Raw genomic sequence first — 53,945 nt, forward strand, 5'->3', positions numbered from 1 at the left:
GTTGTTTCCGGTGGCCGTGGCGTCGGTTCCGAAGAAGACTTCAAACTGATCGAAGGTCTGGCAGACAAGCTGGGCGCGGCTGTTGGCGCATCGCGTGCCGCCGTGGACTCCGGCTATGCCCCGAACGACTGGCAGGTTGGCCAGACCGGTAAGGTTGTCGCTCCTGAGCTCTATGTTGCGATCGGCATCTCCGGTGCGATCCAGCACCTCGCGGGTATGAAAGACTCCAAGATCATCGTCGCGATCAACAAAGACGAAGAAGCACCGATCTTCCAGGTTGCTGACTACGGTCTGGTTGCCGATCTGTTCGACGCCGTTCCCGAGCTGATGGAAAAGCTGTAAGCACAGCTTTCTTTCAAACACGAAAGCCCGCAACATCCGTTGCGGGCTTTTTTCGTTTCAGGCTGGTCTTCTCAACTGTTCTGGAAATAGCGCACCAGCTCTGCGGCGATGCGCTGATGTTCCTTCGGGCCAATCATGCGCTGCGCCGACGCCAGATCCATCTGGCCGTAGAACATTCCCTCGATATCAGCGGCCTCTCGTGCGGTGTGCACGGGGATTTCGATCACCCCGTCCACCTGTGCCCGCAGGGAATCGACCATCGGGCGATCCACCAGCGCGGGTTCATGACCAAAGAGCGACTGCTGATCGAGATCGTATTGTACCCACAACAGGGCCACATTGCCCTCTATCTCTGCAATCAGCTCTCCCATGCGATCGATCCAGGTGCTTTGCAGATGATCCCGCACGGTTTCGTAACGGGTTTTGCAGCAGGATCTCAGGGCCCCAAGGAGGTGTTTGTTGAAATGGTATTCCGTGAAGTCGATCTCAGGATAGAGCTCTCGCAAGGGGGCGTGCGCGCACAGGAACCTGTCGTTGCGGCGCGGGTGAACCTTGTAATAGCCGTTGGAGATATTCTGAGCCCCAAGCACCTGCAAAACAGTCGTTTCAGCCCCATGCGCGATCCCAAGCAGGGCATCGTCGCTCAGAAAGCTGTCAACGCCTGCATTGACGCTGCCAAGATTGACACAGGTCTGCCCCAACTGCGCCTCGGCCTCGGCCACAAATGGCACCTCGACAAAGCGGCCAAAGACCTCTGTCCCGCCGATAAATGCCAGATATGGTTCAGTCAGATCCCGCGCTGGTCCCCTGACCAGCAGTTTCGAGCCCGCATAGCTGCACGGCTCGCCCGCAAGCGCGGTTGCGCTCTTGAGTTCGTAGCTCATGGTACCCACCAATTTTCACCCGAGTCTCAGTTAGCCCGCGACCTGTTGACGAATTGCTAATGCTCAACTTTGAGTAAAAACTCCCCCAATCGGCCTTGTGCCGTCTATCGGCGGGCCAGTATGATCCGCCGGAAACTCCAAGAGGCATGAGCGATGGACATCCAGAAAATCGGCGTTATCGGTGCGGGCCAGATGGGCAACGGCATCGCACATGTCATGGCCTTGGCAGGCTATGACGTTGTTTTGAATGATATTAGTCAGCAGGCTCTGGACGCGGCGCTAAGCGCGATCCAAAAGAACCTGACCCGCCAGGCCAGCAAGGGCAAGATCGATCAGGCCGAGGTCGACGCAGCACTCGCGCGCATTTCGACCACGCTGACGCTGGCGGATGTCGGCAAGACAGACCTGGTGATCGAAGCGGCAACAGAGCGGGAAACCGTGAAGCAGGCGATCTTTGAAGATCTTCAGCCACATCTTCTCCCGCATACGATTCTGACGTCGAACACCTCGTCGATCTCGATCACCCGGCTGGCCAGCCGCACGGACCGTCCCGAACGGTTCATGGGCTTTCACTTCATGAACCCTGTGCCTGTCATGCAGCTGGTCGAACTGATCCGCGGCATTGCCACGGACGAGGCCACATTTTCTGCATGTCATGCCGTGGTCGAGAAACTGGGCAAGACCGCTGCCAGCGCCGAAGATTTCCCTGCCTTTATTGTGAACCGGATTCTGATGCCGATGATCAATGAGGCGGTTTATACCCTTTATGAAGGGGTCGGCAGCGTTAAGTCGATTGATGAGTCGATGAAGCTGGGCGCCAATCACCCTATGGGCCCTCTGGAGCTCGCAGATTTCATCGGGCTGGACACATGTCTTGCGATTATGAACGTGCTGCATGACGGGTTGGCGGATACCAAGTATCGCCCATGCCCACTGCTGACGAAATACGTCGAAGCAGGCTGGCTGGGCCGGAAAACACAGCGCGGTTTCTACGACTACCGTGGGGAAGTTCCCGTCCCGACCCGCTGAATGGTCCAAACGAAAAACGGCGCCCAGGGGGCGCCGTTTCTATTCCGGGGTTTGACCAATCAGGCCGATTTACCGAGGTTCAGCGTATGTTCGCGAAGCCAGGCCATGAAACCACGTGGGTCACTGTGCAGCTGCTCCATCTGCTCATCTGTCAGCGGTTCACCAACCACAGGTGCCTGCGGTTTGTTGCACGAACGGACAATCTCATGCAGGAGAAGCCCCTGTCGCAAAATGGGCGAGATCCGGTTGGCGATCTGATACCAGCGAGAGTTGCTGCCTGGGAAATAGATCGGCACCACACGCGCACCGGAGCGACGGATCAGCTGAGCGGTGAAGACATTCCATTCACGTTCCACCGCCGGACCAAACCAGCTGTCGGATGACATCACAACACCCGAGGGGAACAATGCGACAACGCCGCCCTCTTTGAGGTAGGCCATCGCTTTGCCGCGCATCTCGACCATTTTGCGCTGTGCGTCAGGATCATGAGGAAAGGGCACCGGAATCATGAAAGAGGTCGCTGCCTCGTCCAGACCGGTCAGAACGGAACGTGTCAGGATCCGGTAATCCTGCCGCACTCTGCCGATCAGATCCGCAAAGATCATGCCATCAACCATGCCGTGCGGATGGTTTGCCACAACGACAACCGGCCCCTCGGTCGGGATGCGAGCGATCTGCTCTTGCGGCGTGACGAGATCGATACCCATCACGTTCAACGCGCCGCGCCAGAATTTCTGGCCACGATACTCTGCATTGTTGCGCTCGAACTTACGCACCATCCGCAGGATCTTCAGCTTGCCGGTGCACCATTCAATCGCCCGGATGGCCAGCGAGGTCCAGCGATCATCAAAGGAGTTGGCATAGGTCAGCGTGCGGCGATCATAAATCTCGCCGGTCTCTGCAGCCTCTGGCTTGCCACCAGTATCCTGTTCATGCGCCGTTTCCACCAAGGGCTCAGTCCTGTGTCGTCTCGTTCCTGCCGGTTCAGTATCCTTCACCGAACTTGTCGGCGACCAATGCGTCAAGAGCTGAAGCCAGCGCCTCTGCATCCGGTCCCGAAGTCGTGACGTCAATAGTCGTTCCCTTGGAGGCTGCCAACATCAAAAGCCCCATGATGCTGTCGCCCGATGCCGACAATCCATCGCGCGAGACCTCTGCCGTGGCATCAAAGCCTTCGACCACTTCGACCAATTTCGCCGATGCCCGCGCGTGCAGGCCTTTTTCGTTGATGATTTTCAGAGTTTTCTGAACCATTTAATGCGCTTGCTCCCCTTCGGGGTTGATATTTTGGGCGTTGATGTACTTGCGTCCTGCTTCCATCGCGTGACGCACCGCCTCTGCCACAGGCAGATGGCGGGATTTCGCCAGCTTGATCAGCATGGGCAGGTTCGCCCCGTACAGGATACGCCGGTTTGCAGGGGTGCAGGCCATAAGGCTGAGATTGGACGGAGATCCGCCAAACAGATCAGTCACCACAACGACGCCATCGCCGCTGTCGACGGTGTCTGCGGCACGGCAGATTTCACGCTGTTTTGCGTCCCGGTCGTCTTCGGGCCCGATGGCGATCGCCTCAAGACAGACCTGAGGGCCAACCACGTGCTCTACAGCGGCCAGGTATTCCTTGGCCAAACCACCATGTGCAACGATAACGATTCCGATCAAGCCGGTCCCTCACTTCTGCCGCTGGCCATGCAGCTCGCGGTGTCTAATTGACACCTGCTGCCCGTCTTCTGCAAGATCACTGGCAAGTCTTTCTGCCAATGTGACCGACCTGTGCTGTCCTCCGGTGCACCCAAATGCAATGGAGAGATGCGATTTACCCTCTTCGCGATAGGCAGGCAACAGCAACCGGACCAAATCCAGCACGCGGTCATAAAATGGCTGAAACCGGGCATCCTGTCCGACATAGTCCTGCACCGCCCGGTCACGTCCATTAAGACTGCGTAGGTCTGCGTCCCAGTAGGGATTGGCCAGGAACCGGCAATCAAACACCATGTCGATGCTGCGCGGCACCCCGCGCTTGTAGGAAAAACTCTGGACCGACACGGCCAGGGCCCGCCCGCCAGGGGCGAATTGCCGTTCGATTTCTGCCTTCAGCTGATGAACATTCATCTCGGAAGTATCCAGCAGGAAATCCGCCCGGTCACGGATCGGGGCCATCAGATCCAGCTCCCGCGTCACCCCAATTTCCGGGTCTTCCGCAGGGGACATCGGGTGGCGCCGCCGGGTCTCTGAATAGCGCCGCAACAAAACATCCGGGTCTGCATCCAGATACAACACATTGAGCGCGAGGTTCTTCTGCCCCGAAAGCCGGTCGATGACATCCAGAAGTGCCGCGGGAGAAAAATCTCTGTTGCGGCTATCAAGGCCAAGCGCCATTGGGCGGCTCAGGCTGTTTGCCTCAACAAGATCAGGCAACAACCGAAGCGGCAGATTATCAATCGCTTCGAACCCGAGATCCTCCAGCACGTTGATCGCTGTTGTCCTGCCCGCACCCGATGGGCCCGTCACCAGAACAACCGGAATTTCGCTATCAGATCCGGGCATCTGCATCATGTGCTCCGTTCTTCAAGGCCAGCAGCAGCGCCGGGGCAAACTGTGGGCCATCCACCCGTCGAAACCGTCGTATTTCACACCCTAGAAACATAGTGCTCAGGTGGTGGGGCAAACGATCTGTTTCAAGCGCGTCCATATCCACCACAGCCGCAACGCGGCTATGCGCCACGGTATCGGCCTGCAACAACCCTATGCCGCGCGCCTCGATCAATGGCGGCAGCGTCGCGGGCCGTCGCGCCACCAGCGAGCCACTCTCGACGTTGAGGCAGACCTGGTCGTCCGCAATCAAACGCGCACCAAGCGCGATGAGTGAAAGCGCAAGCGTCGATTTTCCGCTGCCGGACGCCCCGGTAATCAAGAGACCGCGCCCTGCCACATCCACACAGCTGGCATGAATCTGGCAGGTCGTTTCATCTGTCATGGATCAGATCGGCAGGCCGACCACGAAACGGGCGCCCAGAGGTTCAGAGGTGATATCTGCCTCAGTCGGGCGAATGTTCTCAGCCCAGATGACACCGCCATGGGCCTCAACGATCTGCTTGGAGATCGCCAGACCAAGGCCGGAGTTATTGCCAAAATGCTCTACCGGGCGCTGGGAATAAAACCGCTTGAAAACCTTGCTCAGGGCCTGTTCGGGGATGCCGGGGCCAGTGTCTTCCACCACGACGAGCACCCGATTATCACGTCGACGTGCCCAGACCCGAATTGCATCGCCTTCTTCGCAGAAGGAAATTGCGTTGGTGATGAGGTTCACAAAGACCTGAGCAAGCCGGGCCTCAAGGCCCTGGATATCGATCGGCGTCTTGGGCAGGTCAGTGATATAGTCGATGCCTTTGCCGCGCGCATCCTCGCCCAGAAACTGATTGAGGTTGCCGAGCATGTTCAGCAGGTCAAAGGTTTCTTCTTCTTCCTTGACCAGCTCTGCATCCAGGCGCGAGGCATTGGAGATGTCACTGACCAAACGGTCCAGTCGGCGAACGTCATGCTCGATCACGTCGAGCAGCTTGTCACGCTGATCCTCTCGCTTGACCATGCGCAACGTACCCACCGCCGATTGCAGGCTAGCCAGCGGGTTCTTGATTTCATGTGCCACATCCGCAGCGAATTGCTCGTTGCTATCGATCCGGTTGTAAAGCGCCTTTACCATGCCACGCAGCGCGCGGCTCAGGCGACCGATCTCATCCGGTCGCGCGGTCAGGTCAGGAATACGAATGCGGCCCGGCTTGGATTTGCGGGCATCGCCGTCACGTCCCAATTCGGCTGCCGCGGCGAGATCGGCCAATGGATTTGCGATGGTAGAGGCCAAAACCAGGCTAAGACCGATGGACACCAGCAGGGCCACGACGAACATCTGCAGAACCTGTTCCTGTTCACTACGAACAAGCGCATCGATTTCGCCGGTCGGCGATGCAAGGGTGACAACGCCAATTGCCTCTCCCTGAAACAGGATCGGTGTTGCCGCCGAAAAAACGGTCCCGCCTGAGGTATCCACAACAGCCTGCACTTCGGTGCCGCCGGATAATGCCCGCTGCACCATATTGCGCAGCTGGTCCTCAAGAGAGGTGCTGACACCGCCCTGATCAGGTTTGACAAAACCACCAACAGCCGACCAGACCGCGGACAGGGCATCACTGATAATCGTAGGCGCCTGCCCCTTTTCGCCCAAAAGATCCAGCGCACCACCGGTTTCGACGCCCTTGGTCTGTGCGATCAACGTTCCGGCCGTGTCGAACACGAACACCTCGACACCCGAGCGCAGGCTGATGTTCTGCAGGGTTGTTACCGGATCAATCCCGTCCCCAACCGCGAGGCTAACGGTGCCAATTTCAGGCAACTGAGCCTCAAAGACATCGGAAATCAGCATCGCCTCGGCGGCAAGTGCCCCGGCGCGTTGCAAGACGAGGCTTTGCCGGGAAGAGTTCAGATAGAGGATGCCTGAGACCAGAATGATGAGGGCAATCAGGTTCAGGGTGATGATCTTGCGGGTCAGGGGCGAGCCTCGCAGAGAGAAAACCCCGCGGCGCGCGCGCTTGTTCTGCAACTCGGGCGTGACGGCTTGATCCGGCGCGACCCAATCTTCGCCCAGAACCACATCATTGTCCCGCTGAGAGCGGCCTATACCCGCATCGCGCATCGGCGTTATTCCCTGCCCATCCGGGCTGTCGGCTTACTCTTCATTGTAACGGTATCCGATACCATAAAGCGTCTCAATCGCGGCGAACTCAGGATCGGCGCTGCGCATTTTCTTGCGCAGGCGCTTGATGTGGCTGTCGATGGTGCGGTCATCCACATAGACCTGATCGTCATAGGCCACATCCATCAGCTGATCGCGGCTTTTGACGAAACCGGGGCGTTGCGCCAGTGCCTGCAGCAGCAGGAATTCGGTTACGGTCAGGGACACATCCTGCCCCTTCCAGCTGACCGAATGGCGCAAGGGATCCATCCGCAGATTGCCCCGCTCCATGACCTTGCTTTCCGTGGTCGTTGCGACCGCATCCCCGCTGATCGCTTCCTGGCGCCGCAGGAGCGCGCGAATACGCTCAACCAGCAGGCGCTGAGAGAATGGTTTCTTGACGTAATCATCCGCGCCCATGCGCAGGCCAAGAACCTCGTCGATTTCATCATCCTTGGAGGTCAGGAAGATCACCGGCATCTGTGTTTTCTGGCGCAGACGTTGCAGCAGATCCATGCCATCCATGCGCGGCATCTTGATGTCGAGAACGGCCATATCGGGCAGCTTTTTGTTGAAAGCGTCCAGCGCGGCCTGTCCGTCGTTGTAGGTTTCCACCTCGAACCCTTCAGCCTCAAGCGTCATGGAGACCGAGGTCAGGATATTCCGATCATCATCAACTAATGCAATCTTTGACATCTGATTGGTCCCTTAACTGCTCATTTTTTGCGTCTTTTAGACGTTCATCGCCCGTCTGCAGCGGCGAATCAATGCCAATCAAAGATTCCCGACACAGTTTCGCCTCAATTGAGACAAAAATACCTTAGCAGGCGCTGAACGATCCGACATCTTGCCCGACAAATTGTCGTCAAAAAGAATGGTTGCGCTAAACATCGACGTGATGGCGCTAACTGCGGCAAAGGCTCCTGTTCAGCCAGCAAAACGTCATGTTAAGACCACCCTCATCGGCTGGTTGAGCCGACGAATGCCCCAGGGCGCGGCTTTATTGTTTGCGGCCTTCAATGGTCGACACGGGAGAAGAAACAAATGGCATCTGGACGGGTAAACCCGAATTTCCGCCTCGAAGATCAAGGTATCGAAGGTCTGGGTAACGTCTATTATAACCTCATGGAGCCCGCCCTGATTGAGGCGGCCCTGAAGCGCGACGAGGGCACCCTTGGAAATGGCGGCGCATTCCTGGTGACAACCGGGAAATTCACCGGCCGGTCCCCCAAGGACAAACATGTCGTGAAAACCGCCAGTGTTGCTGACACCATCTGGTGGGAAAACAACGCCGAGATGAGCCCCGAGGGCTTTGACGCACTTTATGACGACATGCTGGCCCATATGCAGGGCAAAGAGTATTTCGTTCAGGATCTCGTCGGTGGCGCGGATCCCGCACATGCAATCAACGTACGGATGGTGACCGAACTGGCCTGGCACGGTCTGTTCATTCGCACCATGCTGCGTCGTCCGGACCGCGAGGATCTGAACGACTTCATTGCAGATTTCACCGTTATCAACTGCCCCAGCTTCCAGGCCAACCCCGAGCGCCACAACTGCCGCAGCGAAACCGTGATCGCGATGAACTTCGATCGCAAGATGATCCTGATCGGCGGCACGGAATATGCTGGTGAGAACAAGAAATCCGTCTTCTCGCTGTTGAACTACCTGCTGCCGGAAAAAGGCATCATGCCGATGCACTGCTCCGCCAACCATGCCAAGGGCAACCCGGTCGACACCGCCGTGTTCTTTGGCCTGTCCGGCACCGGCAAGACCACCCTGTCCGCAGATCCGGATCGCGTGCTGATTGGTGATGATGAACACGGCTGGGCCGACAACGGCACCTTCAACTTTGAAGGCGGCTGCTACGCCAAGACCATCAACCTGAATGCCGAGGCAGAGCCGGAAATCTACGCCACCACCTCCAAGTTCGGCACCGTGATTGAAAACATGGTGTTCGATCCAGAGACCAAAGAGCTGGATTTCAACGACGACAGCCTGACCGCAAACATGCGCTGCGCCTACCCGCTGCATTATATCTCCAATGCTTCGGAAAGCGCGCGCGGCGGCCATCCCAAGAACATCATCATGCTGACATGTGATGCCTTTGGCGTGCTGCCTCCGATCGCACGGCTGACCCCGGCGCAGGCGATGTATCACTTCCTGTCCGGCTTCACCTCCAAGGTGGCAGGCACCGAGCGTGGCGTGACCGAGCCTGAGCCCACCTTCTCCACCTGCTTTGGTGCGCCCTTCATGCCGCGCCGCCCGGAAGTGTACGGCAACCTGCTGCGCGAAAAAATCGCGGAACATGGCGCAACCTGCTGGCTGGTCAACACCGGCTGGACCGGTGGTGCATATGGCATCGGCTCGCGTATGCCGATCCGCGCGACCCGCGCGCTGCTGACTGCGGCACTGGATGGTTCGCTTGCAGAGGCCGAATTCCGCAAGGATGGCAACTTTGGCTTTGATGTTCCCGTGACAGTACCGGGCGTTGCCGAGGTCCTGCTGGATCCGCGCCGCACCTGGGACGATCAGGCGGCCTATGACACGCAGGCTGCAAAGCTGGTACAGATGTTCTCGGACAACTTTGAACAGTACCTGCCGTACATCGATGATGACGTGAAGGCTGCTGCAATCAGCTAAGCCTTGCACACTGCGAAACAAAAAGCCCCGGTCAACACCGGGGCTTTTTTGCTGTCAGGGGTTTGCGTTACTGCCCGGGTCGGATGCCGCTGTCTTCCAGTTTGTGTTCTGGTTCCACGTGGATCGTGACCTCGGCCGTTGGCAGCGCGGCGCGAATGGCTTCTTCTATTCGGTCACAGATCGCATGCGATGCCCGCACTGTCATGTCGCCTGCCACAACCATGTGGAATTCCACAAACACGGCCTGCCCTGCCCGCCTGGTCTTCAACCCGTGCACCTGCAATGCGCCCTGCGCGGTCTTGTGGATGATTTCGGCAATTTCTGCACGTTCATGGGGCGGTGCGGCCTGATCCATCAACCCGCCGACCGAACTGGCCACCACACGGTAGCCCTCGCGCAGAATATTGACCGCGACAAGCAACGCCAGCAGCGGATCGAGCCAAGGCCAGCCAGTCGCCAGCGCAAGGCCGAGCCCGCACAAAACCCCGGCAGAGGTCCAGACATCGCTCATCAGGTGGCGGCCTCCGGCAGACAATGCAGGCGACGCCAACGCCCCGCCCCGCGCGATCAGAACCTGCGCCCACAGCAGGTTGACCACCATCGCACCCGCATTGACCAGCAATCCAACCGGACTCCAGACCAGCGGTGCAGGGGCGCGCAGCGCCTCAATCGCCTCATGCAGGATAAGCAGGGCAGCAACGATGATCATGATCCCCTCAAGAACCGCCGAAAAATATTCGGCCTTGTGGTGCCCAAAGGGGTGTCCGGCATCAGCGGGACGGTTGGCATACCGCACTGCAAACCAGGCCATGATCGCGCCACCGATATTGACCAGTGACTCCATCGCGTCGGAAAACAGCGCAATCGATCCGGTCATCCACCAGGCCAGCGCCTTTAGTGCCAGCACCAGCAGCGCAATGGCGATCGACGCGCTGGCAATGGTTTCGGCTGTCAGCCTCTGCAGCATGGCAGTCTCCGGTTGCTTTCAGGGCTCGTGGCACCCGACGGCAGGCGCTGGGGGCAGATGTCTCACATCATCAGGCCGCGTCGCAACAGGTTAGCGCCAGCAAGCAGCAAGACAACCAGTGTGGCCCGTCGGAACGTCGCCTGGTTGATGCGGTCCTGCAGTTTTCCACCAAACCACATGCCAAGGATCGCCGGGGGGATCAGGGCAAATGAAAACGGAGCCGTTTCCGCCCGCATCACGCCAGAGCCCAAATGTGCGACCATTAGCGCCACAGCCCCCAAGCCATAGATGACCCCTTGGACCCGCATCTGTTCACGCTTTTCCGTTCCGAGAGCCGTGAGATAGGCCACGGTCGGCGGCCCCCAGATACCAGAAAACCCACCAATGAACCCGGCCACAGCGGCCACTGTGGCCTCTACCCTTGGCGTCGCACGGGAAATGGGGATCGCAATGCCAAACAGCTGCAGCACAGCAAAGAGCGTTACAGGTGCGCCAATCAGGATCAGCATGACATCTGCGGGCAAAATCCGCACCAATTGCGCGCTGACAAGAAGGAACGCGAGGCCAACCAGCAAGAAGATCCGGAAGCGGTAAATCGACTGCCAGGCCGCTTGCGCCCCCTGCCGGAGCGCCTGCATCCCATTGGTCACAAGCGTCGGCAGGATCAGCCCAGCCAGCGCGATATCCGGGGGCAAAAACAGACTGAGCCCCGACACCAGGATCATTGGCATCGCAAAGCCCACCATCCCCTTCACCGTGCCGGCCAGCGCCGCAATCGCAAAGGCGACAAGCAGGTTAAGCACGGTCAGGTCCGCCGGCAGGAAAAGCGCAACAAGTGAATTATCAGACATGATCAGAGCCTTAGCACAAATGAACCCTGCTGCGCGCGCAAAATCACCACGTAACTTTTGATCCAAATATATCATCGCAGGGTATTTTTGTTGCGCTGCAACTGCAAAATGATTTACCACTGACCCAGCTGAAAAGGATGTGATTCATGCCCCACGACGGACAGGACCCGCAAATGCAACAGACGCTGATACCTGATGTGCTGTCGCTGACAGCTGCCGCATTGGAGCCGGTGGACCAATTGCTCGATGCCGCCCGAACCGAGGTGCGCGCGCAAGTGAGCGAAGACGGACGCGTTTCCGGGAAACTGGTCGAGGCACACCAGACAGCGGCCCACGGGCTCGCTTGGCTGGCAACCTATGCCTATAGCCTGCGGCAGATGCACCGTTGGGCCAGCGACCTCCAGGCAAACGGCAAGTTTGGCGAAATGGAACAGCTGCTGCTGCAGATCGGCTTTGGTGAATACCTCTGGCAGATCTACGGAGGCATTCAGATGAACCAGGGCGAGATCCTGCGTCTGCAGGATCTGGGGTTGTCGCAGGACAGCCAGCGCGTCCTGATGGTGCCTGCGGTGATGACACTCTGCGACAACGGCAATACACAGGCCGCACGTCTGCGGCTGGTGGAACTGATGCAGGAGCAGGCCGGATCGGTGATGTTTGGCGCATCAGGGCTGGACGAAGAGCTGGAAATGATCCGCGACCAGTTCCGCCGCTATGCCGTCGAAAAGGTCGAGCCGAACGCCCATGACTGGCATCTGAAAGACGAGCTCATTCCGATGGAAATCATCGAAGAGCTGGCCGAAATGGGTGTCTTTGGCCTGACCATCCCCGAAGAATACGGCGGTTTTGGTCTCTCCAAGGCCTCGATGTGCGTCGTCTCAGAAGAACTGTCGCGGGGCTATATCGGTGTGGGCAGTCTCGGCACCCGGTCCGAAATTGCAGCCGAGCTGATCATCGCAGGCGGCACAGAAGAGCAAAAAGCCAATTGGCTGCCCAAGATTGCCAGCGCCGAGATCCTGCCGACGGCAGTCTTCACCGAGCCGAACACGGGTTCTGACCTCGGCTCTTTGCGCACCCGCGCGGTCAAGGACGAAAACGGAGACTACAAAATCACCGGTAACAAGACCTGGATCACCCATGCGGCCCGCACCCACGTGATGACCCTTTTGGCGCGCACCGATCCTGAAACCACCGATCACCGCGGCTTGTCCATGTTTCTGGCGGAAAAGACACCGGGCACCGACGAGAACCCGTTCCCGACCGAGGGTATGACCGGTGGCGAGATCGAGGTGTTGGGCTACCGCGGCATGAAGGAATATGAGCTGGGCTTTGACGGGTTTCACGTGAAGCGTGAAAACCTGCTTGGTGGTGAAGAGGGCAAGGGCTTCAAACAGCTGATGGAGACCTTTGAGTCCGCACGCATTCAAACCGCTGCGCGCGCCATCGGTGTGGCGCAATCCGCGCTTGATATTGCGATGCAGTATGCGCAGGACCGCAAACAGTTTGGCAAGCCGCTGATCGCCTTTCCACGCGTGGCCTCCAAATTGGCGATGATGGCAGTCGAAATCATGATCGCGCGCCAGCTGACCTATTTCTCGGCCTGGGAAAAGGACAATGGCCACCGCTGCGATCTTGAGGCTGGCATGGCCAAGCTGCTGGGCGCGCGCGTGGCTTGGGCGGCGGCGGACAACGGTCTGCAGATCCACGGCGGCAACGGATTTGCACTGGAATACAAGATCAGCCGCGTGCTCTGTGATGCGCGGATCCTCAACATTTTCGAGGGCGCTGCAGAAATCCAGGCGCAAGTGATCGCAAGACGGCTTCTTGCCTGACCATTTCGGCCTTTCTTCCCTTGGGCCCTCCTCTGGCCTGGCACATAGTGTGCCGGGCCTTTTTCATGCAGGCTTTGGTTGACCTTTGCCCCCCGGTGCGAGAGCGTGCCGCCATGAAAACCAAGACCTTTTCCATCTTTTCCATCACCGCCTTTCTTGGGTTGAGCGGATGTTTCGGCGACGAAACCCTGCGCGCCTATGGCGGCCTTGGCAGCCAGTGGCACCTGCAGGAACTGGACGGCGCAGCCGTATCAGACGCGACCACGATCACCTTCGGACGTGGCAATGATGTGTCCGGAGCCCTGCCCTGCAATCGCTTCACTGCACGGCTCAGCTCGCCTTATCCCTGGTTCGAACTGGAACAGCTCGCCACAACGCGTCGGGTTTGTCCTGCCTTGGCAGAAGAAATCACGATCCTCGACGCGCTACAGGCCATGCAGATTGTCGAAATCAAGGGCCGCATCATGATCCTGTCAAACGAAGACGGCCGTGAAATGCTGTTCACTTCTGCCGAGTAAGCACATCCAGAAAGCGGCCCCGCGCGTCAGGCAGGGGGGTATTCCCAAGAGATGGCGCCAGACGGTGTTCGAGAAAGAAACCGGTGGTCGACAGGCCCTGCAGAATTTCGGCTGTGCCAGCCTCGCCCTCTCCTCGCATGACGGCGGGCAGGGGCAGCAGGCGGTCCGCCCATTCCCCGGCACTGGCGCGCGACACAGCACGCCCGCTCTTTGGCGAGATGTAGATCAGCTCATCAAGAGCGCCACTTACCGCGCAGCAAAACAGGTCCAACCCAAAACCCAGCTCTTCCAGCAAGGCCATTTCCCATTGCAGATACGCGAGCGGCCAGATGTCATCCTGCCCCAGCAAGTCGAGCAATCGTTCGCTGCGCAGGTATAGATCAGGGTGCGGTTCACGGTCCGGCAGGCAAAAAGCCAACAAACCGGTGACCGCGTTGAGCCCTGCAAGCGCGAGACGCCCTGACAAGGCCGCCCCCGCCCGGCTGCGCATCAATTCCGCCTGATAGCTCCCGAGGTGATCCTCAAGCCGGGCACGCCACAGCAGATCCAACTGCGCGCCCGGTTGCAGGATGGGTGCCATCTTGCGGCTGGCCCCACCGCGAATGACACCGGCGTGGCGACCATGTTCTGCCGTGAACATGTCGACGATGGCCGAGCCCTCTCCGTGGCGGCGCATTCTGAGCAGAATTCCCTGATCGCGCCATTCCATGACTATTCCAGTCCCGGCTCATCAAGCAGGTGGCGTCCCTGTCGGTCTTCGACCTCGACCACCCATAGATCAGGATCAAAGCTGCGCTGTTTGCCGATCGCGGCATCGACAGTCTGTTCGTCGCCATCGGCCAATGTGACCCAGCTGCGCGCACCGGTCATCAGGTCATAGGACCGATGCAACGCTTTGGCCTGGCCATCCAGCGTGTTCAACTTCACCAGAACGGCACCGGCTGTGTCATCGCCATGGGCCGTCACAAATGCAGGTATATCCGACAGGCGCAGCCGCGTCAGATAGGCCTGCACCCAAAAGCTGGCCGTCAGCCGCGCCATCGCCGGTCAGTTCCCGTCCTTGAAATCAAGGCCCATCTCAGAATAGCGCTCCGCCTCTTCCAGCCAGTTCGGGCGAACCTTGACCTGCAGGAACAAGTGCACCTTGCGATCAAGGAACTCTTCCAGTTCGGCACGGGCGGCCTGGCTGACGGCCTTGATGGTTTCGCCGCGTTTGCCCAGCACAATACCCTTGTGACCATCGCGCATCACATAGATCACCTGGTCAATCTTGGCAGACCCATCCTTGCGCTCTTCCCAGTGCTCTGTCTCAACAGTCAGCTGATAGGGCAGCTCTTGATGGAGCCGCAGCGTGAGCTTTTCTCTCGTCATTTCCGCAGCGATCATGCGCATTGGCAGATCCGCGATCTGGTCTTCAGGATAAAGCCACGGGCCTTCGGGCAACTCCTGAGCGAGCCACTGGCGCAACGCTTCGACACCGTGACCGCGTTCAGCCGAAATCATGAAGGTCTCGGAGAAGTCGTAGCGTTCGTTGAGATCCTTGGTCAGCCCCAACAGAACCTCAGACTGCACGCGGTCAATCTTGTTGATGGCCAGCGCGATGCGGCGGCCTTCGCCGATGTCCTGCAGCCCCTCAAGGATACGCTCTACCCCTTCGGTGATCCCACGATGGGCTTCGACCATGAGAACCACGACATCTGCATCAGCCGCGCCCCCCCAGGCGGCCGCGACCATCGCGCGGTCCAGTCGGCGGCGCGGGCGGAAAAGACCAGGCGTGTCGACAAACACGATCTGGCTGTCGCCTTCCATTGCCACGCCGCGAATACGGGCACGGGTTGTCTGCACCTTGTGTGTCACGATGGACACCTTGGCTCCGACCATACGATTGAGAAGGGTGGATTTGCCCGCGTTGGGCTCTCCGATCAGGGCAACAAAGCCTGCGCGTGTCGTCATTTGTCCTGCTCCAGTCGAGCCAAGAGAGATTTTGCTGCGGCCTGTTCGGCCTGCCGCTTGGATCCGGCAGTTGCGCGGCCCTCGGTGCCGTCCTGCAACTGTACGGAGATGGTGAATTCGGGCTGGTGATCCGGCCCCTTGCGTTCGACAAGAACATAGGTCGGAGGCTGTTCGCCCCGCGCCTGGGCAAATTCCTGCAACGTGGTTTTCGCATCGCGTGCATCTGCTTCGACACGACCAATGCGATCCCCCCAAAGCCGCAGGATCAATTCCTGTGCGGCGTCAAAACCGCCGTCTTTATAGACTGCGGCGATCACCGCTTCCATTGCGTCACCCAACAGCGCCATTTTGCGGCGCCCCCCCGAGAGGGTTTCCGAGCGGCCGAGTTTGAGCACGCTGCCCACATCGATCTGACGCGCCACATCCGCACAGGTTTCCTTGCGCACTAGCGCGTTGAAACGCGGTGCGAGCTGGCCTTCGCTGGCATCCTTGTCGGTTTCCAAGAGCGCTGTCGCCATCACAAGGCCAAGCACCCGGTCACCCAAAAATTCCAGACGCTGGTTGTCCTTTCGGTTCGGAGACGACACCGATGCATGCGTCAAAGCCCGCACAAGAAGTGCGGGCTCCGTGAACTGGTAGCCAATCCGCGCCTCGAAGGCGTGCATATCCCTAGAGAGTTTCACTCGATCCCCTTGAAGAAACGATCCCCACGCCATGTCCAGAAGAACAGCATGGAGCGGCCCGCAGAGGAGAACATGATCCGATCTGCGCGACCAATGAGGTTTTCAAACGGGACAAAGCCAACCCCACCCGCCGATTGCGGCAAACGGCTGTCAGAGGAGTTGTCGCGGTTGTCCCCCATAAAGAAGTAGTGCCCATCCGGCACCTGATAGACGCCAGTGTGATCCATCCCCTGGTTGCCGATGTTCAGCACAACATGCTGGCTGCCGCCGGGCAGGGTTTCGATCTGACGGGATTTCTTACATACGGCACCTTCACCCACAGGAGCGTTTTCACACAGCGGGTATGACCCGGCCGGACCTTGCGGTGCCATGATCTCTTCGAAATCGCCAGCGTCCTGCAGCGCAACGGCGGCGCCGTTGATGTGCAGAACACCATTCTTGACCTGGATCTTGTCGCCCGGCATGCCCACCAGACGCTTGATAAAGTCGTTCTGGTTCACCGGATGCCGGAAGACCACCACATCACCGCGCTCAGGTTCGCTTGCCAGAATGCGGCTGTTGTCGCCATCCAGGAAACCGCAGATATCACTGCTGTCGATATCAACACCCAGACCTGGAAACTTCAGGCTGGGGCAGGACGCCGAGGAATAGCCGTAGGCCATCTTGTTCACGAAAAGGAAATCACCAATCAGCAGCGTTTCCTTCATAGAGCCAGAGGGAATCCAGAAGGGCTGAAAAAACAGCGTGCGGAAGATGCCCGCAATCAGCAGCGCATAGACAATCGTCTTTACGGTCTCAAGGATCGAACTTCCGACTGTAGCTTTGGCCGTCATCAGGCTCTCCGGTCTAACTGTGAACAAGGGTCCGGGGCTTCATGCGGGGCGGACCGGGGTAAGTCAAGCATCGCCCAGCGTCGCGAACGCCTGAATGGCAATGGGCCGCGCTTCTATCACCACAAAGGCCTGCGCCCAAGGGTGATCGTCCGTTAGCGTGACGTGAATGATGGCTTCGTGCCCTTCCGGGGTCATCTGTCGCAAGCGATCAGCCGCCCATCCGGTGACCTGCATCACGGGCTGTCCGCTGCGCAGGTTCGACACTGCCATGTCCTTCCAGGCGATTCCCATGCGCAGCCCCGTCCCCAACGCCTTGGAACAGGCCTCCTTGGCGGCCCAGCGTTTGGCATATGTCCCCGCCACATCCATGCGCCTTTCGGCCTTTGCCTGCTCTACATCGGTGAACACCCGGTTGCGAAACCGATCACCGAAACGATCCAGTGTGCGTTGGATCCGGTCGATATTTGCAAGGTCAGTACCAATGCCAAGGATCATGCGTCGCCTCTGAGTTCACGGCCTGCTCATGGATCAACCAGCCGGGCCTCGATCGTGCCCTGCCCCTGATTGATCAACACCATCAAAAACGCCAGTCCGGCGCCGTCACCCTGCCAGACATTGACAGCTGCACCGACAAGAAGCCCGTGCGCCGGATCGTATGTAGCCTCGGCCCCCTGCAGATCGATCCCGCGAAACCCCTCACCGCCCGGCATGGAGAATACTGTGCAGATCTGTCCCGGCATGTCCGGGTCCGGCATCGCTACCATCAGATGAGAGGAACAGCAGGCAGGCTCTTCCGTATCCAGCCAGATGAACCGCACATTCCCATTGGCGTAGAGACGGATGCCGTCTTCAACGGGAAACCAGATGTTTTGCGCCCCAGAGACCGCGCTCTGATGGCAGGGCACCGATGCAGGCTGAACCGACTGCGCAAGAACCGCGCCCGGCCAGAGCAATGCCGCCAGAACAGGTCTGCACCAGCGGGTAAAGCGGCTCGGACGAAATGGCATGATCACGTTTCCTTTGTGGTGCAATCGCCCGGCTCATGCTCTTGGCAGATCTGTGTTGTTTCTTCGTTTCGCAGAGGCACATCCATCAGCGCACAATGGGCGCCCGCCTCCGAGTTGCGGTGGAACCGACAACTGCGGCACAAACCAAAACTGCGCCCACCACGCGCCGCGATCATTCCCATGACCAGTTGACGCAGCGTGTTGCGAACGTCTTCGAGCAGGTGATCCGGCAGATCCACCCCTCCTCCTGCGTCAAGGGTTCGGGCGAGCGCCTCACCTTCAGCGGTCAGATCATAGCGCCGCGACCGACGGTCGGTGCCGGCTGGCCCTTCTTCAGCAAGCCCCTTGGCCGCCAGCGACTTTAGCGTCTGCGAAACCGTTCCACGCGTTGCGGACAGATACTCAGCCACGGCAGAGGGCGTGCGGGAAAACCGATTGGCCCGCGCCAGATAGTCCAAGGCAGAGGCCTGGGCCGGGTTCAGGCCAACAGAACGGCGACCCGTGCCATGCAGGCGCGAGAGCCGATCAAGAAGGCTGGCGATGTCATGGGCAGCGGTCATGCAAGCTTGATAGCGAGTCAAAATCATCATTGCAATAATTTCGACTCGATACTACCGATATGGTATCGAGTCGAAATTAAGGAGATCGAGATGAGACCCTCAATCATTGCAGCCATCCTTGCAGCCGCAGCTGTCGGCACAATCGCGCAGGCTGATGGCAACCACGGCGAAGCGCACGCCGTTCTACCCTCTGACGCAATGGACGGCATTCCAGCCGACACCGACATCCGCATGGTGCATGTTCACCGGCGCGGTGCGCAGGTTACGTTTTCAATGGAAACCGGTGCTACAGCCGGGACCACGATCCCCGCTGAAACCGGGGCGTTGGCGGGGGCTGGCGTACAGGCCTATGTCTGGCCGCTCTCGCTCGATCCCTCGGCAGTGGGATTTGAAACCGGTAGCGGCACACTGGCACTTGTGGCCACGGCGCACCCCGACTTTGACGACACGCCCCTATTTGACGAAAACGGTGACGGTGATCTGGGCAATGATGGGGCGGGCTGGCACAGCCATTGGGTGGTCCTGTCGCCAAACGATGGCTGCGGAGAAGGGATGCTGTCGGTAAAAGACATTCCCGAAGGCGCAACGCCTGAGCTGCCTGCCACCTGGCCGGGGCTTCCGCTCTATATCGACAGCCCCGGCTTTTCGCCGGTCCTGAATGGTAAGGAGGTCAGCCTGACTGTGCCGCTTCGGCCTGAGCCTCTGGCCTTTGACGGGGTGACAGCTGGACTGAAGGTCAATGCCAACATCCACGCGCCATTGCTGTGCGTAACGGATGTCTTTGACATTGCATCGGGCGACCTAAGCCTTCCCGGCAAACTGGACTGACACGACACGGGCGTTCATGAGATCCAAGTCCGGGGCCTGCCCACGTGGCGGCCCCGGATCAGTTTTGACTGCGGTTGATCAACCGCGGGCGTCGTCCATCAGGCGGCGCATCTCGGCAATTGCCGGGGTCAGCCCCCTGAAAATGGCCTCGCCAATCAGGAAATGACCGATGTTCAGCTCGCGCACCTCGGGGAAGGCAGCAATCGGCTGGACCGTTTCATAGGTCAGACCGTGACCTGCATGCACCTCCAACCCCAGGGAATGGGCAAAGCTGGACATCTCACGAAGGGCCGCCAGTTCTGCGTCGCGCTTGGCGAAGTCACCTTCGGCATGGGCATCGCAATAGGCCCCGGTGTGCAGTTCGATCACCTCCGCCCCAATCCGATGAGCCGCCTCGATCTGGCGCTGATCGGCTGCGATGAAAATCGACACCCGGCACCCCGCATCACGCAGGGGCGCAATGAAATGAGCCAGCTTGTTTTCGTCCCGCGCCACTTCCAGCCCGCCTTCGGTGGTACGCTCTTCGCGTTTTTCGGGCACGATACAAACCGCGTGCGGCTTGTGGCGCAGGGCGATTTTCTGCATTTCCTCGGTTGCCGCCATCTCAAAATTGAGCGGGACATTCAACGCCTCCATCAGGGCGTCGATATCGGTGTCGGTGATGTGGCGGCGGTCTTCTCGCAAATGGGCAGTGATGCCATCAGCTCCGGCCTCTTCCGCCAGTTTTGCAGCCCTCACCGGATCGGGCGTCTGGCCACCGCGTGCATTGCGCACGGTAGCTACGTGATCGATGTTCACACCCAGCCGCAGCGTGGTGTCCTGCAGGGAAGTCTGTGCCATTGGATTGCAAGCCCTCAATCAGAATTAGATGCTGAGACACTAGGCGCCCCGGTGGCAAGAGCAACCCCGGATCACCGAATAATCGGCCAATCAGGCAGAGCCTGCCCCGTCAGTGTCGTTTGCCGCATCCAGCGCGGCGCGTTTCTTGATGATCTCGAATTTGGCTTTGATCTTGGCGCGGCGCCGCTGTTGATAGGCGCGGATCAGAGGCACCGACAGAACGTAGCAAACTGTGGCGCAGATGATGCCGGGAATCACACCCCCTACGAGATAGGGATAGAAAACCTCGTGGTAGAATAGGGTCAGCCCCTGCCAATCCGCCGGGCGATCAAAAACCAGCGCAACCAGATTGTCGAACAGATCCTCACCGGCGGCAAGAAACTTGCCCACTAGGGATTTATCGACATCGGAATCAAATTCCGTTCCCAGGATCCAGTGACCGGTCTGCAAAGAGGCCACACCAATAGGCACATAGGTCAGCGGGTTGCCAAAGAATGTTCCACTGAGCGCTGCGAGGATGTTGCCGTTCATCAACCGGGCGATGATCGCGGCCACGACAAAGTGCATCCCATAGAACGGGGTAAAGGTCGTAAACACGCCAGCCCAGACCCCACGCGCAATACGTTCTGGCGAATCCGGCAGGCGACGCACACGATGTTTGACGTAATGAAACGCCCGCCCCCAGCCACCACGCGGCCAGAGGAAATCCGCAACCGCACGCAGCGGCGGACGTCTATCACGGCGCCTGAATACCAAAGGTTCGCGTCCTTCCAATCGCTCTGAACGGCTACCCTAGTTTGGGGCGGCTTTCGGGCACGTCACGGAAACGCGCCACGGCAGCTACATCGCTCTCGGCTTCCAACATCAACATCAGCGAATGCAGCTGTTCCACATCCCGCAACTCGACATTGATCATGAGCCGGTAAAAGTCTGGTTTCCGATCCACAAATTCAAGGTCCGAGATATTGGCCTTTTTCTCGCCGATCAATGTGCAAATGCGTCCCAGCACACCTGCGTCATTGCCGATGGTCAGTTCAAGCGTCACCCCATAAACGGCTGGGTGTGTCCCACTGTGCCAGTGCAGATCGACCCAGCGTTCGGGCTGATCTTCGACTTCGCTCAATGCGTTACAGTCCGCTGTATGAACGACCACACCGCGGCCCCGATAGGTGATGCCGATGATCCGCTCTCCCGGCAGCGGCTGACAGCACTGGGCACGTTCAAAGCTCTGTCCTGGCTCCAGACCAATCACAGCGCGACGCGGAGAGACCTCTTCGCTGTCATCAGCAGTCAGTTCTGGATATACGGCCTGCACGACGTCATGGGCGGTCAGAACCGCGGCCCCAAGCCGCGCCAACAGCTCATCAACCGAACTCACACGCAACGCACGCGCCGCTGTCTCCAGCGCCTTATCAGTGGCCTTGCGGCCGACATGCTCGAACGCGGAGCGCGCCAACTCGTGGCCCAGCTTGACGAACCGCGCCCGGTCCGCCTCACGCAGGGCACGGCGGATGGCCGTCCGCGCCTTACCGGTGGTTGCGATATCCAGCCAGCTCACCTGCGGGGTTTGCCCTTCTGCGATGATGATATCGACAGACTGACCATTGCGCAGCCGCGTCCATAGCGGCACGCGAATCCCGTCAACCTTGGCCCCGACACAGGCGTGGCCAATGCGGGTATGGATGGCATAGGCGTAGTCGATCGGGGTCGCGCCTTTGGGCAGCTTGATAACGTCCCCCTTGGGGGTGAAGCAGAAAACCTGGTCCGAATACATCTCCAGCTTGACCGCTTCGAGGAACTCGTCGTGATCCTCCTCTGCGTCAAACTGTTCGGACAGCGAGGCAATCCACTTGGCCGGATCAACCGCAAACGGGTTTTCAGAACGGATCCCGTCGCGATAGGACCAATGGGCTGCCACACCGGTTTCCGCAACATCATGCATCTGGCGGGTTCTGATCTGCACCTCAACCCGTTTGCCGTCGCGGCCGGAAACGGTTGTGTGGATGGACCGATAACCGTTGGATTTCGGCTGGCTGATGTAGTCTTTGAACCGCCCCGGCACCGCCCGCCAACGTTGGTGGATCGCACCTAGCGCACGGTAGCAATCTTCTTCGCTGGCCGTGATGATCCGGAAGCCATAGATGTCGGACAGCCGCGAGAAGCCCTGATCCTTTTCCTGCATCTTGCGCCAGATGGAATAAGGTTTCTTGGCTCTGCCAAACACCTCGGCCTCGATGCCGGCCTTCTCCAACTCGGTCCGCATGTCCCCGGTGATGCGATGGATGACATCTCCAGTCTCACGTTGCAGGGTCACAAACCGGCGGATAATTGATTGGCGGCCTTCCGGGTTCAGGACGCGGAACGCCAGATCTTCCAGCTCTTCGCGCATCCACTGCATGCCCATGCGACCGGCGAGCGGCGCGTATATGTCCATCGTCTCACGGGCCTTTTGGGCCTGTTTGTCAGGACGCATCGCCTTGATCGTGCGCATATTGTGGAGACGGTCAGCGAGCTTGACCAAAATAACCCGCAGGTCTTTGGACATGGCCATGAACAACTTGCGAAAGTTCTCGGCCTGCTTGGTTTCGCGACTGCTTAGCTGGAGGTTGGTCAGCTTGGTGACACCATCAACCAACATCGCCACCTCGCCGCCAAAGCGGGACGCGATTTCGTCATAGGACGCTTTTGTGTCTTCGATGGTGTCGTGAAGAAGAGCGGTGATGATGGTTGCATCATCCAAGCGCTGTTCTGTCAGGATGGCGGCCACAGCGACGGGATGGGTGAAGTAAGGTTCGCCAGAATGGCGAAACTGGCCTTCATGCATCTGTTCACCGAAGTCATAGGCATCGGCGATCCTGTCCGCATTGGTCTTTGGATTGTAGTTGCGGACCAGAGCAATCAGGTCTTCTGGTGATATCATTTCCGGTCCGCAGCCTTCATTCAGTTATGTCGAGCGTTATCTCAGCCCTGGCCCTGGGCCTCCATGAGCGCGCGCAGCAGTTTCTCTTCCGACATATCGTCTGCTGCCGGCTTGTCGTTGTCAGCACCCATCAGGAGAGCCATGGAATCTTCTTCCGGCTCGTCAACTTCGATCTGGGACTGGTTGCTCTCGATCAGGCGCTCGCGCAGGGAGTCGGCGCTCTGAGTTTCTTCGGCGATTTCGCGCAGGGACACGACAGGGTTCTTGTCGTTGTCACGATCAACGGTCAGCGCAGCGCCAGCCGAGATCTCGCGTGCACGGTGCGCGGCGAGCATTACCAGCTCAAACCGGTTGGGAACCTTGTCTACGCAGTCTTCAACCGTCACACGGGCCATGGGCGACTCTCCAAATCAAAATGGGTCCAGAAGGGAGACTTCTAAAACCAAAGCTTTCTCTTGACAAGCGCCGAATAGGACGCATTGCCGGTTCAAATCGGAGAAATCTCGGACAAATCCGTTTTTGGCAGCGCATCGCGCATCTGACGAACGGTCCGGTCAAGAATCGGATGGCGCCAATCGGGGGCGATATCCGCAAGTGGAACCAGCACAAAGCCACGGTCCTGCATCCTTGGATGTGGCAGGAGCATCTGCCCCGGTGCATCCCGCATCTGCTGCTCCAGCGGCAGATCCTTCCACCGCTCAAAGGTCGCTTGATCCGGGTGGATCAGGTTCCCATAAGCCAGCAGATCGAGATCAAGGGTGCGCATCCCCCAACGCTGGGTCCGGCGACGGGCATAATCCGCCTCGATCTCGTGCAGGCGTTCCAACAGGGTCCGCGGGTCCAGATCCGTCTCCACCGCGATGGCGGCATTTACATAGTCAGGACCGGCCCCCGCGGGGAAGCAAGGCGTCTGATAAAACCGCGACACGGCCAAAAGCCGCGTGCGTGATTCGCACAACTGCGCAATCGCACCTATAAGAGAGTGCACCACCGACTGTTCGCCAATAGGCAGGTTCCCCCCCAAGGCAACCAGTGCTTTTGACCGAATTTCGGTCATTTTTCACCCCGTTTCTTAATCCCGGTCCACTTGCGGCAAATGTCAAATAACCTACATTAAGTCCACCCGTTTCGACACATTTCAGCATTCACTCACGGACTTCACTGTTGAAGCGGATATGCCAGAAGGACACTGTTGATGTTTTACAAGGACGAACGGCTCGCGCTGTTCATCGATGGATCAAACCTATATGCCGCCGCAAAGGCGCTTGGCTTTGACATCGATTACAAATTGCTCCGGCAGGAATTCATGCGCCGGGGGAAATTGCTGCGGGCGTTTTATTATACTGCTCTGCTGGAAAACGATGAGTACTCCCCAATCCGCCCCCTGGTGGATTGGCTGCACTACAATGGCTTTACCATGGTCACCAAACCGGCCAAGGAATACACCGACAGCATGGGCCGTCGCAAAGTGAAGGGCAACATGGACATCGAACTGACAGTCGATGCCATGGAACTTGCACCGCGTGTCGACCACATCGTGCTGTTCTCCGGTGATGGTGATTTCCGCCCACTGGTCGAAAGCCTGCAGCGTCAGGGCGTGCGCGTTTCTGTTGTATCGACCATCCGCAGCCAGCCACCCATGATTTCGGATGAGCTGCGCCGCCAGGCCGACAACTTCATCGAACTGGAAGAGCTGAAGGACGTGATTGGCCGTCCTCCGCGCGAACAGGGTGAACCGCGCCCCGTGTCTGCTGCCAACGGCTGACACAAGGCAGGCGCGCCATTATGCGCGATCTGACTTCGGACCAAGACCCGTAGCACGATGGGATATCGCGCTGCGGGTCTTTGTTGTTCCGATCCCCGCGCCACCAGGCCAACGCCCGCCATGAACCAACCGCCTGTGACGGCTTTGTCTGAAACCTACGTACAACCCTGTCACGGGTCTGGACCTTGACCACAGAAAGCCCTAGCTCTGAGCGGCAAGGAGACCGTGATGACCAAGCCAGCCCTCACCCTTTATCTCGCCGCCCCACGCGGCTTTTGCGCCGGTGTCGACCGCGCCATCAAGATCGTTGAAATGGCGATCGAAAAATGGGGCGCACCTGTCTTTGTCCGCCACGAGATCGTCCACAACAAATATGTGGTCGATGGCCTGCGGGCCAAAGGCGCCGTCTTTGTGGAAGAACTGGATGAATGCCCCGATGACCGGCCGGTGATCTTTTCCGCGCACGGCGTCCCGAAATCCGTCCCGGCAGAGGCAGATCGCCGTCAGATGGTTTATGTCGATGCCACCTGCCCGCTGGTTTCAAAAGTACACATCGAGGCGCAGCGCCACGCAGAAAACGGTCTGCAGATGATCATGATCGGCCACAAGGGCCACCCGGAAACCATCGGCACAATGGGGCAACTGCCGGATGGCGAGGTGCTTTTGGTCGAGACGCCGGATGATGTCGCGACCGTAGACGTCCGCGATCCCGACAACCTTGCCTATGTCACCCAGACAACGCTGTCCGTTGATGACACCAAGGACATCGTCGCAGCCTTGCAGACCCGCTTTCCCAATATTGTCGGCCCTCACAAGGAAGACATCTGCTATGCCACGACGAACCGTCAGGAAGCCGTGAAGGAAGTGGCCCCCAAGGCGGATGCCCTGCTCGTGGTGGGCGCCCCCAATTCGTCGAACTCCAAGCGTCTTGTCGAGGTCGGCGCAAAAGCGGGATGCCAGTATGCACAGTTGGTGCAACGGGCGGAGAATATCGACTGGCGCGCATTGGAAGGGATCTCTTCGGTCGCCATCACCGCCGGGGCATCCGCGCCGGAATTGCTCGTGAACGAGGTCATCGACGCGTTCCGCGAACGCTATGATGTTACCGTAGAACTTGTTGAGACCGCGATTGAGCGTGTGGAGTTCAAAGTCCCCCGCGTTCTACGCACGCCTGCCTGAAGCGCCCAACCATCAAGACCCGCAGCCACATTCCCCGTCTGCGGGTTTTGTTTATCTTGCAACTGACCGACAGCCCACTACCCTTGCCCTCGTTAGGCAGGGCAAAAAGGATTTGGTCATTTGATTTCAGTGCAGTTTCTCCTGACGGCATTTGTCGTTGTTCTCGCGCCCGGCACCGGGGTTTTGTACACGATTGCGCTTGGCCTTGGTCAGGGACGGCGCGCCGCTATATGGGCGGCCTTGGGTTGTACAGCCGGGATCGTCCCGCATTTGGCTGCAGCCACCTTGGGATTGGCCGCAGTTCTGCATACGTCCGCTGTTCTGTTTCAGGCGGTCAAAATCGCAGGTGTCCTGTATCTGTTGTACCTTGCTTGGCAGATGCTGAGATCTGATGGGGCGCTCTCCCTCTCTGCTGAGAGGCGCGCCCAGGACGAAGGCATCAAAATCGCCAAACGCGGGGCGCTTATCAACATCTTGAACCCCAAACTCTCCCTGTTCTTCCTGGCGTTGCTGCCGCCCTTTCTGTCAGGTGCGCCGGATGCGGCAACGCAAGAAATGGTCCTGCTTGGGGGTATATTCATGGCCATGACGTTTGCTGTTTTTGTCCTCTACGGGTTGTTTGCGGCCCAGGCGCGTCGCATGATTTTGGGGTCGGACACAGTGATAAAATGGCTCAACCGGAGCTTTGCTGCGCTCTTTGGCGCGCTTGCTGCCCGCCTTGCAATGGAGCGCGCATGACCAAGATCCCCCCTGCCCCGCTTGTCTTGGGTCTGGCCGGCCTCATCCCCTTTGTCTGGGGCGCATTGACCACCCATATGCCAAACCTTCAGGCCTGGGGCGCCACGCACCTGGGCCCCCGCTTTGTTGGCCCTTATATCCAGCTGTTTTATGGCTCTGTGATCCTCAGTTTCATGTCCGGAGTTCTGTGGGGGTTCGCCACCAAAACCTCCGGCCTGCGCGCCACGATGGGCTATGCGCTTTCGGTGATCCCTGCCTTGTGGGCCTTTTTCATGACGGGCGGCGGGCCGACAAGCGCAGGGATCAACCTGATCTATGGGTTCGCCGGCCTTCTGCTGCTGGACTATGCCTTTCACATGTGGGGCCTGACCCCCGGCTGGTGGATGCGTCTGCGCCTGCTGCTGACGGCGATTGTGATTTCCTGCCTCGCGATCGGCGTCTACCTATGAGGGGCCCAGATCCAGAAACGCTCCAGATCTACAACACCCGCGCGGCCGACTACGCCGCGCAGAATACCGATCACTTGCAAAAAGATCCCAGGTTGGCGGCGTTCATCTCTGCATGTCGCGAAAACGGCCATGTCCTGGACTTGGGCTGTGGTCCTGGCACATCAAGCGCTGTCATGGCCTCGGCCGGGTTGCGGCCGCTTGCAATGGACCCCTCAGAAAAAATGCTCGCCCTCGCCAAGGACCACGCAGGCGTCGAAACGCGGCAAGGCAGCTTTGACGACATATCGGGCACAGATCTGTTCGATGGTGTTTGGGCCAATTTCAGCCTGCTGCATGCCCCCCGGCTGGATTTCCCGCGCCACTTGCGCGCCATTCGGCAGGCGTTGCGATCAGGTGGGCCCTTTTACATTGCGCTGAAGCTCGGTAAGGGCGAAGCCCGAGACGCCATCGGGCGGCTTTATACCTATTACGAGGAAGATGAATTGACGGATCTGCTGCGCGCTGCGGGCTTTGCCCCGACCAACAGCACCACAGGCGAAAGCACCGGGCTGGACGGCTCTGTCGCCCGCTGGATTTCGGTGGCCTGCCATGGCTGAGCTGTTTGCCTACACGGACGGTGCCTGTTCCGGCAACCCCGGCCCCGGCGGCTGGGGCGCCCTGCTGCGCGCGATGGATGGCGACACCGTGATCAAAGAAAAAGAGCTGAAGGGCGGCGAAGCAGAGACGACCAACAACCGCATGGAATTGCTGGCAGCCATCCATGCGCTGGAAAGCCTCGCCCGTCCCTCGACCATCACGGTTGTCACCGATTCCGCGTATGTGAAGAACGGCGTGACCGGTTGGATCCACGGCTGGAAGCGCAACGGATGGAAAACAGCCTCCAAGAAACCCGTCAAGAATGTCGAGCTGTGGCAGCGTCTGGATGAGGCGCAGCGACGCCACACCGTGACATGGGAGTGGGTGAAGGGTCACGCGGGTCACCCCGAAAACGAACGCGCGGATGAACTGGCTCGTGCTGGCATGGCTCCGTTCAAGCAGGGCAAAGCAAAAGCATGACGATCCTCACCCTTTTGGATTACGCATCCGTTCTGGTCTTTGCCGCCTCCGGGGCGCTGGTCGCGAGCCGGGCGCAGCTGGATATTGTCGGCTTTGCCTTTGTGGCCTGCCTCACGGCGGTAGGCGGCGGCACGGTGCGCGATCTGCTGCTGGATCGTCACCCAGTGTTCTGGATTGGGGATTCCAACAACATCCTGCTGGCCGCCGGTGCGGCTGTGGTGGTGTTCTTTACCGCACACCTGGTCGAGAGCCGCTTGCGTTGGGTTGTCTGGCTGGACAGTTTTGCGCTCGCGGTCGCGGTTTCAGCCGGGACAGGTGCCGCCATCCTGACCGGACAGACGCCGGTGATCGTGGTTCTGATGGGGATGGCCACAGGCACCCTCGGCGGGCTGATGCGGGATGTGGTCTGCAACGAGGTTCCGCTCGTGCTCAAGCAAGGTGAGCTGTACATCACCTGCGCCATGGTCGGCGCGATCACGGCGGTTGTTGCGGTTTCCCTCGGGATGCCGACACGCTGGGCGCTGTTCGCCTGCGCTGTAGTGTGCTGGGTGCTGCGCGCAGGCTCTATTGCCTTTGGCTGGCACCTGCCGGTCTATCGCGCCCGGCCGCCCCGCTGCTGAGCAACCACAACACTACCTGCGCCAGTGAAACGGCACGATAATCAGCGCCCCGATGGAAGCCGCGATGGCATTCCATCCGGGCGCACGAAACCCGACGCCAAACATGATCGCCACAAAGTGGAACAGAAACGCGCCACCGACACAGATGATGATGGATGACAGGTAACCATTGCGGGTGAAGCCGGATTTTTCGGCCAGGTAGCCAACGATGCCTGCGATCACGACGCTGCCAAACAAGGCCAAGAACATACTCGCTCCTTTCAGAGTTGGGTCCCCGCGCCAACAGGAAAGCCGTTGAGGAAGATTTCCCTGTCCTGTGCGCCCTTACCCGCCCGTTGAAGGCGCAGCAGCTCCACTGCTCCGTCACCACAGGCCACCCGCAGACTGTCGTCCAGAACAACCCCGGCAGGGCCTGTGCCCTCTGTCAAACGAGAGGCCAGCAGCTTGACCCGCTGGCCATCGATTTCACACCAAGCCCCCGGAAACGGCGACAAGCCACGGATCTGGCGGTCTACTTCGGCTGCAGGACGGGCCCAATCGACACGGGCTTCGGCCTTGTCGATCTTATGGGCATAGGTCACGCCTTCCTCTGGTTGCACATCGGCGGTCAGTTCCGGCAAGCGCCGCAGAGCCTGCACAACCAACGCCGCCCCCATGTCGGACAGACGGTCATGCAGCTGGGCGGTTGTTTCTTCTGATCCAATCGCGGTGGCCTCTCGCATCAGGACAGGACCGGTATCCAGCCCCGCTTCCATCTGCATGATGCAAACGCCGGTTTCCGCATCGCCCGCCATGATGGCCCTGTGGATGGGCGCCGCACCGCGCCAACGCGGCAACAGGCTTGCATGGATGTTCAGACAGCCGTGATGTGGTGCATCCAACACCGCCTGCGGCAGGATCAACCCATAGGCAACCACCACCGCGACATCCGCCGCCAAGGCCGCGAACTCCGCCTGCTGGTCTGCGCCTTTCAGGCTGACCGGGTGGCGCACCTCAAGGCCCAGTTCCGTCGCGCGGGCATGCACAGGAGTTGGCCTGTCCTTTTTGCCGCGACCAGCCGGACGGGGGGGCTGGCAGTAAACAGCCGCGATTTCGTGGCCGTCCGCCACCAATGCGTCGAGAACCGGAACCGAGAAATCGGGCGTCCCCATAAATACAATGCGCATGTCCTGCCCTTTCCCTTCTGGCTGACCCGCTTGGACCCTAGGGTGTTCCCCCGAAGCCAACCATCAACCGGTCAGTTTTTTCGCCTTGCGGAGCAACATGTCCCGCTTCACCTTTGACAGGTTGTCAAAGTACATCTTGCCGTTCAGGTGGTCGATCTGGTGCTGAACACTGGTCGCCTCGATCCCGACGAAATCCCGCTCAACCGTCTCTCCGTTTTCATCCATATAGCGTACTGTGACGGCGCGGGGACGTTTGATTTTTGCCGACACGCCGGGGAGGTTGGGGCTCGCTTCGTCATGTTCCCGCAGCGCAACCGATGCATGAAGAATTTCAGGGTTTGCCATACGCACCGCGCGACCGCGCTCGGTAGAGCCGTCCACAACAGCCAGCCGCTGAAGAACGCCGATTTGATTGGCGGCCAGACCCACCCCCGGCATGGCCTCCATCGTATCGATCATATCCTGCCAGAGAGCACGGACATCGTCGGTGATTTCACTTACCTCTACAGCGCGGCTGCGCAGATGTTTGTCGGGCCACGGCAGGCAGGTGCGCACGGTCATCGGGATGTCTCCACGTAGGAATTATATGTTTTCTCTGCCTCTGCCCGTGCCACTGCTGACACCCGGTCAAAGGTCACGATACCATCAAGGTGATCGTATTCATGCTGAATGCAAATTGCGTCAAACCCGTCGAAACGGCGGCAATGGCGCACGCCCTGCAGGTCGCTCCATTCCAGATCGACCCACTCCGATCGCTCGACCGTCAGGCTGACACCCGGGATCGACAAGCAACCTTCGGGCCCGGAAACATGCTGATCGGAACGATCCTTGATCTCGGGGTTGATACAGATCAGCGGTGCGCGTGTGCCATCCTTCCAGGTCGTGTCCATCACAAACACGCGCTGCAGGACACCAACCTGCGGGCCTGCAAGCCCACGGCCTGGCGCCCCATACATGGTGTCCAGCATATCCTGGGCCAGATCGGCGACGTCAGGGACGGCGATCACCGGGCTGGCAGGCGTCGACAAGACAGGGTCGGGCCAGGCAACAATGGGGCGAACTGCCATCGGTCTTGGTCCTTCCCTTGTGGTTTTCAGCAGGCTGTCCGAACGGAACGCACAGGGGCAAACCCGGCCCCACGCATCAACCGCGCGCGCGCTCCCGCTTCAGCTTTTGCATCTTGCGGGTAATCATCTGGCGCTTCAGCGGCTTCAGGTAATCGATGAACAACTTGCCATCGAGATGGTCGATTTCATGCTGAACACAGGTCGCCCACAGCCCGTCAAAGGTTTCACGCTCGGCATTTCCATCGCGGTTCATCCACTCGACCTCAACGACCTTCGGGCGGGTGACTTCTGCGTATTGATCCGGAATGGACAGGCAACCTTCCTCGTAGACGTTGGTCTCATCAGAGGCCGAAACGATCTTTGGGTTGAACATGACCAGCGGGCGCGGACTCTCTTCGTCTTCTTTGGCGCAATCGAGAACGATCAGCCGGTCCAGCACACCGATCTGCGGCGCAGCCAGGCCAACACCGGGGGCCGCGTACATGGTTTCCAGCATATCATCCGCCAGAGTGCGCATCGCATCAGTCAGATCTGGCACCTCTGCGCAGACCTTTTTCAGGCGGGGATCGGGATGGATCAGAATTGGACGTTTCATGCCGTTGATGTAGGCCATTGCCGCCCGCCCTGCAACGCCCCCCTTGCGCACAGCGCTGATGGCGTTAGCTTCGGCCCTGACAAACGGAGTTTTGAGCATGGATTTTGACAAGATCATCGACCGCCGCGGCACCCATTGCGCCAAATGGGACATGATGAGCGACCTCTACAATGTGCCGGGCGACGACGGTCTGGCCATGTGGGTCGCTGATATGGATTTCGCGGTTCCAGACGTTGTCACCAACAAGATGCGGGAGATGGCAGATCATGGTGTCTACGGCTACGTCAACTGCGACGGCCCCTATAAAGACGCCATTCGCTGGTGGATGAAAAACCGCCATGGCTGGGATGTCGAGGCAGATGCCATCTTTACGACGACCGGGCTCGTCAACGGCGTGGGCATGTGTCTGGATACCTTCACCCAACCCGGTGACGGCATCGTTTTGTTCACCCCTGTCTACCACGCCTTTGCCAAAGTCATCCGCAATGCGGGCCGCGAAGTGGTGGAATGCCAGCTGGTCCAGAATGACGGCCGCTATGAAATGGACTTCGAAGCATATGACGCGCAGATGACCGGATCCGAAAAGATGGTCATCCTCTGTTCACCGCACAATCCGGGTGGCCGTGTCTGGACCCAGGAAGAGCTGCGCGCCGTTGCGGATTTTGCCAAACGGCACGATCTGATGTTGCTGTCGGACGAGATCCATCACGATCTGGTCTATGGGGATGCCAAGCATATTCCGATGCAGAATGCTGCCCCTGACATCACCGACCGTCTGCTGATGCTGACGGCGCCATCCAAGACATTCAATTTTGCAGGGATGCACACCGGTCAGGTCATCATCCCGGATCCGGACCTCCGAGCACAGTTTTCACGTCGGATGATGGCGCTGGCGCTGTCCCCCAACTCGCCCGGCCAATGGGCAACGGCCTGCGCCTATTCTCCCGAAGGCGCCGCATGGGTCGACGAGCTGGTGGCATATCTCGACGGCAACCGGCAGATGTTTGATGCAGCGGTCAATTCCATTCCTGGCCTGCGGTCGACCGAGCTGCAGGCGACATATCTGGCATGGGTCGATTTCTCCGGCACCGGCATGAGCCGGGAAGAGTTTACCGCGCGGGTTGAACAGGGGGCAAAGATCGCCGCCAACCACGGGAGCACCTTTGGAACCGGCGGAGAAAACTTCTTGCGCTTCAACCTGGGCACCCAGCGCTCGCGCATCGAAGAAGCCTGCAATCGCCTGCGCGAAGCGTTTTCGGACCTGCAGTGATCCGACCATCAGGACACTGAACACACATGAAAACGGGGGCGCCAGAGATGGCTGCCCCCGTTTCTAATCTCGTAGATCCGGCGTGGTACGGATCACTGGCATTGCCGCATCACAGGCGGCTGTCATCCTGCGCAAGAAGCGCAACCGGCGCATCAGGTGCACGGTAGAAATCAAGCGGTGCGCTCTCCGCAGCCGGGGTTGCCCGTTTGAATTCATAGCACATCTCATCGCCTTCCAGATCAGAGGCCACGATCAGGCACTGCGACAGGTGGCGTGCGCCATCGTACAGATCAACCAGCCCCCGCAGTTGCGGTGCTGTTTCTGCCTCAACAGAGAAGCCATCCTTCCACATGCGCAAAACCGGAAAGATCTGATCCTCGACAGAGACCCGTAGACGGCTTTTGCTCTTCAGGCCCTGCATCCGGGCGGCATCAAGGGCGTCCTGTACAGCTTTTGGCACATATGTCGTCATCTGAATGACCCTTCTCTGTGATCCCACACGCTACGAACTGGTCACACTCTTGTGACCGTCCCAGCGGGCGGGTGGGCGTTTTGCCCGGCTGATTAAAGGATGACTCGCAAATGACTAAAATCAAGTGAAGTTTTTGAGTCATTTCCGTGAGTTGCCATCGCATCCCCCCGAGATGTCGTCTGGCGCACACTCTTTCCTCCCCTTGTGCATGGATGCAGAGAAACTGCGCGCTGACGGCAGTGGGCGCCCGTCGTTTGCGGGCCTAAGTTGTGGCCAGATGAAAAGGAGAACAGCATGGGCCTTCTGATTGACGGCATCTGGCACGACCAGTGGTATGACACCAAATCAACCGGTGGCGCATTCAAACGCTCGGCTGCGCAATTTCGCAACTGGATCACCGTTGACGGGCGGGCTGGCCCAACAGGGCGCGCTGGTTTTGCTGCCGAGAGTGGACGCTATCACCTCTATGTATCTCTCGCCTGCCCGTGGGCGCACCGCACCTTGATCTTTCGCCAGCTGAAAGACCTGTCCGACCATATCAGCATCTCGGTCGTGCACCCCGACATGCTCGACAAAGGGTGGACCTTTGCCAAGGACGAGCATGGCGCCACCGGTGACACCCTGTTTGGCAGTGGTTTTGCCCATGAAATCTATACCCGGGCCGACCCAAAGTATTCGGGGCGCGTGACTGTTCCAATTCTTTGGGACAAAAAGGAAAACACCATCGTCTCTAACGAAAGCGCCGACATCATCCGGATGTTCAACAGTGCATTTGATGACATCACTGGCAACACCGACGATTACTGGCCGGAAGAGCTGCGGGAGCCGATCGAAGCGGTGAACAGCCGTATCTATTCGACACTAAACAATGGCGTCTACAAATGCGGTTTTGCCACATCGCAAGAAGCCTATGACGCCGCGATTGATCCGCTTTTTGAGACACTGGACTGGCTCGAAGATATCCTGTCGGAACATCGCTTCCTGCTGGGAGAGCAGCTGACAGAGGCCGACTGGCGCCTGTTCACGACCCTGCTTCGGTTTGATCCGGTGTATCACCTGCATTTCAAATGTAACCGGAAACGGATCATCGACTATCCGAACCTCTGGGCCTACACGCGGGCGCTGTTTCAACACCCTGGCGTTGCAAAGACAGTCGGGATGGATCACATCGTGCGCCACTACCACTACAGCCACGACACCATCAATCCGCACCGGATTATTCCGACCAACCCACAGATTGACTGGTTGGCCCCACACGGCCGTGACTGACAGCAAGTGGTTCATGGATTTCTGAGGGGACGCTCAGGTGGCCCCCTCAGGGATTAAATCAGCGCAAATCTAGTGGATTGTTGCGAGGAGTTTTCTGCAAAGCCCGCCCGCGATTCGCGGCACCAGCGCACGAAAAGTCGCCATTGGCGGCTTCTGCGGCAATTTGCGACAAACACCGACCGTCAATCTGCCGCAAGTCTGTTGCAGACCGTTGTTCGATCACCGTTTTTGGGGAATTGCGGTGCACAATCACCTATGTTTGCATCCCAAACACAGCTACTCCATACGGTGATCGCGGCGGGCTTCGGCACGACCGCTGATCTTGTTTTCTCATGCAAGGCTCATGATGACTGGCATCCTGGACAATTCGGCCCCTCAAAAACGCGACCACGGCGGCAATCTGAGCGCCGCCATGACGGAATTCGGGGGCAGACCGGAAGACTGGATTGACCTCTCAACCGGCATCAACCCCGATCCCTACCCTGTCGCGGGCCTCACCGCCTCTGACTGGACCGCTCTGCCAGACGAGCAAGCACGGCTCGATCTCATACAGGCGGCGCGGGCATTTTGGGATGTCCCGGCAGGTGCTGATATTGTTCCTGCTCCCGGAGCCTCTGCGCTGATTGCGGCGATCCCCGCCCTGGCAGAGGCACGCTGGGTCGAAATCACCACGCCAACATACAACGAACACGCAGCAGCCTTTGTGAACCACGGCTGGACAACCGTCGCCCATGGTCCGGCAGAGGCCCGCGTCATCGTGCACCCCAACAACCCCGATGGTCGTCTATGGTCTGCCGAAGACGTTCAGGCCCCACTTGTCGTCATTGACGAGAGTTTCTGCGACGTCTGTCCCCAAAACAGTCTGATTCATCTGGCTGAGCGGCCGGGCACCCTTGTCCTCAAGAGCTTTGGCAAGTTCTGGGGGCTCGCCGGGATGCGGCTGGGTTTTGCAATCGGTGATCCCGAGCTGATCCAGCAATTGGGCAACCTGCAAGGGCCTTGGGCTGTGTCCGGACCTGCGCTGCGGGTTGGCACACGTGCGCTGCGCGACGTGGATTGGGCAATCACCACCCGCGCGCAACTGGCAAAAGGGGCCGAGCGGCTGGATGCCTTGATGCATGCCAAGGACGCCACGCTGGTCGGGGGCACGGATCTGTTCCGTCTTTACGAAGTGGATGACGCTGCTGCCTGGCAGCAGCGGCTCGCAAAGGCCCATATCTGGAGCCGGATTTTCCCATATTCCTCGACCTATCTTCGTCTTGGCCTGCCCCCTGCCGACGGATGGGAGCGCCTGGAGGCTGCGCTATGACCACCGCTGCCCTTCTTGTTCCTGCGCTGGCGTTGGATGCGCTGTTTGGTGAACCAAAGTGGCTATGGTCGCGCCTGCCGCATCCGGCGGTGCTGATGGGGCGCGTCATCAAACAGCTGGACAATCAGCTGAACCATGGCCACCACCGAAAGGCAAAAGGCATCGCAGCCATGGTCGGGCTTGTTCTTTTTGCCGGCTGGTTGGGGTGGGTTTTGTCCCTTGCGGGTCCGATTGTCGAAGTTCTGGTCGCGGCCATCCTGCTGGCGCAGCGCTCGCTGTGCGAACATGTGGAGGCTGTGGCAGACGGGCTGCGCCGCGATCTCGCGGAAGGACGGACTGCGGTTTCGATGATTGTCAGTCGCGACACCGGCAAGATGACTGGCCCGCAGGTTTCTCGCTCTGCCATCGAGAGTGCCGCCGAAAATTTCTCTGACGGGATCATCGCTCCGGCTTTCTGGTTCCTGATCGGCGGCCTGCCTGGCCTGCTGATCTACAAATTCACCAATACCGCGGACAGCATGATCGGCTACAAGACACCGCGTCACCGCCATTTCGGTTGGGCGGCTGCGCGATTTGACGATCTTCTCAATCTGATTCCGGCGCGTCTGTCAGCTGTGTTGATCGCAATCGTCGGTGGACAGCTGCGCAACTGGGGCGACATTGCCGCAGATGCCCGTCAACACCGCTCACCCAATGCCGGCTGGCCAGAGGCCGCGATGGCACGCGCCATCCACGTCGCGCTCGCCGGGCCCCGGTCTTATGACGGGCGGATGCAGTCCTTTCCATGGGTCAATCCGGATGGAGCCAAGAGCAGTGACGCCCATAGCATCAAGCGGGCCGTGCGCACGCTTTGGCTTGCTTGGGGGCTTGGGCTTATCCTTACGGTTGCCATTGCCGTGCTGTTCTAGCTAACAAAGGGAAGTTCCACGAAAAAGGACGGTTTTCCCGTGTTGCGTTCCAGCCTATTTGCTTTGATTACCCTTGCCCTTCCTGTGACAGCCCATGCCCAATGCGGCGGCGGCTTTTCCAATTTCGTCAGCTCTCTCAAAGAGGAGGCGATGACTGGCGGGTATGACCGGGCAACCGTGAACCGCTTTTTCAAGGGCGTGCGTCAGGATCCTGCCGTACTCAAGGCTGATCGGGCACAGGGTGTTTTCCAAAAACCATTCGTTGAGTTCTCGCAGCGCTTGATATCCCAGGGGCGGTTGGATCGTGGACGGGCGATGTCCAAGAAATACGACGCCATCTTCCGCCGGATCGAGACAACCTACGGCATTGATCGCGGCGTGCTCTTGGCATTCTGGGCGTTTGAGACCGATTATGGCGCGGTCCAGGGCAACTTCAACACGCTGAATGCACTTGTCACCCTGGCGCATGACTGTCGCCGCCCAGAGCTGTTCCGCCCGCAGGTGTTCGCGGCTTTGGAGCTTTACAGCAACGGGGATTTCGACCCGCAAAAAACGACCGGAGCCTGGGCGGGCGAAATCGGCATGGTTCAGATGCTGCCGCGCGACATTCTCGAAAACGGGGTTGATGCCGATGGCGATGGCCACGTGCGGCTGAAAACCTCTGCTCCGGATGCCCTGATGTCGGGTGCCAAGATGCTGTCGCACCTCGGATGGCGGCCAAACGAGCCCTGGCTGCAGGAGGTCAAAATCCCGGCGGATCTGGATCTCAGCCAGACGGGGGCCTACCGCAAGAAAAGCGTTGCCCAGTGGCAGAAACTTGGGGTGGCGCCGCGCAATGGGCGGCTCGCCAACCCAAACATGAAGGCCGCCTTGCTACTGCCGCAGGGACACAAGGGGCCAGCCTTTCTCGCCTATCCGAACTTTGACGTCTACTTCGAGTGGAACCAAAGCTTTACCTACGTTCTGACAGCCGCCTATTTTGGCACCCGCTTGTCCGGTGCAGATCGTTATGACGCGGGCAATCCGGATAAAGGTCTGTCCGGTAGCCAGATGAAACAGCTGCAAGCAAAATTGCAGGCCCGTGGTCACGATGTTGGTGAAATCGACGGCATACTCGGGGCGCGCACCCGACAGGCCGTGCAGCAGGAACAGAAACGTCTGGGCCTGCCAGCTGACGCCTGGCCTACCCCAGCCCTGCTCTCGCGTCTTTGAAAATCCGGCTCTAACTTGCGGGTTAGAGCCTGTTCAAATCGCCGCGCTAACCTGACTGGCGCACCGGGAAACGTTGCCCATCTTCCGTGATCAAAATGGTGCGGTTGCGATTTTTTACATAGAGATCGCAGCGGGTCGCCCCCGAAACAAATGCCACACAAACACTGCCGTCCGTGGCGATGTGGTAGCTGCCCCAGGCAGTGCCGCCCCCATTGGCCGGGGAATATGTGTAGGAATAGGCCCCATCCAGCCCGAATATGGCCTCGCCATCGTCGTAGAACACAAACGACTGCCCCGGCAAACTCGCGAGTGTTTCCGCATCATATGGCGTGTCCCCTGCCCTGAGGGCCCATGTGGGTGCTGATGCCTCTTGCGCGATGGCAGGCAGGGAAAGAAACAAAGCTGGCAGCAACAGGAATTTCATGCTGCCAGCCTATCAGACTTGTTCACAGATCGCCGTCACGTTTCAGTGACGCTTGCGGTCAGGTCAGAGAGACACGGCTCACCAGTCGATCAAGGTCTCGAAATCCTGCACGATGCGGGACCAGATACCCAGCGTCTCGGCAAAGTCATCCGGATCCATGCCATCGTTTCCAAGGTAGATGTCAAACTCGATCCGGGCAGAGCCTTCCTCAGAGATATAGGCGCGACCAAACCGGTTTTCGGTGTTCCATTCGTTCACTTTCGAAAGACGAACGCCACCATCGGTCTGGTATCCAGAGAAGAACTGGATCGCGTCGCAGTTCGTGTTGTCTGTGCAGCCGTAGAAATAGATGGAAAAGTCATTGCCGTAGTAGTCGACCTTGATCTTGGGGTCGCCCACATCATCAGTGGTGACTTCGAAGGCCACCCCTTCTTCGTCAAAGAAGTTGGCAATGCTGGTCGCATTTTTCGCGACGATGTTCTGCGCTTGGGCAAAGCCGGGCAATGCGAACAATGCCGCGGCGGTCACTAGAGAAAGATACTTCATGTGAATTCCTGTGGTTGATGCTGCGACCCTAGGACATGGGTCGCAGCAGAACAACCGATCAGGCCACCAAAGCTTCGGCCTTTTTCAGATCCACGGAAACCAGCTGGCTCACGCCCTTCTCCTGCATCGTGACACCAAACAGCCGGTCCATGCGGGCCATAGTCACGGCGTGGTGCGTGATGATGAGGAACCGCGTGTCGGTTTGGCGGCACATTTCATCCAGCAGGTCGCAGAACCGCGTGACGTTCGCGTCATCGAGCGGCGCGTCGACCTCGTCCAGCACGCAGATCGGAGCGGGGTTGGACAGGAAGACAGCAAAAATCAGCGCCATTGCGGTCAGCGTCTGCTCGCCACCCGACAACAGGGACAGGGTCGACAGTTTCTTGCCCGGCGGCTGGCACATGATCTCGAGCCCAGCATCAAGCGGATCGTCGCTTTCGACCATCACCAGATTGGCCTCACCACCACCAAAGAGATGAGTGAACAGCATGGCAAAATTCGCGTTCACCTCCTCAAATGCGGTCAAGAGCCGCTCCCGGCCCTCACGGTTGAGGCTGGCGATCCCCGCGCGAAGGGTTTTCACCGCTTCTTCCAGATCCGCCTTTTCACCGACCAGCTGATCGTGCTCTTCCTGTACCACCCGCGCATCTTCTTCTGCGCGCAGGTTTACCGCACCAAGGGCATCGCGCTGGCGCTTGTGTCGGTTGACTTCGGCCTCCAGCTCGTCCGAGCTGGGCATGTCCTCCGGCGCCACATCTAGTTGCGCGGCGAGCTGCTCCGGAACGGTTTCCTGTTCCTCGCGAATACGGTCTTCGGCCAGTGCGACAGCTTCGCGTGCCCCATCGCAGCGCGCCTCGGATCGGGCGCGCGCTTCACGGGCCTCTGATGCCAGGCGGGCACATTCACGTTCGTTTTGCACGGCATCGCGCAGCACGGTTTCCGCACCGACAAGCGCATCCGAAGCTGCGGCCTTGCGGGCCTCTGCATCCTCGATCGCGGCGTTCAGCTCTTCGCGGGTCTCCGCGATCTCGGCCGGAACCGCGTGCGCCTCTTCCAGCTCTTCCTGAGTGGCCTCCCGACGTTCGTTCAACTCTGCGATACGTCGGTCCGCGCTTTCCAGACGGTGCCGCCAACCAGAGAGATCCTTTGTGACCTGTTGACTGCGGGCAATCCGGGCTTCGCCTTCACGGCGCAGCTCATCATGAGAAGACCTGTGCGTGAGCATCGTGATCCGTGCCGCCTCAACCGCCTGCTTGACGTCCTCAACCGTTGTGCGGGCCTCATCCAGATCGGCGAGATCGGCCTGTGCAGCCTCTGCCTCTGCCAGCTGCGCCTTGGCATTGGCTGCATCTTCGTCGTGACGGGCCACCGCGATCCCAAGGGTTTCCAGCTTGCCCTCAGCCAAATTGCGGTTGTTTTCTGCCCGGCTCAACGCACGTGCGGCCTCAGCGGATCGCTGGTCTGCTGCGCGCCGGGCCTGGCGGGCCGCCTGATCGGCCGCGGTGACATCTGCAAGCTTTCGCATCAGAACCTCATGGGCCGCGCGGGCCCCGTCAGCGCGGGCGCTGACGTGTTCCAATTCCTGTTTGAGTGTTTCCAGGCGGTTCATCTGCTCCAGCCGCAAAGCCGCAGCGCTGGGGGCATCTTCGGCCCATGCCCGGAACCCATCCCAACGCCACAAATCGCCCTCCAGGGTGACAAGGCGCTGACCCGGCAACAACTTCGCATGCAGATCCCGCGCAGCGTCACTGTCCACCAGTCCAACCTGAGAGATACGCCGGTGCAGCGCGTCGGGGCAGGTCACATGAAGCGACAGCGGCACAGCACCCGCAGGCAGCGGAGCATCCCCGTCGTAAGGTGGCAATGTCACCCAACCACTCGGGCCATCGACCTCTGCCAGGGGCGCACGCAAATCATCGGTCAACGCGGCGCCCAGTGCCTTTTCATAGCCCGGTGCGACGCGCATGTCGTCCAGCACATGGCCGCTTTCGGCAGTGTCACGCTCTACCAGCTTGGCCAGCGCCGTCACTTCCGCCCGCAGCGCGCCCAGCTCACCTTCTGCCTCGGACCGGGACGCGCGGGCTTCTGCCTCACGCGATTGGGTCTCACTGCGCGCATCCTCGGCGGCAGCAAGCGTTTCTTCGGCCTGCTCAGCGGCTTCGCGGGCTTCCTCTTCGGCTTCGATTGCGGACGCAAAGGCCCCTTCTGCCATTTCAAGCGTCTCGCGGGCGGTTGCCATTGCCTCGCGCGAAGCGCTGCCTTCGTCCTCCGCACGGCTCAGCGCGCGACGGCAATCTTCGACCTGTCGCTGCGCTGACTGGTGGCGGGCGGCCAGACGCGCGACGTCTTCCGTCAGACTGGTCAGGTGCTCTTCGCGGGCTTGCAGAACGGTTCCAGCCTCGCGGGCGCGCTCCGCAGCCTCGGCAAGGCGGTCATCGTGACCGACAGAAGCGCGCGACAGTTCGCGCTGCTCCCACTCCAGCCGTTCAATCGTTTCCCCCGCATCCCGGTTCAAACCGCTTTCGCGGTCGATATCGCGTCCCAGCTGAGCCACCCGATTGGTCAGGGTTTCAATGGTCTGGCGAGCCTGAGCTTCCTGATCGCTCAGCGCGTCACGCTGAACGACAAGCCGCTGGACCACGGCGGCAGCAATCGCTTCTTCCTCGCGCAGAGGAGGCAGCTTTGCCTCTTCTTCCTGGCGTTTGATTTCGGATGCCCGCGCCAGCGCTTCGGCCTTGGCTGCCTGGCTTTCACGCAGGCGAAGGATGTCTTCGGCCTCAAGTCGGGCATCATCAGCTTCGCGCCAGCGCCGATACAGCAGCATCCCCTCTGCCCGGCGCAATTGTTCACCGATGTCACGGTAGCGTTGCGCCTGGCGGGCCTGACGCGAGAGCTGCGACAACTGGGCTGCCAGCTGCTCGATCACATCATCCACCCGAAGGAGGTTGGCTTCGGTGTTCTTGAGCTTGAGCTCAGCCTCGTGACGGCGCTGATAAAGACCCGAGATGCCCGCTGCTTCCTCAAGGATGCGGCGGCGCGCCTTGGGTTTGGCGTTGATCAGCTCTGCAATCTGCCCCTGGCGCACCAGAGCCGGAGAATGCGCGCCCGTTGATGCGTCAGCAAACAGCATCTGCACGTCGCGGGCCCGCACATCCTTGCCATTCGCCTTATACGCGCTGCCGACATCACGGGTGATCCGGCGGAGAATTTCCAGATTGTCGTTTTCGTTAAAGCCGGAGGGAGCCAGACGTTCGCTGTTGTCGATGAGCAGGCTCACCTCGGCGAAGTTGCGAGCAGGACGGGAGTTCGTGCCCGCAAAGATCACGTCTTCCATACCGCCACCGCGCATCGCCTTGGGGCGGTTTTCCCCCATGACCCAGCGCAGGGCCTCAAGCAGATTGGATTTGCCGCAGCCGTTTGGCCCAACCACACCGGTCAGCCCGTCCGCAATCAGCAGGTCGGTTGGATCCACAAAGCTTTTGAAGCCATTCAGTCTGAGTTTCGAAAATCGCAAGCGACTATCCTGTGATTCATTGGGGTCCAAGTGTCATGGGTTTGTTACACCACTGTCAATCTGGCTGCCCCCCAAATCAGCGGTATCAGCGCCAATTCGCCACCATATCTTGTGGATAACCTGCTATTTTGCGGATTCTCCGCCCGGACAGCTGAGCTGCCCAACCAGCAGCGCCTGATCCCCCAGAACGCGGTCCACGTCACACCCGCTGGCCGCTTCCATCGCTCGGCGAGCCCGCTCCCGGATAGGGCCAAGACGCGGCGCATACTGGGCATTGATGCGTACCGCCTCTGCCAGATTGCCATGCACCCGCACCTCAAAGGTGCTGCCATCAACCGTGACGCGCTGCATCGGCATTGCCGCAAAATGCGGGCTTGCCGTATTGCAGGCGCCAACCAAAACGACAAGGGGCAAAATCAGAAGAAAACGGAGGTTTTGCGGAAAACGGACAGTCATATACATAAGGCGCACCGTGGTCTGTGGACAGGGTCGTGAGTACGTGAACTTGGCCTTATGCGCAGGTTAGCATGGCGCCTCGCACCTGTCTGCAATTGCACCCGCGATCTGCGATGGAGACCTTGCAGCCGCTCGCCCCACGTGGTCATATGTTTTGACCAATCAATATGAACCGGTCCGCTGCAATGCCCTTTCAAAAAGTTCAGCCTGAAAAACTCTCTGCCTCTGTGGTTCGTCAGATCGAGCAGTTCATCCTGCGGGGTATTCTGACACCGGGTGAACGGCTCCCTGCCGAGCGCGAGCTGGCAGAACGGCTGGGCGTCTCTCGCCCATCTCTGCGGGACGCGTTGGCGGACCTTCAAGATCGCGGGTTGCTGGTGTCACGAGCGGGGGCAGGTGTATTTGTGGCCGATGTTCTCGGCTCTGCATTCTCGCCTGCGCTGGTGCAATTGTTTGCAAGTCATGATGAGGCGGTTTTCGATTACCTCAGCTTTCGCCGCGATATGGAGGGGCTCGCTGCAGAACGGGCCGCAAAGTTCGGCTCGGACTATGATCTGCAAGTCATTCAGGCGATCTTCGACAAAATGGAAATGGCAGGCGATCCCGCGACCTCGGAAGAGGCGGCCGCCCTGGATGCAAAATTCCATTCCGCAATCATGGACGCCAGCCACAACGTCGTGATGCTGCATATGATGCGGTCGATGTTTGATCTCTTGCGAGAGGGCGTATTCTATAATCGCCGTGTCATGTTCCAACAACACACCACCCGCGAGGCGCTATTGGAGCAGCACCGAGCTATCAACGCCGCTCTTCAGGCCCGCGATCCGGCCCGGGCACGGGAGGCGGTGGAGACCCATCTGGATTATGTCAAACAGGCTTTGGTGGATCACCAACGTTCGATGCGGAACGCAGAAATCGCCAAGCAGCGGCTGCAGCACGAACTGGGCCAGTGACCGCCTAACGAGGATTTCCACGCAAATTCACTTTCAATCCAGAAAGTAAATTTAAAGGTATATCCCCTACGTGTTGAGGTATGGGGGAAGCCGCACAGAATCTCATCTTCTTTGCAGTGACCGCAGTCATCACCGTCTGCGCACCCGCGATCATGCTTTTTGCCAGTGCCACTCCGCAGGTCGGTGAGGTGGCGTTGATTATTGCGCCCCCCTGGGGTGACAGCGCCGCGCAGATCGCAAAGCGTTCAAATGTGGCTGAGGTCACACCAGAGCGTGCGCCGTTTGGTGCCTTGGTGATGCTGGAAACCCCACAAAGCGCCGATCAACTTTTGCGCCAGGGGGCGTGGTTGGTCATGGATGGAAGAAAGGTTCTGGAACTATGTTCAAAGTGAAGGGCGTCAGCCAAGGTAAAGCCACCGCCCCTGCTGTTTCCAATGCGAATGCGGAGCAGCGCGTCCAACAGGTATCGAGCTGGCTGCTGATGCCAATCCCTGCTCTCGCGGCATTCTACCTCAATGATGCGGGGAACTGGTGGACCCTCGGATTGCTGAGCCTTACCCTTGGTGGGCTTGCGTTTGTGTCTCAGTCATTGCCGCATTCAACGCGGGACTACGTGCTCAGCTTCTGTTTTGTGGGCCATTGCATCCTGTTCGCGGCGGCCTTGAACGGTCACCCTTGGCAGCTTGATGCCCACATGATGTTCTTCGCGGCCCTGGCAATCGTGTCGACACTGGGCAGCCCAAGCGCGCTTATCTTTGCCACCGTCCTTGTGGCACTACATCACATCTCCTTCAGCCTTCTACTGCCCAGCCTTGTCTACCCATCAGGCGGGCTAAGCGAGAACCTGCAACGGACGGTCCTGCATGCAGCGATTGTTCTGCTTGAAAGCGGGGTTCTACTGATCAGCCTGCTCAAGAGCCGGGCCGCTGACGCAGCCTTGCTCAGCGAACAGGACGCCGCGCGCGAACAGGCCGCCGCAGCCGAACGGGCAGAAGCACGTGCTATCCAGACCCAGCAGGAAACCGAACGCATGGTGGCGGTTCTGGGCGACCACCTGAACGAGTTGGCAAAAGGCAAGCTGAATTGTCGGATTGATGAACCGTTTGCACCGGAATACGCAAAGCTCCAGTCAAACTTCAATGCAACGGTCGACACCCTCAAAGGCACCATTCATCAGGTTCTGGACGCAACCGGCAGCATCAACAATGGCGCGACTGAGATCAGCCGTTCCTCTGATGACCTGTCCAACCGAACCGAAAGCCAGGCGGCAACATTGGAACAGACAGCCGCCGCGCTGGAGGAGTTGACTGTCTCTGTCAAATCAGCGGCTGAAGGCGCAAAAAACGTTGAAGAGACAATGCACAAAGCCCGCGCAGAGGCCCAAAGCAGCGGTGAAATCGTTCGCACCGCTGTCAGCGCGATGGGCCACATCGAAGAATCCTCTGCCCAGATCTCGCGGATCATTGGTGTGATTGACGACATCGCGTTCCAGACCAATCTGCTGGCTCTCAACGCAGGTGTTGAAGCAGCTCGCGCCGGTGAAGCGGGTCGTGGCTTTGCGGTCGTCGCGTCGGAGGTCCGTGGCCTTGCCCAACGATCTGCTGACGCCGCGACAGAGATCAAATCGCTCATCGCCGCCAGCTCTGGGCAGGTGGAACAGGGCGTCGATCTGGTTGGCAAGGCCGGTGAGGCGATCGAGAAAATCGTCGAACGGGTGAACCACATTTCCGGGTTGGTGTCTGACATTGCAACTGGGGCATCCGAACAGGCAAACGGCCTAAGCGAGATCAACCTGGGCGTAAGCCAGCTGGATCAGGTGACCCAGCAGAACGCGGCCATGGTCGAAGAAGCAACAGCCGCAGGCCATATGCTGCGGTCTGACGCCGAAACCCTCGCACGTCTGATGGAGAGGTTCGACCTGTCCGGTGGCGTTTCTGCTGCGCCACAGGCCGACGCAGGCTTTGATCACTTCAAAGAGGCGGTTTGACACCCCTCCTGCAGGAGATCTTGCCCAAACACAGCGACCGCCCTGCTGACAAGCGGGGCAGTTTTTTGCCATCCCCCAAGGTGTATTGTGGTGATCCGCGCGGCCCACTGCCTGATGGGGCAGTGTCGCGTCTTGGCCCTGGCAGCCAGCCCCCCGTTTAGTGGGTGAACAAGACCGCGAAACAGGTTTGAACCACCCCTTTTTTGAGCCACACCTTGCTTGCGTTGACCCCAAACTGAAAAACCCGGCCGCAGGGGCCGGGTTCTTGATGCACAGACGATATAGCGAAGCTTAGTGCAGCTTTGCGTCCACGTCTGCGATTGCTGCGTCGATCAGCTTGTTGGCTTCGGTCGCTGTCATCTGCTTGGAGATAACTGCGTCGGCAGCCTGGATCGCAACGACAATCGCCTGGTCACGCACTTCTTTCACAGCAGAGTTCTGAGCTGCTGCGATCTGCTCTTCTGCAGCGGCCATGCGGCGCGCAATAGAAGTCTGCAGGTCTGCCTTGGCTTGTTCAGCGGCCTGCGCAGCATCCTCACGTGCCGAAGCAACGATGCGATCTGCCTGAGCCTGAACTTCCTGCTGCTTGCGCTCGTAGGATGCCAGAATGGTCTGGGCCTCTTCACGCAGGGCACGGGCCTCTTCGAGGTCCTTTTTGATGCCTTCAGCGCGCGAATCCAGCTGGCCACCCAGCAGGCTCGGCACTTTGGCATAGAGCAGGATACCGATGAACAGCAGGAACGCGAGCGTTACGACGAAGTCGGTGTTGCTCATCGACAGGAAGGGACCAGACGCTGCAAATGCGGGGCTGGCGCCGAGTGTCAGGGCAAGAGCGAAGACTGTACGCATGTCCTTATCCTTTCATCCGGTCAGCAACCGCAGCTGCGATGGCTTTTTCGTCTGCTTTGCCACCGAAGGCAGCAACGATTTCAGCGGCGGTCTCAACAGCGACAGCTTCGACGCTCTCGATGGCACCAGCCTTGATCTCAGCGATGGAGGCTTCGGATTCCGCGGCTTTTGCAGCAATCTGCGCATCAGCTTTGGCGATAGCCTCATCCAGGTCTGCCTGGATTTCCGCACGGGTCTCAGCAGCGATGCGCTGAGCCTCTGCACGGGCGTCCGCCAGGGCCTGATTATAAGCGGTTTCGGCCTCGACAGCTTTGGCCTTCAGGTCTTCGGCTGCAGCGAGGTCGTTGGTAATGGTTCCCTGACGCTCGGCCAACACTGCCGCAATGCGAGGCAGCGCGATGCGCGACAGGATAAAGTAGATCACGACGAGCGTGACCACGAGCCAGAAGATCTGGTTCGCATAGGTCGAGAAGTCCAGCTGCGGCATGCCGCCCGAACCGTGGGCGGCCTCTGCGGCACCGTGACCTGCGTCCTGCGTCTGAGTTGCCATGTCGTCCTCCTAGGGAACTTGCCGTTACACCGGGCGGCGCAGTCGTCCACACCGCCCGGCCGTAAGGAAAATGGTTCCGAAGGTTCTTAGACGGCGAACATCAGCAGCAGAGCAACCAGGAACGAGAAGATGCCCAGGGCTTCTGCGAATGCGATACCGATGAAGAGGGTTGCGGTCTGGGAAGCAGCCGCGGAGGGGTTGCGCAGAGCGCCTGCCAGGAAGTTAGCAGCAACGTTGCCAACACCCAGTGCAGCAATACCAGTGCCCATGCCAGCCAGACCAGCGCCGATGTGTGCGAGTTCGCCTTCCATTGTGTATCTCCTTACGATTGGAAGTTGAGGATTTGTTGTTCAGACCTAACCGAGCCTTAGTGGGACGGATGCAGCGCGTCTTTCAGATACACGCAGGTCAGAATGGTGAACACGTAAGCCTGGATGAAGGCCACGAGAACTTCGAGTGCGTAAACCGCGGTGATGGCAAAGATCGGCAGGAAGCTGAACAGACCAAGAGCGCCTGCAAAACCTGCGAATACCTTCAGAACCGCGTGGCCCGCCATCACGTTACCTGCAAGACGAATGCAGTGGCTGACGGGACGCACAAAATAGGAAATCAGTTCGATGATCGCGAGCACCGGACGCAGCGCCAGCGGTGCGGAGCTGACCCAGAACAGGCCCAGGAACTTGGTGCCGTGCAGAACGAAACCGGTCACGGTTACGGTCACGAACACCAGCATCGCCAGAACAGCAGTCACAGCAAAGTGCGATGTGGTAGTAAAGCTGCCCGGGATCAGGCCCAGCATGTTCGCGGTCAGAATAAACATGAACAGTGTCATGATGTAGGGGAAGAACTTCAGACCGTCTTTGCCGGTCACATCTTCGACCATCTTGTAGATGAAGCCATAGGCCAGTTCAGCAACAGACTGGATGCGCGTCGGGACAATCGCGCGCTTTGCAGAACCCAGAACCATCAGCGCGAAGATCGCGACGATTGCCAGACCCATCCAGAGGGTCACGTTGGTCGGGGTGTAGAAGTTCAGCTCGCCTGCGCCACCCAGAGGCTTAACCAGAAACTGATCAGTCGGGTGGATCTGGAGGCCCGGAATAGCGGGCGCAAAGAACAGCCCAGAAGCAAGTACCAGCAGGAATGCTGCACCAAAGATTAGTTTGCCCATTGTCCCGTTTCTCCTGTCGCCGGGGGATCAATCCCGGTCTTGCGCATCTTGTTCGGCCATTTCGGCCAGTTTCTTTTCCTGGATCTCTTGCGCGCTGCGGAGCATTGTTTTCACTCCGGCGGCGAGGCCCAGTATCGTGAACAGCACCAGAAAGATCGGAATGGTCCCAAGCAGGTGGTCCAGCCCGTATCCAATGCCAAATCCGATCATCAGACCGGACACCAATTCAATCACCATTCTCCAGGCCTGATTGGCTGTCGAATAATGTTCGTCCGCGCGCGGCTTGGGCTCTTGTGCCTTACGCGCCTCTGCCAGTCGGGCCTCCAGCTGCGCCAAGCGCTGCTTATGTGGCTCATCTGTCACGGGCGCCATCCTCACGTGAATTCTGTGTGCGGTGCTAAGGAGTCACGGTCACAGAGTCAACAACGCAGACGCCCCTGCGGCGCCATGCGCAACCAACTGAAATAAAATGAATTTCCTGATAGCCGCATCGTGACGCGCCTCCCCTGCCACGGAAAACACAGTGGAAAAGACCGCAAAAGCCATATTCAACCAAAAGGTTGATCTTGTCAGACCCGTCTGGAGCGGCGCAGTCCGCTGAGAATTCGGCCATCAATCAGCAGCAGGCCAAACAGAATTGCCGCCATGCCGATCAGGTGTTCCGGCATCAAGGGTTCTTTCAGGATCCAGCTTCCCATCACGAGGGCAGAGATCGGCGCGATCAGCGTCGGCATCGTGATGTTGGTCGGGCCAACCTTGGGCAGCACCCAATAGAACAGGATGAAAGCCGCGGACGTCAGGACAAAACCGATAATGAACAGCGCGCCCCATGTCTCGGCGCGCGTCACAATTGGCAGCCCTTCTGTCCAGATCGCGAGGGGCGCGATCGCGATAGTAGCCCCCGTCAGCGCGATTGCCACCAGGACCACAGGCTCCATATCCTTGAACTGGCGGGCAACGTTTACCGAAATCGCGTAGCAGACGGGCGCACAAAGCGTAATCAAAACGGCCCACATCTCGGATGTTCGGTTTTCCTGCAACAGCGGCAGGGACAACACGACAATCCCCACAAACCCGCAGAGCACACCAAGCGATTTCATCAGTGTTGCGCGCTCACCTCCCGGCCAGAAGTGCGCAGCAACCACAGCGAGCGCGGGCGTCATCGCATTGACGATACCCGCAACACCGCTTGCGATATCCTGCTGACCAAGTGCGTAAAACGCAAAAGGGGCCGCATAGCTGAGGACACCGAACCCAAAGAGAGCCAGCCACCTGCGGATGTCGCTCGGCACCTTCTTTCGGGCGCCGATCACATAGATCCAGCACCCCACAGCCCCAAAGCCGACCCGCCCCATGGAAACCGACAGCGGCCCCAGCTCCCGCAGGAGGATCGCATTGAACATAAAGGACATGCCCCAGCCGATCCCCAGAACAAAGATAATCGCCCAATATTTCAGTGCCATGCGCGCGCCCCTTTTGATTGCGCGCCATTTGTGACCAACCCTGCGGGATTGTCGACCCGCTTCCTGCGGTTTAGGAGTAGATCATGAGCGATCCCCTCGACACTGTCTTTGCCGCCCTTGCTGATCCGACGCGCCGCACCATCCTGACCATGCTGTTGGAAGACGACATGGCGGTAACGGATGTGGCAGAGCCGTTTGAAATGTCGCTGGCTGCGATTTCCAAACATCTGACCATTTTGACCCGTGCAGGTCTGATTGCGCAGGAAAAACGCGGCCGGGTCAAATGGTGCAAACTGCAGCCGGATGCCATGCGATCTGCAAGTGTCTGGATGCAAGGGTTTGGTCAGTTCGAACCCGTCAACCTGGATGCCTTTGAACGCTTTCTTGAGGCGGAGCTGCTAAACGATGACGCCAAGCCAGAAGCCTAGCCTCAACGCACGACGTCACCGCACAACAAAGACAGACGCGTCAGAGTGCAGGACCAGATGGCTTGCATGCGAAGAAAACACGTAGTCGAGGATGCTCGGCATATGTGTGCCCATAACCACCAGATCCACGCCCAGTTCTGCCGCGGTCTGTGACAGAATCCCATTGATTTCGGCCACTGTGTCCACCGAATGCACCGGCACGGCCTCAACCTCACACCCCGTTTCCGCAGCGAGCTTGTCGGTCAGATCCTGAAGCTGCGCTCCGGCTTTGCCGTCGGTCTTGCCCTCTTTGATCTGCTCCATTGTCACGTGAACAAGGCTGATCTTGGCGCCGTGCAACTTCGCCTGCTCAGCGGCCACCTTCATCGCCTTGGCAACAGACGGTGGCATCCGAAGGTCAATTGGAACCATGATATGACTAAACATCTCTTTCTCCCTTCATCAGGGCGCGCTCCCTATATCCAAAGGTAGCGCTGCAAAAAGATGCTGCGTTGATGTATCTCAAGGACGGTGTGGCGGATCAATTATGCCTTGGATGTTCTGGCACGTCCTTCCAGCAGCATCACCAAAGCAAGCACAGACAGTGCAATGCCGAGCAGAACAATGACATCTGGCACCCCCTTGCCCAGCGCGATTTCCCACAGGATCACCCAGCTTGGGGTAAGATATGTGTAGGCCATCACCTTGGCTGAGGGCAGATGCAGGCTCGCGTATTGCAGAAGAACAAAAGTGGCGGCGCTGGCAAAGACCGCGACATACAGAATAGCAATCCAGACGAGCGATGACAGGGACGCCCAGTCTGTAGCCCGGATATCCTGCCAGCCGAAAAGCGTGAGAATGATGGCCCCGGCCACAAGGGTGCCAAATGTGAAAACAACCGCAGGCTCGCCCCGGTTCAGGCGCCGCACCATCGGGGTGTAGATTGCGTGGGCAACGCAGCCCCAGAAATATGTGATCTCACCCTGCCCGACCTCAAAGGCCCGCATCGCCGAAAGATCACCACGAAAGATCACCCAGATTGCGCCTGCCCCGCCAATGGCCAAGGCAAGGGCCATCGGCAGCGTTGTAATTTGGCGCAACAGAAGAAAGCCGAAAACTGCGCTCAGTACCGGCGTCAGCGTGAATACCGCAGCAGCGCTGACCGGCGGGGCAGTTTGCAACCCATAGAACATGAGGACGAAATAAACGGCAAACAAACCACCAAGCACAGCAAACCGCCACGGGGCACGAAAGTGTGCAGGCCTCAGCCCATGGGTCAGATGGGCCGCAACACCAATCACCACCCCTGCAATGACAAACCGGATCGCATTCAGCGCCATCGGCGCGATATCGTTGGCCACCATTGATCCAAGTGAAAATGACCCGGCCACAAGGGCCGAGAACAAGAGCATCGCAAGATGGCCGCGGTAATAGGGGCTCATGCAGTCCAGGCCTTGGCTTCGGCTTTCAGAAATTTAAGGAATGTCTGAACCTTGGGTGTGCGGTGCAGGTCGACATGGGTGACAAGCCACAGATCACTGGTCCATTCCGATAGCGGGTCCATCATGCGCACCAGATGCGGATAGCGGGCAGCCTCCCATTGCGTGAGAAAACCAATCCCCGCACCGGCAATCAACGCATCCTGCATGGACACGCCCGCAACGCAGCGGAACGACAGGGCGCTTTCGGGCGCATGGGCTCGCAGCCACTTGCTATAGGGAGCACGGCTTTCGACGTCATCATTGGCGACAAACCTGTGGTTGGCCATGTCGTCCAGCCCCTTCAGCGGGCCATATTTGTCGAGGTAGCCTTGGCTTGCATATAGATTGTGCTGCTGCGTCATGAATGGCTGCACAACATTGTCAGGCTGTTCCGGCGGTGCCCCTGCGCGGATTGCCACATGCGCTTCACCGTATTCCAGACGGAACAAGCGACTGCCGGTCAGGAAACGGATAATCAAATCAGGGTGTTGGTTCTGGAACTCGGTCAAGGCAGGTACCAGCAACGCGGACATCGCAGACAGGGATGTCACCACCAGCTCCCCCGATACGGCATCGCCGTGCCCCTTCAACCGTCCAACCAATTGCCCGAACTGATCGTCAGTGGCCTGCGCAACGCGAAGCAGATCCTGCCCGGCCTCGGTGGGGGTGTAGCCACGTGCATGGCGTTGGAACAGTTTGACCCCCAGCCGCGCCTCAAGCGCGTCTACGTGGCGGATGACCGTTGCATGGTGAACGCCCAACACTTCCGCAGCGCCACTGACAGTTCCCATTTTGGCGACCTGATAAGCGGTCCGCACCTCATCCCAGTTCTCCATGACGCCCTCTCCCGTCGCATGCTTACTTGCAAACATGCACATTCCTGCACATCAGGCCAGAGAACTGTTCATTTTTGCAAGCGCGAAGTCGTCAGACCCACTGGATCTCGACACCCAGACGGCCCATCACGGTAAAAAATGCATCACGGCTCAGCCCGATGGTGCGGTCATTCACCAAAGGGTGCATGTAAATGCTGTCAGCATTCTGCGCCGCCTTGTCCATGTAAAACCGCACATTATGGTCGCGACCATTGATCATGGCGAGCGGCGTCACCGCACCTGGGCGCACGCCCAGGTTCTCCAGAAGCCGATCCGCTGATCCAAACGACAGATTTCCAAGCCCGAGCTCGGCTCCGAGCGCCTTAAGATCGACATCGCGGTCTTGCTCCAGACTGATCAGATGGTTGCGCTTTTTCTTGTCACGCAGGTAGAGGTTTTTCAGCCGCAGCGCCACTTCGCCTTCTGCCATGAATGCATCCTCAACACCTTTTGCATCCTCAACCGTGCGCAACGGCACGTGCTCGTGCAGGCGATAGTCAATGCCCCAATCGTCCAGTTGCGCCAGCAACGCGTCAGAGGAAACGGGGAGACTGTCTTGATAGGCGGAGGAAGCATCCATTGTTGCGGGCTCTTTCACTGCTGAATTTGATCTGGGGGCAGATCAATCCGAAACCGTACCGGATGCAAGCCAGCTTCAGCGCCATTTGGCAACCAGATGCGACATTGTCCACACAATCGGGTGACACGCTGATCCACTTGGCCAAATCAATCAGGCCCGCATCTCCTCATAGTGATCAAAGTCACTGGAAAACCA

66 protein-coding genes (2 of these 66 only partly in view) are annotated in these 53,945 nt (G+C 59.1%); 22 read left to right on the forward strand and 44 right to left on the reverse strand.

All coding sequences use genetic code 11. The annotated features are described in order from the left end of the window. Positions 1 to 342 carry the end of an electron transfer flavoprotein subunit alpha/FixB family protein gene (locus KUV39_RS11610; RefSeq protein ID WP_008559149.1) on the forward strand. It extends 585 nt beyond the left edge of the window, so the window shows 342 of its 927 coding nt (coding positions 586-927); the start codon falls outside the window, past its left edge; its stop codon occupies positions 340 to 342. A 71-nt stretch (positions 343 to 413) separates the two neighbouring features. Here the strand turns inward: KUV39_RS11610 and KUV39_RS11615 are convergent, their stop codons facing one another. Further along, complete coding sequence (locus KUV39_RS11615; RefSeq protein WP_222459824.1) at positions 414 to 1,226, reverse strand: DUF6473 family protein; 813 nt, start codon at positions 1,224 to 1,226, stop codon at positions 414 to 416. Between the two features lie 153 nt (positions 1,227 to 1,379). On the opposite strand from KUV39_RS11615, the gene KUV39_RS11620 reads away from it, so the two are divergent. After that, positions 1,380 to 2,255, forward strand: a complete 876-nt coding sequence (locus tag KUV39_RS11620; RefSeq protein WP_046211549.1) for a 3-hydroxybutyryl-CoA dehydrogenase — start codon at positions 1,380 to 1,382, stop codon at positions 2,253 to 2,255. A gap of 59 nt (positions 2,256 to 2,314) precedes the next feature. Here the strand turns inward: KUV39_RS11620 and KUV39_RS11625 are convergent, their stop codons facing one another. From KUV39_RS11625 to KUV39_RS11655, 7 genes are read right to left on the reverse strand one after another with little or no spacing between them, the layout of a single operon-like run. Continuing rightward, positions 2,315 to 3,205, reverse strand: a complete 891-nt coding sequence (locus KUV39_RS11625) for a lysophospholipid acyltransferase family protein (RefSeq protein WP_037302650.1) — start codon at positions 3,203 to 3,205, stop codon at positions 2,315 to 2,317. Between the two features lie 34 nt (positions 3,206 to 3,239). Next, positions 3,240 to 3,509, reverse strand: coding sequence for an HPr family phosphocarrier protein (locus KUV39_RS11630; protein ID WP_046211550.1), 270 nt, complete (start codon positions 3,507 to 3,509; stop codon positions 3,240 to 3,242). Continuing rightward, positions 3,510 to 3,917, reverse strand: a complete 408-nt coding sequence (locus tag KUV39_RS11635) for a PTS sugar transporter subunit IIA (protein ID WP_046211551.1) — start codon at positions 3,915 to 3,917, stop codon at positions 3,510 to 3,512. 9 nt (positions 3,918 to 3,926) lie between these two features. Further along, positions 3,927 to 4,808, reverse strand: a complete 882-nt coding sequence (rapZ, locus tag KUV39_RS11640; RefSeq protein ID WP_008561026.1) for an RNase adapter RapZ — start codon at positions 4,806 to 4,808, stop codon at positions 3,927 to 3,929. After that, a complete protein-coding gene (locus tag KUV39_RS11645; protein ID WP_222459825.1) occupies positions 4,789 to 5,232 on the reverse strand; it encodes an HPr kinase/phosphorylase in 444 nt (147 codons plus the stop codon). Before KUV39_RS11645 ends, rapZ begins: the two co-directional genes overlap by 20 nt. A gap of 3 nt (positions 5,233 to 5,235) precedes the next feature. Continuing rightward, positions 5,236 to 6,945: a sensor histidine kinase gene (locus tag KUV39_RS11650; RefSeq protein WP_222459826.1), complete on the reverse strand. Its 1,710-nt coding sequence runs from the start codon at positions 6,943 to 6,945 to the stop codon at positions 5,236 to 5,238. A 33-nt stretch (positions 6,946 to 6,978) separates the two neighbouring features. After that, positions 6,979 to 7,680, reverse strand: coding sequence for a response regulator transcription factor (locus tag KUV39_RS11655; protein WP_008561074.1), 702 nt, complete (start codon positions 7,678 to 7,680; stop codon positions 6,979 to 6,981). A gap of 348 nt (positions 7,681 to 8,028) precedes the next feature. Here KUV39_RS11655 and KUV39_RS11660 point away from each other — a divergent pair, with 348 nt between their 5' ends. Then, entirely contained in the window at positions 8,029 to 9,627 is a 1,599-nt protein-coding gene (locus tag KUV39_RS11660; protein ID WP_008559850.1) for a phosphoenolpyruvate carboxykinase, read from the forward strand. A gap of 67 nt (positions 9,628 to 9,694) precedes the next feature. Here the strand turns inward: KUV39_RS11660 and KUV39_RS11665 are convergent, their stop codons facing one another. Both KUV39_RS11665 and KUV39_RS11670 read right to left on the reverse strand, forming a co-directional pair. Continuing rightward, positions 9,695 to 10,594, reverse strand: a complete 900-nt coding sequence (locus tag KUV39_RS11665; protein ID WP_222459827.1) for a cation diffusion facilitator family transporter — start codon at positions 10,592 to 10,594, stop codon at positions 9,695 to 9,697. Positions 10,595 to 10,656: 62 nt separating this feature from the next. Next, positions 10,657 to 11,445, reverse strand: a complete 789-nt coding sequence (locus KUV39_RS11670; protein WP_222459828.1) for a sulfite exporter TauE/SafE family protein — start codon at positions 11,443 to 11,445, stop codon at positions 10,657 to 10,659. Between the two features lie 146 nt (positions 11,446 to 11,591). Here KUV39_RS11670 and KUV39_RS11675 point away from each other — a divergent pair, with 146 nt between their 5' ends. Both KUV39_RS11675 and KUV39_RS11680 read left to right on the forward strand, forming a co-directional pair. Next, positions 11,592 to 13,277 carry an acyl-CoA dehydrogenase family protein gene (locus KUV39_RS11675; protein ID WP_222459829.1) on the forward strand — a complete coding sequence of 562 codons (1,686 nt, stop codon included), beginning with the start codon at positions 11,592 to 11,594 and terminating at the stop codon, positions 13,275 to 13,277. Positions 13,278 to 13,390: 113 nt separating this feature from the next. Then, positions 13,391 to 13,795, forward strand: coding sequence for an META domain-containing protein (locus KUV39_RS11680; protein WP_222459830.1), 405 nt, complete (start codon positions 13,391 to 13,393; stop codon positions 13,793 to 13,795). Here KUV39_RS11680 and recO read toward each other — a convergent pair. From recO to KUV39_RS11720, 8 genes are all read right to left on the reverse strand, one after another. Next, complete coding sequence (recO, locus tag KUV39_RS11685; protein ID WP_222459831.1) at positions 13,779 to 14,504, reverse strand: DNA repair protein RecO; 726 nt, start codon at positions 14,502 to 14,504, stop codon at positions 13,779 to 13,781. The two genes, KUV39_RS11680 and recO, sit on opposite strands and share 17 nt — an antisense overlap. Positions 14,505 to 14,506: 2 nt before the next feature. After that, entirely contained in the window at positions 14,507 to 14,836 is a 330-nt protein-coding gene (locus KUV39_RS11690; RefSeq protein WP_222459832.1) for a DUF1491 family protein, read from the reverse strand. Positions 14,837 to 14,842: 6 nt separating this feature from the next. Further along, positions 14,843 to 15,748, reverse strand: a complete 906-nt coding sequence (gene era, locus KUV39_RS11695) for a GTPase Era (protein ID WP_222459833.1) — start codon at positions 15,746 to 15,748, stop codon at positions 14,843 to 14,845. Then, positions 15,745 to 16,431, reverse strand: coding sequence for a ribonuclease III (gene rnc, locus KUV39_RS11700; RefSeq protein ID WP_037302647.1), 687 nt, complete (start codon positions 16,429 to 16,431; stop codon positions 15,745 to 15,747). The genes era and rnc overlap by 4 nt, the downstream gene beginning before the upstream one ends. Next, positions 16,428 to 17,264 (reverse strand): signal peptidase I, encoded by an 837-nt coding sequence (lepB, locus tag KUV39_RS11705; protein WP_222459834.1) that lies wholly within the window; start codon positions 17,262 to 17,264, stop codon positions 16,428 to 16,430. The genes rnc and lepB overlap by 4 nt, the downstream gene beginning before the upstream one ends. Before the next feature lie 63 nt (positions 17,265 to 17,327). Further along, positions 17,328 to 17,759 carry a holo-ACP synthase gene (gene acpS / locus KUV39_RS11710; RefSeq protein ID WP_222459835.1) on the reverse strand — a complete coding sequence of 144 codons (432 nt, stop codon included), beginning with the start codon at positions 17,757 to 17,759 and terminating at the stop codon, positions 17,328 to 17,330. Positions 17,760 to 17,785: 26 nt separating this feature from the next. After that, entirely contained in the window at positions 17,786 to 18,271 is a 486-nt protein-coding gene (locus tag KUV39_RS11715; RefSeq protein ID WP_222459836.1) for a hypothetical protein, read from the reverse strand. A 2-nt stretch (positions 18,272 to 18,273) separates the two neighbouring features. Next, entirely contained in the window at positions 18,274 to 18,831 is a 558-nt protein-coding gene (locus KUV39_RS11720; protein WP_046211557.1) for a MarR family winged helix-turn-helix transcriptional regulator, read from the reverse strand. Between the two features lie 90 nt (positions 18,832 to 18,921). Here KUV39_RS11720 and KUV39_RS11725 point away from each other — a divergent pair, with 90 nt between their 5' ends. Continuing rightward, on the forward strand, positions 18,922 to 19,659 hold the full coding sequence (locus tag KUV39_RS11725) for a hypothetical protein (protein WP_222459837.1): 738 nt from the start codon (positions 18,922 to 18,924) through the stop codon (positions 19,657 to 19,659). A gap of 78 nt (positions 19,660 to 19,737) precedes the next feature. Here KUV39_RS11725 and KUV39_RS11730 read toward each other — a convergent pair whose 3' ends face one another. From KUV39_RS11730 to folK, 5 genes are all read right to left on the reverse strand, one after another. Further along, on the reverse strand, positions 19,738 to 20,499 hold the full coding sequence (locus KUV39_RS11730) for a pyridoxine 5'-phosphate synthase (RefSeq protein WP_046211559.1): 762 nt from the start codon (positions 20,497 to 20,499) through the stop codon (positions 19,738 to 19,740). A 90-nt stretch (positions 20,500 to 20,589) separates the two neighbouring features. Further along, positions 20,590 to 21,255: a DUF2062 domain-containing protein gene (locus KUV39_RS11735; protein ID WP_209034805.1), complete on the reverse strand. Its 666-nt coding sequence runs from the start codon at positions 21,253 to 21,255 to the stop codon at positions 20,590 to 20,592. 31 nt (positions 21,256 to 21,286) lie between these two features. Next, the gene (locus KUV39_RS11740; protein ID WP_008559021.1) at positions 21,287 to 23,419 is read right to left on the reverse strand and encodes a RelA/SpoT family protein; all 2,133 of its coding nucleotides are present in this window, start codon (positions 23,417 to 23,419) and stop codon (positions 21,287 to 21,289) included. Positions 23,420 to 23,460: 41 nt separating this feature from the next. Next, positions 23,461 to 23,814 carry a DNA-directed RNA polymerase subunit omega gene (gene rpoZ / locus KUV39_RS11745; protein WP_008558720.1) on the reverse strand — a complete coding sequence of 118 codons (354 nt, stop codon included), beginning with the start codon at positions 23,812 to 23,814 and terminating at the stop codon, positions 23,461 to 23,463. Between the two features lie 92 nt (positions 23,815 to 23,906). Then, positions 23,907 to 24,476 carry a 2-amino-4-hydroxy-6-hydroxymethyldihydropteridine diphosphokinase gene (gene folK / locus KUV39_RS11750; RefSeq protein ID WP_222459838.1) on the reverse strand — a complete coding sequence of 190 codons (570 nt, stop codon included), beginning with the start codon at positions 24,474 to 24,476 and terminating at the stop codon, positions 23,907 to 23,909. 138 nt (positions 24,477 to 24,614) lie between these two features. Here folK and KUV39_RS11755 point away from each other — a divergent pair, with 138 nt between their 5' ends. From KUV39_RS11755 to KUV39_RS11785, 7 genes are all read left to right on the forward strand, one after another. Continuing rightward, positions 24,615 to 25,184 carry a LabA-like NYN domain-containing protein gene (locus KUV39_RS11755; RefSeq protein WP_008563198.1) on the forward strand — a complete coding sequence of 190 codons (570 nt, stop codon included), beginning with the start codon at positions 24,615 to 24,617 and terminating at the stop codon, positions 25,182 to 25,184. A gap of 228 nt (positions 25,185 to 25,412) precedes the next feature. Next, a complete protein-coding gene (ispH, locus tag KUV39_RS11760) occupies positions 25,413 to 26,363 on the forward strand; it encodes a 4-hydroxy-3-methylbut-2-enyl diphosphate reductase (RefSeq protein ID WP_008562680.1) in 951 nt (316 codons plus the stop codon). Positions 26,364 to 26,483: 120 nt separating this feature from the next. After that, a complete protein-coding gene (locus KUV39_RS11765; protein ID WP_222459839.1) occupies positions 26,484 to 27,101 on the forward strand; it encodes a LysE family translocator in 618 nt (205 codons plus the stop codon). Beyond that, positions 27,098 to 27,550, forward strand: coding sequence for a DUF3429 domain-containing protein (locus KUV39_RS11770; RefSeq protein WP_050674082.1), 453 nt, complete (start codon positions 27,098 to 27,100; stop codon positions 27,548 to 27,550). Before KUV39_RS11765 ends, KUV39_RS11770 begins: the two co-directional genes overlap by 4 nt. After that, positions 27,547 to 28,146, forward strand: coding sequence for a class I SAM-dependent methyltransferase (locus tag KUV39_RS11775; RefSeq protein ID WP_222459840.1), 600 nt, complete (start codon positions 27,547 to 27,549; stop codon positions 28,144 to 28,146). The genes KUV39_RS11770 and KUV39_RS11775 overlap by 4 nt, the downstream gene beginning before the upstream one ends. Next, on the forward strand, positions 28,139 to 28,606 hold the full coding sequence (rnhA, locus tag KUV39_RS11780) for a ribonuclease HI (RefSeq protein WP_046211566.1): 468 nt from the start codon (positions 28,139 to 28,141) through the stop codon (positions 28,604 to 28,606). Before KUV39_RS11775 ends, rnhA begins: the two co-directional genes overlap by 8 nt. After that, entirely contained in the window at positions 28,603 to 29,226 is a 624-nt protein-coding gene (locus KUV39_RS11785) for a trimeric intracellular cation channel family protein (RefSeq protein WP_222459841.1), read from the forward strand. Before rnhA ends, KUV39_RS11785 begins: the two co-directional genes overlap by 4 nt. Before the next feature lie 12 nt (positions 29,227 to 29,238). Here KUV39_RS11785 and KUV39_RS11790 read toward each other — a convergent pair whose 3' ends face one another. From KUV39_RS11790 to def (KUV39_RS11810), 5 genes are all read right to left on the reverse strand, one after another. Continuing rightward, positions 29,239 to 29,475: a hypothetical protein gene (locus tag KUV39_RS11790; protein WP_008559687.1), complete on the reverse strand. Its 237-nt coding sequence runs from the start codon at positions 29,473 to 29,475 to the stop codon at positions 29,239 to 29,241. 11 nt (positions 29,476 to 29,486) lie between these two features. Next, complete coding sequence (gene fmt, locus KUV39_RS11795; RefSeq protein ID WP_222459842.1) at positions 29,487 to 30,392, reverse strand: methionyl-tRNA formyltransferase; 906 nt, start codon at positions 30,390 to 30,392, stop codon at positions 29,487 to 29,489. 63 nt (positions 30,393 to 30,455) lie between these two features. Beyond that, positions 30,456 to 30,953, reverse strand: a complete 498-nt coding sequence (def, locus tag KUV39_RS11800; protein ID WP_046211569.1) for a peptide deformylase — start codon at positions 30,951 to 30,953, stop codon at positions 30,456 to 30,458. Then, positions 30,950 to 31,459, reverse strand: a complete 510-nt coding sequence (gene def / locus KUV39_RS11805; RefSeq protein WP_222459843.1) for a peptide deformylase — start codon at positions 31,457 to 31,459, stop codon at positions 30,950 to 30,952. The genes def (KUV39_RS11800) and def (KUV39_RS11805) overlap by 4 nt, the downstream gene beginning before the upstream one ends. Positions 31,460 to 31,535: 76 nt before the next feature. Beyond that, on the reverse strand, positions 31,536 to 32,054 hold the full coding sequence (gene def / locus KUV39_RS11810) for a peptide deformylase (protein ID WP_046211675.1): 519 nt from the start codon (positions 32,052 to 32,054) through the stop codon (positions 31,536 to 31,538). Between the two features lie 97 nt (positions 32,055 to 32,151). Between def (KUV39_RS11810) and KUV39_RS11815 the strand changes: the two genes are divergently transcribed. After that, complete coding sequence (locus KUV39_RS11815; protein WP_222459844.1) at positions 32,152 to 33,324, forward strand: MalY/PatB family protein; 1,173 nt, start codon at positions 32,152 to 32,154, stop codon at positions 33,322 to 33,324. Between the two features lie 109 nt (positions 33,325 to 33,433). Here KUV39_RS11815 and KUV39_RS11820 read toward each other — a convergent pair whose 3' ends face one another. Then, the gene (locus KUV39_RS11820) at positions 33,434 to 33,796 is read right to left on the reverse strand and encodes a hypothetical protein (RefSeq protein WP_008562835.1); all 363 of its coding nucleotides are present in this window, start codon (positions 33,794 to 33,796) and stop codon (positions 33,434 to 33,436) included. A 294-nt stretch (positions 33,797 to 34,090) separates the two neighbouring features. Here KUV39_RS11820 and KUV39_RS11825 point away from each other — a divergent pair, with 294 nt between their 5' ends. From KUV39_RS11825 to KUV39_RS11840, 4 genes are all read left to right on the forward strand, one after another. Further along, positions 34,091 to 35,065 carry a glutathione S-transferase family protein gene (locus KUV39_RS11825; RefSeq protein WP_046211676.1) on the forward strand — a complete coding sequence of 325 codons (975 nt, stop codon included), beginning with the start codon at positions 34,091 to 34,093 and terminating at the stop codon, positions 35,063 to 35,065. Positions 35,066 to 35,408: 343 nt separating this feature from the next. Further along, a complete protein-coding gene (locus KUV39_RS11830; protein ID WP_222459845.1) occupies positions 35,409 to 36,374 on the forward strand; it encodes a threonine-phosphate decarboxylase in 966 nt (321 codons plus the stop codon). Next, complete coding sequence (cbiB, locus tag KUV39_RS11835; RefSeq protein WP_222459846.1) at positions 36,371 to 37,282, forward strand: adenosylcobinamide-phosphate synthase CbiB; 912 nt, start codon at positions 36,371 to 36,373, stop codon at positions 37,280 to 37,282. The genes KUV39_RS11830 and cbiB overlap by 4 nt, the downstream gene beginning before the upstream one ends. A 39-nt stretch (positions 37,283 to 37,321) precedes the next feature. Next, the gene (locus tag KUV39_RS11840; RefSeq protein WP_209034778.1) at positions 37,322 to 38,494 is read left to right on the forward strand and encodes a lytic murein transglycosylase; all 1,173 of its coding nucleotides are present in this window, start codon (positions 37,322 to 37,324) and stop codon (positions 38,492 to 38,494) included. A gap of 46 nt (positions 38,495 to 38,540) precedes the next feature. Here KUV39_RS11840 and KUV39_RS11845 read toward each other — a convergent pair whose 3' ends face one another. The 4 genes from KUV39_RS11845 to KUV39_RS11860 all read right to left on the reverse strand — a co-directional run bounded on the left by KUV39_RS11845 (position 38,541) and on the right by KUV39_RS11860 (position 43,440). Further along, positions 38,541 to 38,918: a hypothetical protein gene (locus KUV39_RS11845; protein WP_222459847.1), complete on the reverse strand. Its 378-nt coding sequence runs from the start codon at positions 38,916 to 38,918 to the stop codon at positions 38,541 to 38,543. Positions 38,919 to 38,996: 78 nt separating this feature from the next. Continuing rightward, complete coding sequence (locus tag KUV39_RS11850; RefSeq protein ID WP_037302645.1) at positions 38,997 to 39,464, reverse strand: YbjN domain-containing protein; 468 nt, start codon at positions 39,462 to 39,464, stop codon at positions 38,997 to 38,999. A gap of 58 nt (positions 39,465 to 39,522) precedes the next feature. After that, a complete protein-coding gene (locus KUV39_RS11855) occupies positions 39,523 to 42,978 on the reverse strand; it encodes a chromosome segregation SMC family protein (RefSeq protein WP_209034776.1) in 3,456 nt (1,151 codons plus the stop codon). Positions 42,979 to 43,101: 123 nt separating this feature from the next. Further along, a complete protein-coding gene (locus tag KUV39_RS11860) occupies positions 43,102 to 43,440 on the reverse strand; it encodes a hypothetical protein (protein ID WP_222459848.1) in 339 nt (112 codons plus the stop codon). A gap of 179 nt (positions 43,441 to 43,619) precedes the next feature. Here KUV39_RS11860 and KUV39_RS11865 point away from each other — a divergent pair, with 179 nt between their 5' ends. The 3 genes from KUV39_RS11865 to KUV39_RS11875 all read left to right on the forward strand — a co-directional run bounded on the left by KUV39_RS11865 (position 43,620) and on the right by KUV39_RS11875 (position 46,374). Then, the gene (locus KUV39_RS11865; RefSeq protein WP_008558889.1) at positions 43,620 to 44,387 is read left to right on the forward strand and encodes a FadR/GntR family transcriptional regulator; all 768 of its coding nucleotides are present in this window, start codon (positions 43,620 to 43,622) and stop codon (positions 44,385 to 44,387) included. 80 nt (positions 44,388 to 44,467) lie between these two features. Next, complete coding sequence (locus KUV39_RS11870; protein WP_222459849.1) at positions 44,468 to 44,779, forward strand: hypothetical protein; 312 nt, start codon at positions 44,468 to 44,470, stop codon at positions 44,777 to 44,779. After that, positions 44,767 to 46,374 (forward strand): methyl-accepting chemotaxis protein, encoded by a 1,608-nt coding sequence (locus KUV39_RS11875; protein ID WP_222459850.1) that lies wholly within the window; start codon positions 44,767 to 44,769, stop codon positions 46,372 to 46,374. The genes KUV39_RS11870 and KUV39_RS11875 overlap by 13 nt, the downstream gene beginning before the upstream one ends. 291 nt (positions 46,375 to 46,665) lie before the next feature. Here KUV39_RS11875 and KUV39_RS11880 read toward each other — a convergent pair whose 3' ends face one another. The 6 genes from KUV39_RS11880 to KUV39_RS11905 form a co-directional block, all read right to left on the reverse strand. After that, entirely contained in the window at positions 46,666 to 47,223 is a 558-nt protein-coding gene (locus tag KUV39_RS11880; protein WP_008560852.1) for a F0F1 ATP synthase subunit B, read from the reverse strand. Between the two features lie 4 nt (positions 47,224 to 47,227). Then, the gene (locus KUV39_RS11885) at positions 47,228 to 47,773 is read right to left on the reverse strand and encodes a F0F1 ATP synthase subunit B' (RefSeq protein WP_008561323.1); all 546 of its coding nucleotides are present in this window, start codon (positions 47,771 to 47,773) and stop codon (positions 47,228 to 47,230) included. A gap of 86 nt (positions 47,774 to 47,859) precedes the next feature. Next, positions 47,860 to 48,084 (reverse strand): F0F1 ATP synthase subunit C, encoded by a 225-nt coding sequence (locus KUV39_RS11890; RefSeq protein WP_008562443.1) that lies wholly within the window; start codon positions 48,082 to 48,084, stop codon positions 47,860 to 47,862. Between the two features lie 56 nt (positions 48,085 to 48,140). Continuing rightward, entirely contained in the window at positions 48,141 to 48,944 is an 804-nt protein-coding gene (locus KUV39_RS11895; protein ID WP_008559672.1) for a F0F1 ATP synthase subunit A, read from the reverse strand. Positions 48,945 to 48,971: 27 nt separating this feature from the next. Next, entirely contained in the window at positions 48,972 to 49,316 is a 345-nt protein-coding gene (locus KUV39_RS11900; protein WP_173644452.1) for an AtpZ/AtpI family protein, read from the reverse strand. A gap of 197 nt (positions 49,317 to 49,513) precedes the next feature. Beyond that, positions 49,514 to 50,407 (reverse strand): DMT family transporter, encoded by an 894-nt coding sequence (locus KUV39_RS11905; protein ID WP_222459851.1) that lies wholly within the window; start codon positions 50,405 to 50,407, stop codon positions 49,514 to 49,516. Between the two features lie 83 nt (positions 50,408 to 50,490). On the opposite strand from KUV39_RS11905, the gene KUV39_RS11910 reads away from it, so the two are divergent. Next, positions 50,491 to 50,835, forward strand: coding sequence for an ArsR/SmtB family transcription factor (locus tag KUV39_RS11910; RefSeq protein WP_008561484.1), 345 nt, complete (start codon positions 50,491 to 50,493; stop codon positions 50,833 to 50,835). Between the two features lie 15 nt (positions 50,836 to 50,850). On the opposite strand, the gene KUV39_RS11915 is transcribed toward KUV39_RS11910, so the two are convergent. The 5 genes from KUV39_RS11915 to KUV39_RS11935 form a co-directional block, all read right to left on the reverse strand. Then, positions 50,851 to 51,261, reverse strand: coding sequence for a universal stress protein (locus KUV39_RS11915; protein WP_008558812.1), 411 nt, complete (start codon positions 51,259 to 51,261; stop codon positions 50,851 to 50,853). Positions 51,262 to 51,359: 98 nt separating this feature from the next. Further along, on the reverse strand, positions 51,360 to 52,256 hold the full coding sequence (locus KUV39_RS11920; RefSeq protein ID WP_008559072.1) for a DMT family transporter: 897 nt from the start codon (positions 52,254 to 52,256) through the stop codon (positions 51,360 to 51,362). After that, positions 52,253 to 53,131, reverse strand: a complete 879-nt coding sequence (locus KUV39_RS11925; protein ID WP_222459931.1) for a LysR family transcriptional regulator — start codon at positions 53,129 to 53,131, stop codon at positions 52,253 to 52,255. The genes KUV39_RS11920 and KUV39_RS11925 overlap by 4 nt, the downstream gene beginning before the upstream one ends. 91 nt (positions 53,132 to 53,222) lie before the next feature. Further along, positions 53,223 to 53,750 (reverse strand): prolyl-tRNA synthetase associated domain-containing protein, encoded by a 528-nt coding sequence (locus KUV39_RS11930; RefSeq protein ID WP_222459852.1) that lies wholly within the window; start codon positions 53,748 to 53,750, stop codon positions 53,223 to 53,225. Positions 53,751 to 53,900: 150 nt separating this feature from the next. Continuing rightward, a protein-coding gene (locus KUV39_RS11935) for an elongation factor G (protein WP_222459853.1) crosses the window boundary here: on the reverse strand, positions 53,901 to 53,945 show its 3' portion. Its footprint extends 1,854 nt past the window's final position; 45 of the gene's 1,899 nt are visible here — the last part of the coding sequence; the start codon falls outside the window, past its right edge; its stop codon occupies positions 53,901 to 53,903.

Source organism: Phaeobacter italicus (genome assembly GCF_019801785.1).
GTDB lineage: Bacteria > Pseudomonadota > Alphaproteobacteria > Rhodobacterales > Rhodobacteraceae > Phaeobacter > Phaeobacter italicus.

Bases quoted from the DNA above. Each gene is read 5' to 3' on its own strand.
- def (WP_046211675.1), bottom strand. From the start codon at position 32,054: ATGAAACGTCCAATTCTGATCCATCCCGATCCCCGCCTGAAAAAGGTC.
- KUV39_RS11870 (WP_222459849.1), top strand. From the start codon at position 44,468: ATGGGGGAAGCCGCACAGAATCTCATCTTCTTTGCAGTGACCGCAGTC.
- KUV39_RS11630 (WP_046211550.1), bottom strand. From the start codon at position 3,509: ATGGTTCAGAAAACTCTGAAAATCATCAACGAAAAAGGCCTGCACGCG.
- KUV39_RS11740 (WP_008559021.1), bottom strand. From the start codon at position 23,419: ATGATATCACCAGAAGACCTGATTGCTCTGGTCCGCAACTACAATCCA.
- KUV39_RS11830 (WP_222459845.1), top strand. From the start codon at position 35,409: ATGATGACTGGCATCCTGGACAATTCGGCCCCTCAAAAACGCGACCAC.
- KUV39_RS11915 (WP_008558812.1), bottom strand. From the start codon at position 51,261: ATGTTTAGTCATATCATGGTTCCAATTGACCTTCGGATGCCACCGTCT.
- KUV39_RS11790 (WP_008559687.1), bottom strand. From the start codon at position 29,475: ATGTTCTTGGCCTTGTTTGGCAGCGTCGTGATCGCAGGCATCGTTGGC.
- KUV39_RS11620 (WP_046211549.1), top strand. From the start codon at position 1,380: ATGGACATCCAGAAAATCGGCGTTATCGGTGCGGGCCAGATGGGCAAC.
- era (WP_222459833.1), bottom strand. From the start codon at position 15,748: ATGACGACACGCGCAGGCTTTGTTGCCCTGATCGGAGAGCCCAACGCG.
- def (WP_046211569.1), bottom strand. From the start codon at position 30,953: ATGACCGTGCGCACCTGCCTGCCGTGGCCCGACAAACATCTGCGCAGC.
- KUV39_RS11860 (WP_222459848.1), bottom strand. From the start codon at position 43,440: ATGTATATGACTGTCCGTTTTCCGCAAAACCTCCGTTTTCTTCTGATT.
- KUV39_RS11660 (WP_008559850.1), top strand. From the start codon at position 8,029: ATGGCATCTGGACGGGTAAACCCGAATTTCCGCCTCGAAGATCAAGGT.
- KUV39_RS11820 (WP_008562835.1), bottom strand. From the start codon at position 33,796: ATGACGACATATGTGCCAAAAGCTGTACAGGACGCCCTTGATGCCGCC.
- rpoZ (WP_008558720.1), bottom strand. From the start codon at position 23,814: ATGGCCCGTGTGACGGTTGAAGACTGCGTAGACAAGGTTCCCAACCGG.
- KUV39_RS11655 (WP_008561074.1), bottom strand. From the start codon at position 7,680: ATGTCAAAGATTGCATTAGTTGATGATGATCGGAATATCCTGACCTCG.
- KUV39_RS11720 (WP_046211557.1), bottom strand. From the start codon at position 18,831: ATGACCGCTGCCCATGACATCGCCAGCCTTCTTGATCGGCTCTCGCGC.
- KUV39_RS11925 (WP_222459931.1), bottom strand. From the start codon at position 53,131: ATGGAGAACTGGGATGAGGTGCGGACCGCTTATCAGGTCGCCAAAATG.
- KUV39_RS11775 (WP_222459840.1), top strand. From the start codon at position 27,547: ATGAGGGGCCCAGATCCAGAAACGCTCCAGATCTACAACACCCGCGCG.
- KUV39_RS11895 (WP_008559672.1), bottom strand. From the start codon at position 48,944: ATGGGCAAACTAATCTTTGGTGCAGCATTCCTGCTGGTACTTGCTTCT.
- KUV39_RS11785 (WP_222459841.1), top strand. From the start codon at position 28,603: ATGACGATCCTCACCCTTTTGGATTACGCATCCGTTCTGGTCTTTGCC.
- KUV39_RS11770 (WP_050674082.1), top strand. From the start codon at position 27,098: ATGACCAAGATCCCCCCTGCCCCGCTTGTCTTGGGTCTGGCCGGCCTC.
- folK (WP_222459838.1), bottom strand. From the start codon at position 24,476: ATGACCGAAATTCGGTCAAAAGCACTGGTTGCCTTGGGGGGGAACCTG.
- KUV39_RS11715 (WP_222459836.1), bottom strand. From the start codon at position 18,271: ATGCCATTTCGTCCGAGCCGCTTTACCCGCTGGTGCAGACCTGTTCTG.
- KUV39_RS11900 (WP_173644452.1), bottom strand. From the start codon at position 49,316: ATGGCGCCCGTGACAGATGAGCCACATAAGCAGCGCTTGGCGCAGCTG.
- KUV39_RS11885 (WP_008561323.1), bottom strand. From the start codon at position 47,773: ATGGCAACTCAGACGCAGGACGCAGGTCACGGTGCCGCAGAGGCCGCC.
- KUV39_RS11680 (WP_222459830.1), top strand. From the start codon at position 13,391: ATGAAAACCAAGACCTTTTCCATCTTTTCCATCACCGCCTTTCTTGGG.
- KUV39_RS11815 (WP_222459844.1), top strand. From the start codon at position 32,152: ATGGATTTTGACAAGATCATCGACCGCCGCGGCACCCATTGCGCCAAA.
- KUV39_RS11875 (WP_222459850.1), top strand. From the start codon at position 44,767: ATGTTCAAAGTGAAGGGCGTCAGCCAAGGTAAAGCCACCGCCCCTGCT.
- KUV39_RS11670 (WP_222459828.1), bottom strand. From the start codon at position 11,445: ATGTCTGATAATTCACTTGTTGCGCTTTTCCTGCCGGCGGACCTGACC.
- cbiB (WP_222459846.1), top strand. From the start codon at position 36,371: ATGACCACCGCTGCCCTTCTTGTTCCTGCGCTGGCGTTGGATGCGCTG.
- KUV39_RS11665 (WP_222459827.1), bottom strand. From the start codon at position 10,594: ATGCTGCAGAGGCTGACAGCCGAAACCATTGCCAGCGCGTCGATCGCC.
- KUV39_RS11930 (WP_222459852.1), bottom strand. From the start codon at position 53,750: ATGGATGCTTCCTCCGCCTATCAAGACAGTCTCCCCGTTTCCTCTGAC.
- fmt (WP_222459842.1), bottom strand. From the start codon at position 30,392: ATGCGCATTGTATTTATGGGGACGCCCGATTTCTCGGTTCCGGTTCTC.
- lepB (WP_222459834.1), bottom strand. From the start codon at position 17,264: ATGACGGCCAAAGCTACAGTCGGAAGTTCGATCCTTGAGACCGTAAAG.
- KUV39_RS11755 (WP_008563198.1), top strand. From the start codon at position 24,615: ATGTTTTACAAGGACGAACGGCTCGCGCTGTTCATCGATGGATCAAAC.
- rapZ (WP_008561026.1), bottom strand. From the start codon at position 4,808: ATGCAGATGCCCGGATCTGATAGCGAAATTCCGGTTGTTCTGGTGACG.
- rnhA (WP_046211566.1), top strand. From the start codon at position 28,139: ATGGCTGAGCTGTTTGCCTACACGGACGGTGCCTGTTCCGGCAACCCC.
- KUV39_RS11645 (WP_222459825.1), bottom strand. From the start codon at position 5,232: ATGACAGATGAAACGACCTGCCAGATTCATGCCAGCTGTGTGGATGTG.
- KUV39_RS11615 (WP_222459824.1), bottom strand. From the start codon at position 1,226: ATGAGCTACGAACTCAAGAGCGCAACCGCGCTTGCGGGCGAGCCGTGC.
- KUV39_RS11850 (WP_037302645.1), bottom strand. From the start codon at position 39,464: ATGAAGTATCTTTCTCTAGTGACCGCCGCGGCATTGTTCGCATTGCCC.
- KUV39_RS11730 (WP_046211559.1), bottom strand. From the start codon at position 20,499: ATGGCACAGACTTCCCTGCAGGACACCACGCTGCGGCTGGGTGTGAAC.
- ispH (WP_008562680.1), top strand. From the start codon at position 25,413: ATGACCAAGCCAGCCCTCACCCTTTATCTCGCCGCCCCACGCGGCTTT.
- KUV39_RS11910 (WP_008561484.1), top strand. From the start codon at position 50,491: ATGAGCGATCCCCTCGACACTGTCTTTGCCGCCCTTGCTGATCCGACG.
- KUV39_RS11825 (WP_046211676.1), top strand. From the start codon at position 34,091: ATGGGCCTTCTGATTGACGGCATCTGGCACGACCAGTGGTATGACACC.
- def (WP_222459843.1), bottom strand. From the start codon at position 31,459: ATGGCAGTTCGCCCCATTGTTGCCTGGCCCGACCCTGTCTTGTCGACG.
- KUV39_RS11675 (WP_222459829.1), top strand. From the start codon at position 11,592: ATGCCCCACGACGGACAGGACCCGCAAATGCAACAGACGCTGATACCT.
- KUV39_RS11905 (WP_222459851.1), bottom strand. From the start codon at position 50,407: ATGGCACTGAAATATTGGGCGATTATCTTTGTTCTGGGGATCGGCTGG.
- KUV39_RS11865 (WP_008558889.1), top strand. From the start codon at position 43,620: ATGCCCTTTCAAAAAGTTCAGCCTGAAAAACTCTCTGCCTCTGTGGTT.
- KUV39_RS11920 (WP_008559072.1), bottom strand. From the start codon at position 52,256: ATGAGCCCCTATTACCGCGGCCATCTTGCGATGCTCTTGTTCTCGGCC.
- KUV39_RS11845 (WP_222459847.1), bottom strand. From the start codon at position 38,918: ATGAAATTCCTGTTGCTGCCAGCTTTGTTTCTTTCCCTGCCTGCCATC.
- KUV39_RS11650 (WP_222459826.1), bottom strand. From the start codon at position 6,945: ATGCGCGATGCGGGTATAGGCCGCTCTCAGCGGGACAATGATGTGGTT.
- KUV39_RS11690 (WP_222459832.1), bottom strand. From the start codon at position 14,836: ATGGCGCGGCTGACGGCCAGCTTTTGGGTGCAGGCCTATCTGACGCGG.
- KUV39_RS11880 (WP_008560852.1), bottom strand. From the start codon at position 47,223: ATGCGTACAGTCTTCGCTCTTGCCCTGACACTCGGCGCCAGCCCCGCA.
- KUV39_RS11890 (WP_008562443.1), bottom strand. From the start codon at position 48,084: ATGGAAGGCGAACTCGCACACATCGGCGCTGGTCTGGCTGGCATGGGC.
- recO (WP_222459831.1), bottom strand. From the start codon at position 14,504: ATGGAATGGCGCGATCAGGGAATTCTGCTCAGAATGCGCCGCCACGGA.
- acpS (WP_222459835.1), bottom strand. From the start codon at position 17,759: ATGATCCTTGGCATTGGTACTGACCTTGCAAATATCGACCGGATCCAA.
- KUV39_RS11725 (WP_222459837.1), top strand. From the start codon at position 18,922: ATGAGACCCTCAATCATTGCAGCCATCCTTGCAGCCGCAGCTGTCGGC.